This is a genomic window from Sphingopyxis sp. YF1, assembly GCF_022701295.1.
Taxonomy (GTDB): Bacteria; Pseudomonadota; Alphaproteobacteria; order Sphingomonadales; family Sphingomonadaceae; genus Sphingopyxis.
In genome coordinates this window covers 1,410,565-1,466,475 of sequence record NZ_CP033204.1, presented here as the reverse complement: position 1 = coordinate 1,466,475, position 55,911 = coordinate 1,410,565, and the positions used below count along the sequence as shown (strand labels likewise).

Genomic DNA, 55,911 nt, shown 5'->3' with positions numbered 1-55,911 from the left:
GTGCGCGCTCGGTCTCGCGACCCCGATGTCGATCATGGTCGGTGTCGGCCGCGGCGCCGAAGCGGGCGTCCTCATCAAAAATGCCGAAGCGCTCGAACGCATGGAAAAGGTCGACACGCTCGTCGTCGACAAGACCGGCACGCTCACCGAGGGAAAGCCGTCGGTCGTCGCGATCGAGGTCGCCGACGGTTTCGCCGGGGACGAAGTGCTGCGCGTCGCCGCCAGCCTCGAACGCACGAGCGAACATCCGCTCGCGCACGCGATCGTCGCGGCCGCCCGCGACCGCGGCCTGGTTCCCGACGAGCCGTCGGCGGTCGACCAGCCGGTCGGAAAGGGCATCATCGGAGTCGTCGGGGGCAAGGTCGTCCTTGCCGGCAACGCCGGTTTTCTCGCGGAGCATGATGTCGATCTCTCCGCCCTCGCCGATACCGCCGACCGCCTGCGCAGTGACGGCGCGAGCGCGATCTTCATCGCGGTAAACGGCGTCGCCGCGGGGGTCATCGCGATCGCCGACCCGATCAAGGACACCACGCCGGCGGCGCTCCGCGCGCTCGGGCAAGCCGGCATCCGCGTGATCATGCTGACCGGCGACAACCGCAAGACCGCCGAGGCGATCGCACGGCAACTGGGCATCGCCGACGTCGAGGCCGAGGTCCTGCCCGACCAGAAAAGCGCGGTGGTCGAGCGGCTGCGCGCGGAGGGGCGCGTCGTCGCCATGGCGGGCGACGGCGTCAACGACGCCCCCGCACTCGCTGCCGCCGATGTCGGGATCGCGATGGGATCGGGCACCGACGTCGCGATCGAAAGCGCGGGCGTGACGCTGCTGCGCGGCGACCTCATGGGGATCGTGCGCGCGCGCCACCTCAGCCATGCCACCATGCGCAACATCCGGCAGAATCTCTTCTTCGCCTTTGCCTATAATGTGGCGGGCATCCCGGTCGCGGCGGGCATTCTCTACCCCGCCTTCGGCCTGTTGCTGTCGCCGATCATCGCCGCCGCGGCGATGGCGCTCTCTTCGGTCAGCGTCATCGGCAATTCGCTGCGCCTGCGATTTGCGAAAATCTGACCCGAACCAACGTCAGGAGGTTGTGACCATGAGGATATTGCTGCCCGCCGCGCTGATACTGGCGCCGATCGTTGCCGCTCCCGCGACGGCTGCGGAAGGGCACCCCGATTATCGCGGCGCCGCGGCGGTGCTCGCCGACTATAAGGCGGCGCTCGAAAAGCGCGACATATCCTCGGTCGACCGGCTGTTCGCCCCCGACGCGCAAATCTTCGAGAATGGCGGCGTCGAGGGCAATTCCGCCCGGTATCGCGACCATCATCTCGGCCCCGAGCTCAAGGCCTTCCAGTCCTTCGTCCTCGGCGACTACAAGGTCGCGGTACGCGGCGAAGGCGATATCGCGCTCGCCACCGAAACCTATTCCTATACGATCACGCTCGCGAACGGCGAACGGATCGTGCGCGACGGCGTGGCGACGAGCGTGCTCAAATGGGCCGACGGCGCGTGGCGGATCGTCAGCCTCCACAGCTCGTCGCGCAAGCCGAAGGCCTGAACGAGCGAGCCGGGCACGCGCGGCTCGCGTCAGCCGGTCGCCACCTCATAGCCGGCTTCGCGGATCGCCCCGGCGAGCGTGTCGCGATCCGCGCCGGTTTCGACGTTAAGCGTTCTGGCCGCAACATCGATATCGACGCGCGCCTGTGCATCGACGCTATGGATGGCGGCGGTGATCGTGCGCGCGCAGCCGCCGCACGTCATCCCGGGAATGTCGAAACGGATCATCTTGGAACCTCCGGATATTGATGGAGCTGCACAGATGGGGCTTGCCATCGTGGCAAGGTCAACGGCTCCGCCGGGTATTTTTTGGCCCTTGACCTTACCATCGTTGGAAACCCCACATTCCGGTCAAACGAACGAAACCGGAGTCAGGTGCGATGTCCAATGTGATGGAACTGGAGCGGAAAGGCCTCGCTCCGACGAGCGAAGCGACGCAGATGAGCGTCGCGGTCGCCGGCATGACCTGCGCCTCGTGCGTCGGTCATATCGAAAAGGCGGTCGGCAAATTGCCGGGCGTCGCCGACGTCAGCGTCAATCTTGCGACCGAGCGCGCCGACGTGACCTTTGCGGGCACGCCCGACCCGAGCGCCGTCGTGCAGGCGATCGAACAGGCCGGCTACCATGTGCCGGAAATCCATATCGAACTCGGGGTCGAAGGGATGACCTGCGCCTCGTGCGTCGGCCATGTCGAAAAGGCGCTGTCGGGCGTTCGCGGCGTGACGGCGGCCAGTGTCAACCTCGCGACCGGACGCGCGAGCATCCGCTATCGGGGCGGTATCGCTTCGCTCGATGATCTCGAAACCGCGATCCGCCGCGCGGGCTACACACCGCGCCGGCTCGAAACCGATGCGGCGGCGCCCGATCGTGAAGCCGCCGCGCGCGAGGCCGAACTGTCGGAACTCCGCCGCTCGCTGCTGCTCGCGGCGGTGCTGGCACTACCGGTGTTCCTGCTCGAAATGGGCTCGCACCTCATCCCCGCCGTCCACGATTTGGTGATGACCACGATCGGCATGCAGACGAGCTGGCTGATCCAGTTCGCGCTCACCACGCTGGTGCTGTTCGGTCCGGGGCTGCGCTTTTTCCGGAAGGGCATCCCCGCGATCCTGCGCGGCACGCCCGACATGAATTCGCTCGTCGCGCTCGGCACGAGCGCCGCATGGGGCTATTCGCTCGTCGCCACCTTCGCGCCCGGCGTCCTGCCCCCCGGCACCGCCAACGTCTATTACGAGGCGGCCGCGGTGATCGTCGCGTTGATCCTGCTCGGCCGCTATCTCGAGGCCAAGGCCAAGGGGCGGACGTCGGAGGCGATCAAGCGCCTCGTCGGACTGCAGGCCAAAACCGCGCGCGTCGTCCGCGACGGGGCGGTTGTCGACGTCGGGCTCGCCGACGTCGTCAGCGGCGACATCGTCGAGGTGCGTCCGGGCGAGCGCGTGCCGGTCGATGGCGAAGTCGTCGACGGAAATTCCTATGTCGATGAATCGATGATCACCGGCGAACCGGTCCCGGTCGCCAAGGCCGCAGGCGCCGAAGTCGTCGGCGGCACGATCAACACCACCGGCGCCTTCGCCTTCCGCGCGACCAAGGTCGGCGCCGACACCGTCCTCGCCCAGATCATCCGCATGGTCGAACAGGCGCAGGGGTCGAAGCTGCCGATCCAGGCGATGGTCGACAAGGTGACCGCATGGTTCGTCCCCGCGGTGATGGGGATTGCGGCGCTGACCTTCCTGATCTGGCTGGTCTTCGGCCCCGACCCCGCGCTGACCTTTGCGCTGATCAACGCGGTCGCGGTGCTGATCATCGCCTGCCCGTGCGCGATGGGGCTCGCCACGCCGACCTCGATCATGGTCGGAACCGGCCGCGCCGCCGTGCTCGGCGTGCTGTTCCGCAAGGGCGAAGCGCTGCAGACGCTGCGCGACGTCGGCATCGTCGCGCTCGACAAGACCGGCACGCTGACCAAGGGACGCCCCGAACTGACCGACCTCGAACCCGCAGCAGACTTCGAATATGACGAGGTGCTGGCGCTGGTCGCGAGCGTGGAGACGCGGTCCGAACACCCGATCGCCGAGGCGATCGTCGCTGCCGCGAAGGCGCGCGGGCTCGTCGTGGCATCGCCGACAGCGTTCGAAGCCACGCCGGGTTATGGGGCGTCGGCAAAGGTGGGCGATCATGATGTCGATGTCGGCGCCGACCGCTTCATGACGCAGCTGGGCCATGACGTGTCGGCCTTCGCGGGCAAGGCGGGCGAACTCGGCGCGCTGGGCCGATCGCCGCTCTATGCCGCCATCGACGGCCGGCTTGCAGCGGTGATCGCCGTCGCCGACCCGATCAAGGACACGACGCCCGAGGCGATCCGCGCGCTGCACGACCTGGGGCTGAAGGTCGCGATGATCACCGGCGACAACCGGGCGACCGCCGAGGCCGTGGCGCGCACGCTGGGTATCGACGAGGTCGTCGGCGAAGTTCTGCCCGACGGCAAGGTCGCGGCGCTGGACCGGCTGCGCGCGGGCGGGCGCAAGATCGCCTTCGTCGGCGACGGGATCAACGACGCGCCCGCGCTCGCCGCCGCCGATGTCGGTCTCGCGATCGGCACCGGCACCGATGTCGCGATCGAATCCGCCGATGTCGTGCTGATGTCGGGCGACCTGCGCGGCGTGGTCAACGCCATCGCACTGTCGAAAGCGACCATCCGCAACATCCGGGAAAATCTGTTCTGGGCGTTCGGCTATAATGCGGCGCTGATCCCGGTCGCCGCGGGTGCGCTCTACCCGTTCAACGGCACCTTGCTCTCGCCGATCTTCGCGGCGGGCGCGATGGCGCTCTCGAGCGTCTTCGTGCTAAGCAATGCGCTCCGGCTCAAGGCGTTTCGCCCGGCGATCGCCGTCGGGCGCCACGCAGGGGGAGATGCGTCATGAACATCGGCCGCGCCGCGGAAATGTCGGGCGTCTCGACCAAGATGATCCGCTATTACGAGCAGACCGGCCTCATCCCCCGCGCGGCGCGGCAGGATTCGGGCTATCGCGACTATGACGAAGCCGACGTCCACCGGCTGCGCTTCATCCGGCGTGCGCGCGACCTCGGCTTCACCGTAGAACAGATCGGCGGCCTGCTCGACCTCTGGTCGGACCGCAGCCGCGCGAGCGCCGACGTCAAGGCCTTCGCGCTCGAACATGTCGAACGGCTGAAGGACAAGATGGCGGAAATCGAGGCAATGGTGCGGACCCTCGAAACGCTGGCCGACCATTGTCACGGCGACGATCGCCCCGACTGCCCGATCATCGAGGGGCTGGCCGAAGGCGACGGCGCGCCGTCGGCGACCGCGCGCGCGCCGCGACGCTTCGGCAAGCCCGGCGGGCAAACCGCACGGCAACCGAGCGCCGCGAAACGCACCCGCTAGCATGGTGCGCACCGGAAAATCCGCATCGGGACCGAGGCCGCTTGAGGGGGTGGGCAACGGCGTGCGTATCATGATCAAGGGCATGTCGCATGCGGCGTCCCGACGTACGGACACCCAGCGATGAGCCAAGCCGAGCCACTCTCCCCTCCCCCGCACAAACGCCGCGCCCGGCCCCCGTGGGGCGGCAAGGCCCTGCTGATCCGGCTCGCCGCGTCGCTGCTCGTCGCGCTCGCGCTGTTCGCCGCGCCGCTCGCGACCCCGAACGCGGCCGCCATGGCACAGATGAACGAATGTTCGCAGGCCGGCACCGAAAGCGCCTGCCCCGCCATGGATGACGGCGCAACACTCTGTACGCCGACGATTTGCGTCAGCGTCTGCGGGCCGTTCTTCCTCCCGCCCGCCGCCGCAGACCGGCAGATCCACGCACCTGCGGCAGAGATTGTCGGCGGCCCGCTTCGCAGGCTGGCCGGCATCACCCCCGAAACCGAGATCCGACCGCCGCGCCCTTTCTCCGAAATCTGAACCCAACAGCATATTTTCGGAGATTTTCATGAACATCCTTTTGATCGCGGCCGCCCTGACGGTCGCAACCCCTGCCGCTGCGCAGGTCGCCGAACCCGCGCATGCGGGGCACGGCACCCCGGCACCGGCCGGCGAGCCGATGCCCGGACATGAGGCGATGATGGCCGACGGCAAGATGAAGCCCGACGCGAAGATGATAGAACGCTGCAAGAAGACGCACGCGGCCATGACCGCGAAGTCCGGCGACACCCCGGCCAGGAAATAGCAACGGCCTTCCCCGGGGTGATGTTTCCGTCGCCCCGGGGAGCTTTCTCCCAAATGACAGCACGGCGCGGCCCTGCCCTTCGGCGGCGCCCTTGCGATGCCGTGCAAAAGGATATCCCATGCAATCGAACAAACTCCATCTCGCCCTTGCCGCTCTTGCCGCCACCGCGATGACGCCTGCCGCCGCGCAGGCTGCGGGGGGCATGACGGTGCATCGCGATCCCGGCTGCGGTTGCTGCGGGGTCTGGGCAAAGCAGGTCGCGGGGCAGCTCGGCCGGACATACAAACTGGTCGATAACCCGGCGCGCGCCGCGCTGGTCAAGCGTTCGGGCGTACCCGACGCACAGCGCGCCTGCCACACGACGCTTATCGACGGCGCGGTGGTCGAGGGGCATGTCCCCGCCGCCGACATCAAACGCTTCCTCGCCGCGCCCCCCAAGGGGATGACGGGTATCGCGGTCGCCGGCATGCCGATCGGCACCCCCGGGATGGAAGCCCCCGGCCGCAGACCCGACCGCTATTCGGTGATCGCATTCGGTCCGGGGCGACAGGCGGTGTTTGCGAAACACTGACCCCGGCAAACCGGAAAGGGGCCGGCCGCACAGCGCGACCGGCCCCGCATCGCCGCCCCGCATCGCCGCCCCGTTTCTGCTGGAGAAGCTTCGAGGTGGAGCCGGACTGCCGATACGGGCGATCAGCCCGGGAACGCCGGCGCCTTGCTCACCATCGCGGGCAGCGGACGCCCCATCACCTCGCCGAGCCAGCCCGCCCCGCCGACGATCCGCGACAGGTCGAGCCCGGTCGCCACGCCGCCGCGTTCGAGCATGTAGACGACATCCTCGGTCGGCACATTGCCCGCCGCACCCGGCGCGAAGGGGCAGCCGCCAAGGCCGCCGAGCGAAGCGTCGACCGTCGCGGCGCCTTCGGCCACCGCCGCCCAGACATTGGCGAGGCCGGTATTGCGCGTATTGTGGAAATGGACGCGCACGGGCAGCCCCGCCACCGCGTCGCGGACGCGCCCGACCATCTCGGCGACCTGCGACGGCACGCCGACGCCGATCGTGTCGGCCAGTGCGATCTCGCGCGGCGCCGCATCGGCCGCGCGCTTCGCCATCTCGACGACGCGGCCGATCGCGATCTCGCCCTCGAACGGACAGCCAAAGGCGGTGGCGATGGTGATCTGGCCGCCGCGGCCCGCGGCCCTGGCCAGACCGACGATCTCCATCGCGGTAGCGAGCGATTCGTCCGAGCTCTGTCCCTGGTTGCGGACCCCGAAGGTGTCGCTCGTCACGCACACCGCGCCGAGTTCGTCGATCCGTCCCGTCGCAATGGCGCGTTCGGCGCCGCGACGGTTGAGGACAAGACCGATATAGGTGACGTCGTCGCGCTCGGGCAGCAGGGCGACAAGCTGGTCGGCATCGGCGAGTTGCGGCACTTTCCTGGGGTTGACGAAGCTCGTCACCTCAATGCGGCGCGCACCATAATCGATCGCACGCCGGATCAGCTCCGCCTTGTCGGCGGTGGCGACCGCAAGAGCCTCATTCTGCAGCCCGTCGCGCGGACCGACTTCGACGATTTCGACGCTTTTCTGCTTCACGAACTTTCCAATCTTCATGCGTATCGATTAGGTGGTTGCCAAATACATAGCATTCTAAGTATATCGAATCCAGATCGAGTGATGCACAAGCGGCCGCATGATGCTTCATAGGACGGCGCGGGCACCGAAAGGAATGCAATGACGTACAACGGGGGTGCGCTGGAAGGCATCAGGGTGGTGGAGATGGGGCAGCTCATCGCCGGCCCCTTCTGCGGCCAGCTGCTCGGCGACATGGGCGCCGAGATCGTCAAGCTCGAACCGCCCGAGACGGGCGACCAGATGCGCAACTGGGGCCAGGGCGACAAGCCGAGCTGGTGGCGCGTCATCGCGCGCAACAAATATTCGGTCGCGGTCGATCTGCGCAGCGAAGAGGGCCAGGCGCTCGCGCGCGAGCTGATCGCCAAGGCCGATATCCTCATCGAGAATTTCCGCCCCGGCACGCTCGAGAAATGGAATCTCGACCCCGCCGAACTGCGCAAGACCAATCCCGGGCTGATCGTCGTCCGCGTGTCGGGCTACGGCCAGACGGGTCCTTATTCGTCGCGCGCGGGCTTCGGCGGCATCGGCGAGGCGATGGGCGGCTGGCGCGGCATCGTCGGCTACCCCGACCTGCCTCCCGCGCGGATGGGGGTGTCGATCGGCGACACGCTCGCCGCCACCTACGGCTGCATGGGCGCGCTCGCCGCTCTCCACCATCGCAGCAAGACCGGCGAAGGCCAGATCGTCGACTCGGCGCTCTATGAAGCGGTGCTGCAGGTGATGGAATCGACCGTTGCCGACTATTCGGCGAGCGGCACCAAACGGCGCCGCACCGGCTCGACGCTGCCCGGTATCGCGCCGTCGAACGTCTATCCGTGCCGGGACGGCGAATATCTGATCGGCGCCAATCAGGACGGCGTCTTTGCCCGCCTCGTCGCCGCGATGGGACGTCCCGAACTCGCGAGCGACGAACGCTATGCGACGCACCGCGCGCGCGGCGTGCGGCAGGAGGAACTCGACGCGCTGATCGGCGAGTGGACCGCCACGCTGACGATCGACGAGCTCGAAGCGAAAATGGTCGAGGCCGCGGTGCCCGCCGGCCGCGTCTTCGATGCCGAGGATATGCTGGCCGACCCGCATTTCGCGGCACGCGACGCGCTGGTCACGGTTCCCGACGCCGAACTGGGCGAGATCCGGATGCAGGGGATATTCCCCAAGCTGTCGGGCACGCCGGGCAGCGTCCGCCGCCCCGCGCCGCTGGTGGTCGGACAGGACACCGACGACGTGCTCAAACGCTGGCTCGGACGCGAGGGCTGACACGATGATCACCCTCCATGGCGGCCCGACCCCGAACGCACGCAAGATCGCGATCGCGCTGCTCGAAATGGAGCTTCCCTGGCGGCTCGAACCCGTCGACATCCTCGCCGGCGACCAGCTCACCCCCGAATTTCTCGCACTCAATCCCAACAACAAGACCCCGGTGATCGTCGACGACGAAGGTCCGCACGGGCCGGGCTTCATATTGTGGGAAACGGGCGCGATCCTCCTCTACCTTGCCGAAAAGACGGGGCGCTTCCTCCCCGTCGACCCGGTGAAGCGCGCGACCTGCTGGCAATGGCTGATGTTCCAGCTATCGGGCGTCGGCCCGATATTCGGGCAGGAAGTGCATTTCACCCATTATACCAAGGAGCGGCACGACTATGCGATCGCGCGCTACAGCCGCGAGGTCGACCGGCTGATGATGGTGCTCGACAAAAGACTGGGCGAAGCCGAATGGCTCGCAGGCGACGAATATAGCATCGCCGACATGGCCACCCTGCCCTTCCTGCGCCGTCAGTTCACCGAAAAGGCGGGACGCTTCCCGAACGTCGAGCGCTGGGGCGCGGCCATGCTGGCACGCCCTGCGGTCGCCGAAGGCATGAAGGTCGGCACCGCGCGCGCCGAGACGATCGAGGGCGGACTGACCGGCTTCACCGACGAACATCGCGCGATCCTGTGGGGCGACCGGCAACACGCCAAACGCTGAGAGGATTGGCCCTTGGGGATCGACCATCTTCGATCCCCGCTCGTATAGAGCGAAATTGAGGAACCCGGCTTGACGGCAACCGGGCGCTTCCCGTCATTCCTCCCTGTCGCGCAGCGATGGGGAAGTGGCAGCGCGAAGCGCTGATGGAGGGGCAGGCGTCGTGCAAGCCGCACCGCCCCTCCCCATGGCTTCGTCACAGGGGAGGATTATGTCCCTGGTCGATCGTTTGCAGGCACCCCGCCTCAATTCCCCTGCACCGCGGCGCGATTGGCCTCGCCGAACATGTTCGACCATTCCTGCTCATCGAGTTTCTGGTGCCGGCCGACATATTTGGCCGGCGGTTTCAAATCCTCGCGCGACATCGCCCGCGCCACCGCGGGCCGTTCGCGGATGCGTTCGAACCAGCCGCGCATCGCGGGCCATTCGTCGAGCCCCAGCCCCATGACGAACGCCGACGCACGCCCCGGCCAGATCGCCATGTCGGCGATCGAATAATCGTCGCCCGCGACATAAGCGCATTTTTCGAGCCGCCGTTCGAGCACCGTCAGCAATCGCGTCACCTCGCGCGTGTAGCGCTCGATCGCATAATCCTGTCCGGGCGGCGCATAGCGCAGGAAATGGCTCGCCTGCCCGCCCATCGGCCCCATCCCGGCAACCTGCCAGGTCAGCCACGAGAGCGTCGACGCCCGCGCCGCACCCGCGGCGGGAAGGAAACGTCCGCTCTTCTCGGCGAGATATTGCAGGATCGCGCCCGATTCGAAGACGGTCACGGGATCGCCATCCTCCACGGGCGCCCGATCGACGATCGCGGGCAGCTTGTGGTTCGGATTGATGCGCCCGAATTCGGCCGTCAGCTGATCGCCGTTGAAGATGTCATAGGGAATGACGCGATAGTCGGCGCCGATCTCCTCCAGCATGATCGCGATCTTCTGGCCGTTCGGGGTCGCCGAATAATGAAGGTCGATCATCAGAGGATCTCGTGGATCTGGTGCCGCACGCCGAAGTCGGTGCGCTCGCCGACGCCGACCGCGAGCAGGCCGTTCAGCCAGCCGTATTTTTCGCTCGCGGTTTCGAACACCGGGGCGATTCGCAGATAGTAGCGCGCCGGGTCGACCGGCGGTCCGGCGGGATCGGAAAATTCGGCGCGGACGTCGTCGGGGACGACGCTGCGGCCGTTGTAGCTGAGGTAGACGAGCACGCCGTCGTCGGTCTGCCACACCGCGCGCGCATCGAATGTGCCGACCGCGCTCCCCGAGGCGAGCCGCCCCGCGCGCGACCAGTTGCCACCACCCGGCAGCACGATCCCGTTGATTCGCGAACCGAAAAACCGGCCACCGGAGACATAGCCGATCCGCTGGTCACCAAAGGGCGACGCGCCGATCCCGAAAATGCCGCCGCCGACCTCGAACTCCACGGTGCACAAATGCCGGCTCGCGAGCCCCGCAATACCCGCCGCTGAAAAATCCTGCTCCACGCTTCGACTCCTGTTCGTCAGACTATGGACAAGCATAAAACGATTAGTATACTAAGGGTCAATGAGATTGACGGATGAGGAGCCTTTTCCCGCCACCGTCGACCATCACACATCAGGGAGGGTGCATATGAGGTTTCTCCAGAAAATTCTGCTTTCCGGGGCAGCGAGCGTCGCGATGGCTGCCGGCGCCGCGCCGGCCCTTGCCCAGACCGACGGCGATGCCGCTCCCGAAGCCGACGCCGGCACCGACGAGATCATCGTCACCGCGCGTTTCAAGAACGAGTCGCTCCAGGACGTCCCGCAGGCGATCTCGGCCTTCGGCGAAGAGACGCTGACCAAAATCGCGGCGCGCGACATCACCGACCTTGCGCCCTCGACCCCGAACGTCAGCATCCAGCCGGTCGCGACATTTTCCAACTCGGCGGCGATCTTCATTCGCGGCCTTGGCGCACAGGGCATCGAATCGACCGAGGAGAGCCCGGTCGGCGTGTCGATCGACGGCGTCTATGTGACGCGTCCGGTCGCGACGATGCTCGACACCTTCGACCTCGACCGGATCGAGGTGCTGCGCGGCCCGCAGGGCACCTCGTTCGGCAAGAACTCGCTCGCAGGCGGCATCGCCGCCTATACCAAGAACCCCGGCCGCGACTGGGGCGTTCAGGCCGAGGTCACCGTCGGCAACTACGGCCGCATGGACGCGCGCGCGGCGGTCGACATGCCGCTTATCCGCGACACCCTCGCCGTCCGGCTGGTGCTGAACAAAGAGACGTACGACGGTTATTACACCAACCGCCTCAACGGCAAGAAGGTCGGCGGGCAGGACCGGCTGACCCTGCGCGGTACGGTGCTGTTCACCCCGACCGACAATCTCGACATCAACCTGAAGGCATTCCTCGTCCGCGACCGGTCGAGCGCCCCGGGCGGCGACACCGCGCCGAACCGGAACCAGCTGCTGTGGCAGGTCTTCCGCTTCGAAGAGCCGAATGACGGCCCCTACACGATCGGACGCGACTTCCCCGCCGATCACGACACCGACCAGCTCGGCCTGATCAGCAATATCGGGCTCGACATGGGGTCGTGGCAGGTCAAGTCGGTCACCGGCTATATCGAGACCGACGATTTCAACGACAGCGACTTCGACCAGTCGGAAATCTTCTTCTTCCCGACCTTCCGCCTGCAGTCGCACCGCCAGTTCAGCCAGGAACTGCGCCTGCAGTCCGATTTCTCCGATCGCACCGACGCATTGTCGCGCCTGAACCTCGTTTTCGGCGGCTATTTCCTGAAGCAGAGCTTCGAACTGGCGCAGGCCTTCCCGACGCTACCGGTGCTGCTCGCGCCGACGCTGCGCTTCGGCAGCGAGGATTTCGTTGCGCAGGACAACACCGCCAAGGCGCTGTTCGCGCAGGCGATCTACGGCATCACCGACCGGCTCAACATCACGCTCGGCGTGCGGCAGAGCTGGGAATCGAAGGATTATTTCCGCGATCCGACCGGCACCCTGCTGTCGCCCGCCTTCTTCTCCTCGCGTTCGACCGTCAAGTCGCTCGCCGAAATGGAAGCGATCGCCAACACCAACCTCGCGGCGGGCAAGGCCTTCAAGCTCGGCTACGACCGCGACCGCATGACCTTCAAGGCCGGGCTCGACTATCGCCTGACCGACGATCTGATGCTCTACGCGGGCTTCAGCCAGGGTTATAAGGGCGGCGGCTTCGGCGCTCGCTCGGCTACGACAAGCACCGCCGGCCCGACGGAGGATAATACCGCCGACCTGTTCGAGGCGGGTTTCAAGGGCGATTTCTTCGACAATCTGCTCCGTCTCAACCTCACGGGCTTCGTGACCAAGTTCAAGCAGCTCGAATTCGGCGTCTTCTTCCCCAACCCCAACGTCGCGTCGGGACAGGAAACGGCGCAGCTCAACATCGGTTCGGCGACCACCAAGGGACTCGAACTCGAAGCGACGCTGAAACCGACGCAGAATTTCCGGCTGTCGGCCAACGTCGGTTACCTCGACGCCAAATACACCAGCTTCTGCGCCGACATCGACGGTCCCTCGGCTTCGCCGACGCCGCCGACCTCGACGTGCGGCGACGTCACCGCCCTGCCCGGCGGCACCTATCTGGTCGACGTCGATCACACCGGCAAGAAGCTCGTGCGTGCGCCGAAGTGGCAGACGCAGCTGTCGGCCGAATACAGCGTGCCGCTGGGCAGCGCCGGCACCCTCAACTTCCGCGCGGCGATGTCGTATCGCAGCACCTATTATTCGACCGTCGCCAACGATCTGGCGGGCAAGACCGGCGACTTCACCCTCGTCGACGGGTCGATCGGCTGGGAAAGCGAAGACGGCCGCTTCCGCGCGATGGTCTGGGGCAAGAATCTGACCGACAAGACCTATATCGCGGCGCTGACCCCGACCGCACAATTCTTCACCCAGCGCTTCTACAGCGCCCCGCGGACCTTCGGGCTGACCCTCGGCGCGAGCTTCTGATACCCTGGTGCCGGGCGGACCGTCCGGCACCCGTGCTTTCGATCGGCCTCCCCGTCCCACGGACCGGGAGGCCTTTTCGTTGCCCGCAACGCGGCCGCAGGCGCGAATTTGCGCCGACCGTAAAGCGCGTTGACAGATAAACTTAAATATCTAAGTATTTTTCGAACGACAGGAATCGGATGTTTTGGGGAGTGTCATGACAGAGGCGATCGCAGGGAATGGAGGCGCCGCCGCGCCGGATCGCGGGCTGGGCCTGCGCCGGAACGTCGCGCTGGGAATGCTGTTCCTCGTCGGCACGATCAACTTCGTGGACCGCCAGTTGCTGTCGGTGCTCGTCGAACCGATCCGTGCCGAAATGCAGTTCAGCGATACGCAATTCGGACTGCTCACCGGTCTCGCCTTTGCGCTCTTCTATGCCGCGATGGGCGTGCCCGTCGCGATGATCGCCGACCGCTGGAACCGCGTGAAGCTGATCGGCATCGCGTGCATCGTGTGGAGCGGTTTCACCGCCGCCTGCGGCATGGTGTCGAACTTCTGGCAACTCGCATTGATGCGCTTCGGCGTCGGCGCGGGTGAATCGGGCGGCACCGCACCGTCGCTGTCGGTGCTCGCCGACTATTTTCCTGCCGCGCAGCGCCCGATGGTCATCGGGCTGTTCACTCTCAACGGCCCCTTCGGCGTCTTCGTCGGTGCCGCCTTCGGTGGCTGGGCTGCCTCGGCGATCGGCTGGCGGGGTGCCTTTCTGGTCATCGGCGCGGTCGGCATCATCGTCGCCCCGCTGTTGATCTGGCTGGTCCGCGAACCCGCGCGCGGCCAGATGGAACAGCGCCAGGAAGTCGACGCCGCGGTCCCGATCGGGCACACGCTGGCGCTGTTCATGCAGCGCCGCTCGCTTCGCATGGTGATGATCGGAAGCGCGCTGGCCGCCTTCGTCAGCTACGGCATGCTCAACTGGATTCCGGCCTTCCTGATGCGCACCCAGGGCATGCCGTTGTCGGCGCTGACGTCCTGGTTCGCGCCCGCCGCAGGAATCACCTTCGGGATCGGCACCTTCGCCGGCGGCTGGCTGGTCAGCCGCGCCGCACGCACGTCGCCACGCGCCTATGGCAGCATCCCGGCGCTCGCCGCCGCGATCCTCGTCCCGACCTTCATCGCCGCGCTGCTCGTCGACAGCTGGCAGCTTTCGCTCGCGCTGATGCTCGTCCCGATGGCTGCGTGCATCGTCTATGTCGCGCCCGCGCTGGCGCTGGTCCAGAATCTGACCCCGCCGCGCTCGCGCGCCACCGCGGCGGCCGTGCTGATGCTGATGTTCAACATCATCGGCCTCGGGCTCGGCCCCTTGTTCGTCGGCTTTGTCAGCGACATGCTGAAACCCGCTCATGGCGACGAAAGCCTGCGCTGGGCGCTGATGGCGATCATCCCTTTCGTAATCGCCGCCGGGGCTGCGCAATTCGCAATGACGCGGCATCTCGACAGGGATTTCGCCGAATAGCAACGACGGGAGAGGATCATGGCCGAACAGGATGACATCCGCGCAATGGCACAGCGCTTCTTCGACGCGATCGAGGCCGGCGACATCGAGACGATAAAGGACAGCTTCACCCCCGATGCCGAGATCTGGCACAACACCGACGAGCTCGTCGTCACGCGCGACCAGACCGCACAGGTCCTGACCGCGATGGTCGCGCGGATCGGCGATCGCGAATATGCCGACCGGCAACTGACGGTCTTTCCCGGCGGTTTCGTCCAGCAGCATGTGCTGAAGGGCAAGCGCGTCCACGACGGCGGCGCGGTCCGCCTGCCCTGCGCGATCATCTGCAAGGTCGTCGATGGCAGGATCACCCGGCTCGACGAATATTTCGACAGCGCCCACGTCGCCGAATTCCGCAAATTTGCAAACGCCTGAGGAGTAGATCATGCCCGTATTGCGCCAGGTTCCCCGCTCGGAAGTCACCGACGAGACCGTGCTCGCCTATTACAACCGACTGTTCGGCGACCGCGACCCCGTCGCCGAGCCCGGCACCGCGACCGGCACGCCGGGGGACTGGTGGACCGTGTTCGCGCTGTCGCCCGACATTTTCGAACATGCGGTCAAGGGTTTCGCGGTGTACCGCAACCCCGCGCGGACGATCGATCCGGTCCTGCGCGAACTCGGCCAGACGCGCGCCGGCTGGGTCAAGGGTAGCCAGTTCGTCTTCTCGCAGCATTGCAAGTCGCTGCGCGGCCTCGGCGTCAGCGACGAGAAAATCGCTGCCATCGCGCACTGGCAGGTCGCCGATTGCTACAATGAACAGGAACGCACCGTGCTCGCCTATGCCGACTGCCTGAGCCAGGCCGGCGGCCGCGTCCCGCTCGAGGTGTTCGACAAACTCAAGACCTTCTGGAACGACGAGCAGATCTTCGAATTCACCTACATCACCTGCCTCTACGACATGCACGCGGTGATCACCCGTGCGCTGCGCATGGAATATGACGCGCGCGAGGATCCGATCGTCGAGGTCGCGGCGCCCGAGGGCTTCAGCGCCGCCGACTTCCTCAGCGCGCCGCGTCCCGCGGGCCAGTAAACGGCAGCGGCGGGCCCCGCACGGATCAGCTCGGCTAACCCGGGCGATAATCGTCAATTTAATTGACGGTTATCGCCCGGGATGATAAAAGACTCGGCGAGAGGACAAGATGAAATATTATAATAGTGTCGGCCCCAACCCGCGCGTCGTGACGCTGTTCATGGCCGAAAAGGGTATCGAGATCCCCGAGGTCATGGTCGACCTGCGCGGCGGCGAAAACCGGCGCCCTCCCTATAATGTCACGGTCAATCCGGCAGGGCAGACCCCCGCGCTCGAACTCGATGACGGCTCGTTCCTCGGCGAGATCATCGCGATCTGCGAATATCTCGAAGAGATTTTCCCCGAAACCCCGCTGATCGGCACGACCCCCGAAGAGCGTGCACGGACGCGCATGTGGACGCGCCGGATCGACCTCAAGATTTGCGAGCCGCTCACCAACGGCTTCCGCTACGCCGAGGGCCTGCCGCTGTTCGAAAGCCGCATGCGCTGCCTTCCCGAAGCGGCGGAGGGGCTGAAAGCGGTCGCGCAGGACGGCGTCGCCTGGCTCGACGCGCAGATCGCGGGCCGCGACTTCATCGCGGGCGACCGGCTGACGCTCGCCGACCTGATGCTCTTCGCTTTCCTCGATTTCGGCGCGGGCGTCGGCCAGCCGATCGACCCCGCGCACACGCACGTCGCCGCCTGGTACGAGCGGATGAAGGCGCGCCCCAGCATCACCAACTGATTTGCGACAAAGGAGACGGATCATGGCTGCAAGCAATACCGAGTTTGATTTTCGCGGCGTCAATCACCTGGCGCTGGTGTGCAAGGACATGGCCAAGACGGTGGAATTCTACCGCGACATTCTGGGCATGCCGCTGATCAAGACGCTCGAACTGCCCGGCGGCCGCGGCCAGCATTTCTTCTTCGACGTCGGCAACGGCGACGCGCTGGCCTTCTTCTGGTTCAAGGACGCGCCCGCCGCGGCACCGGGCATCTCGGCGCCCGAAGCGCTGCCCGGCGAGGGCAATTTCATGTCGGCGCACGGTTCGATGAACCATATCGCGATCAATGTCGCGGCCGAAAAGTTCGACGATTATTGCAATCGCCTCGTCGAAAAGGGGGTCAAGGTTTCGGGCGTGCTGAACCACGACGATTCCGAAACCAACCTGGCCGAGGAACTGCACCCCGGCGTGTTCGTCCGCTCGATCTATTTCTTCGATCCCGATGGCGTCTGCCTCGAACTGGCGGCGTGGACCAAGGATTTCGATGCCAGCGACGTCGCGCACGACCCGATGCAGGCCGACGGCACCAAGCGCGACGGACTGATCACCGGCCGGACCCCGGTCCCGGCCGAATAAATCTTCCTCCTCGGGAACTCCTCTTGGCCCGGCCCCGCGCCGGGCCATTTTTTATTCCCGATCGCGCGCGGAAGCCGGAAGAAGCACCGTCAGGGCGCGTCGCCGAGGATCCAGTCGACCCCCGCCGCGACATGGATGCGCGTCGTGTCATAGATCGGCAGGATATTGGCGTCGGGGTCGACCAGCATCACCAGTTCGGTGCACGCAAGCACAAGCGCCTGAACATCCTGCTTGGCGATGTCGGTGATGAAGGTGCGCATGGTACGGCGTGAATTTTCGGTCGCCTTGCCCTGCATCAGTTCGTCATAGATGATGCGATCGATCTCTTCGGCGCGACTGGCGTCATAGGGCGCGAGCGTCAGCCCGTGGCGCACGAGCCGCTGGCGGAACCAGGGTTCGGTCATCACGTTGCGCGTCCCGATCACCGCCGCCGACTTGATGCCGTCGGCGCGCATCTTCTCCCCCGTCTCGTCGACGATGTGGAGGATCGGAATCGAGATCGCCGCACCGATCTCTTCGGCGACCTTGTGCATCGAGTTGGCGGCGATCATCAGCGCGGTCGCGCCCGCGGCTTCGAGCCGCTGCGCCGACGCGATCAGGATGGCCTTCGCATTGTCCCACTGCTCGGGCGTAGTCAGCCGTGACAGTTCGCAATAGTTGAGGCTTTCGAGCAGGATCGGCGCCGAACAGGAGGTGCCGATGCGCTTCTGCACACCCTTGTTGAGATGGCGGTAATAAAGCTCGGTCGACGCCCAGCTCATTCCCCCGATCAGACCGATCTTGCGCAAAACATGCCTCCCAAATGCAACGGGACCGGGCCTTTGGTGGCCCGGTCCCGGTCATGGCTAGAAAAACTCGCGTCCCCCGACAAGCGGCGGATGCAAAAGTTGCGACGAAGCGTCAGTGCCCGCCGCCGTTGAGCGCCTTGACGATGTCGTCGGCCATCTTCTTGGCGTCGCCGAGCAGCATCATCGTCTGGTCCATGTAGAAGACGTCGTTGTCGACGCCGGCATAACCGACCCCGCCCATCGACCGCTTCACGAACAGCACGGTCTTCGCCTTTTCGACGTCGAGCACGGGCATGCCATAGATCGGCGACGTCTTGTCGGTCTTTGCCGACGGGTTGGTCACGTCGTTCGCGCCGATGACGAAGGCGACATCGCACTGCGCGAACTCGCCGTTGATGTCCTCGAGCTCGAACACCTCGTCATAGGGCACATTCGCTTCGGCGAGCAGCACGTTCATGTGCCCGGGCATGCGCCCCGCAACCGGGTGGATCGCATATTTGACGTTCACGCCCTCTTTCTTGAGCAGGTCGGCCATTTCGCGCAGCGCGTGCTGTGCCTGCGCCACCGCCATGCCGTAGCCGGGGACGATGATGACATTTTCGGCCTGGCTCATCAGGAAGGCGGCATCGTCGGCGCTGCCCGGCTTCCACGGGCGCTGTTCCTTGCCGCCGCCGTCGCCCGCCGCCGCGTCGGCGCCGAAGCCGCCTGCGATCACGCTGATGAAGCTGCGGTTCATCGCGCGACACATGATGTACGACAGGATCGCACCCGACGAACCGACGAGCGCGCCGGTGATGATCATCGCGGTGTTGCCGAGCGTGAAGCCCATCGCCGCCGCCGCCCAGCCCGAATAGCTGTTGAGCATCGACACGACGACCGGCATGTCGGCGCCGCCGATCGGGATGATCAGCAGGAAGCCGATCGCGAAGCTGAGCCCCGTGATCGTCCAGAACACCCACGGCGACTGGTCCTGCGTGAAATAAGCGGTCAGCGCGACGATCGCGGCGAGCGTGCCGAGGTTGATGATGTGACGCCCCGGCAGCATGATCGGCGAACCCGACATGTTGCCGTTCAATTTGAGAAAGGCGATGACCGACCCCGAGAAGGTGATCGCACCGATCGCGATACCGAGCCCCATTTCGACGCGGCTGACCGTGTGAATCTGTCCCGCCGCGTCGGCAATGCCGAAGGCGCCCGGATTGAGATAGGCGGCTGCGGCGACGGCAACGGCGGCCAGACCGACGAGGCTGTGGAAGGCCGCGACGAGCTGCGGCATCGCGGTCATGGCGATCTTGCGCGCCATCACGATGCCGATGACCGCGCCGATAGCGATCGCAGCGAGAATTTCGGCGAGCGCGGTCACATCGATCGTCATCGAAATGCTGTTCGCGCCCAGGTTCGCACCGCCGCCCGGCATGTGCGTCAGCAAGGTGGTGACAACCGCGATCGTCATGCCGAGCATGCCGAAACGGTTGCCGCTCTGCGCCGTCGCCGGGCTCGACAGGCCGCGCAGCGCGAGAATGAAAAGAATGCCCGACACCAGATAGGCGATGGCCGCGTACGGATTTACCGCGCCATGGCCGCCGGTCGCGGCCGAAAGGATCGCTTGGACGTCCATCTCAGCGTCCCTTCTTCTTGTACATCGCGAGCATGCGCGACGTCACGGCGAAGCCGCCAAAGATATTGACGCTCGCCATCACGACGGCGGCAAGGCCGAGCCATTTCGACGAGGCCGAACCCGCCGCGGCGCTCGCGATCAGCGCGCCGACGATGATCACCGACGAAATCGCGTTGGTGACGCTCATCAGCGGCGTGTGCAGCGCCGGGGTCACCGACCAGACGACGAAATAACCGACGAAACACGCCAGGACGAAGATCGAGAAAATTGAGATGAAATCCACGGCGGCTCCCCTGCTGATTCCGCGAGCGCACCTCTTGCCGCGCCGCTGCCACCCTGTCGACTCCCAAGACCACAAAAAGACGGCCCCGCATTCGCCGGCTGGCGGAATGCGGGGCCGAAACGACATAATATGTCGCAGGCGATCAGGTCGCCGGCATTGCCTCGGCTGCGGGCGCTGCTTCGGCCGCCGGTTCGGCGGCATCGGCGGCGGGCGCGGCGGGCGGCGTGATCGTCGGAATCAACACGCCGTTGAGGACGTGCACGGTACCGTTCGACTGCGCAACGTCGGGCTGGGTGACATAGCCCGAGCTGCCCATCGTGCCCTCGACGCGGATATTGCCCTGCACCTCGGTAAAGCTGATCTCCTGACCTTCGACGGTCTTGAGCACCGCCTTGCCACCACCGGTCTTGATCTTCTTGTACAGATCCTCCGCGGTGACCGTGCCGGGCACGACATGATAGGTCAGCACTTGTTCGAGCGCCCATTTGTTGTCGGGGCTCATGATATAGTCGGTCATCGGTTGCGGCACCGCGGCAAAGGCCGCGTCGGTCGGCGCAAACACGGTGAAGGGTCCGGCGCCGCTCAGCGTCCCGGTCAGCCCGGCAGCGGCGAGTGCCTTGGCGAGCGTCGTATGCTCAGGCGAATTGGTCGTGTTCTGGACGATGTTCCAGCTGCCTTCCATCGACTCGGCGGCGGCATCGGCTTCGGCCGCGGTCGACGCGGCCTCTTCGTCGGTTCGCGCCTGCGCGGGAACGGCCAGCGCGGCAGCGGTCATAGCAAGCACGGGAACAGCGAAAAATTTCGCACGCAACATCAATCAATCTCCAGCCTGTTGAACGTCAGGGTTCACACCCTCGACACATCCTAAGCCGGGATAGTTTCGTGAAAAGGCTGAAATCGGCCATTTTTTATCGGGGGCCTCGCCATTCACCCCGCGCGAGGCTCGCTTCGTCTCAGCAGCCGATGACCAGCCGCGCCATCAGATGCTGGATTTTCTGCGGATCGCTCTTGCGCGAAACCTTGACCTCGATCGGCACCGCCAAGCCCGAAATCCACACCTTCATATCGGTGTCGATGTCGAAGGTGCCAGCAGTTTCGAAGGAGAAACGCGCCACCGAGCGCCACGGCACGCTCTGGATATCCTTCTTCGACCCTGTCAGCCCCTGGACATCGACGAAGATGAAGCGGAAATTGGTGAGCAGCACCGTGTCGCGGATCGTCCGGAACGCCGCGAGCACCTGTTCGCCTTCGATCAGCCAAGCCTGAAACTCGGCCTGCGCCCCGCCCGCATCGATATCGCCCGCGCTGAAAAGTCCTATCTTTCGTCTCCGCCAGCTTCCCGCTGTCGGCCCCTATGGCTTGGGTTCGAAGGCCGGATATTCGAACGCATCGAACGGCTTCTCGATCCGGATCGCCAACTGATCGGGACCATGCTCGCGCACCGAAAAAATGCCGCCGCGATAGGTAAAGGTCTGCCAGCTCGTCGTGGGCTTGATCTTCGCGCCGTCCGTGAGGCAGATCGGCCCGAAATTCTTCACGGGCGCGCCAAGACAGATCGCGAATTTCGAGCCGACATAAGCACCGAAGAAGGACTGATAATCGTCCATCTCATCGTAGGCGCGGACCGGGACGGGTTCATATCGCACCGGCGGCATCGGCCGGAAATCCTTCTTTTCCTCGGTCTGGACATGGAAATCCGCATAGGGATGGTCGTTGTTCAGATAATAGGATTCGAAGGCGCCATCCTTGTCGAAGTCGGCGAGGCACAGCTTCTTGTAGATGGTCCAGAGCGTATCCTGCGGCGAATCGCGCTCACAGCCGTAAATCTCATTGCCTTGCGCCAGGATGATCATATCGCCGCTGCGGATCGCATCGCTGAATTCGGCGTCGGGCACCTCGACGTCGCCGAGCACGCGCACCGACAGGCTCGGCGTGCGGCGGCCAAAAAACCACGCATCCCGCTTGGCAACCAACCGCTCCTCGCTCGCCGAGGCTTCGGGAACGAAAATAGTGCTGAACTGATAGCGGAACTTGTCTTCGTTGGTCTTCGCAAACGCCGGCGTGGCGCCCGCCGAGACGAGCGCCGCGACCAGCCCCCCGATCAGCGCGCGCCTCACCCCAGCAACCGCTCGTTGACGACCTTGCCGCCCTGCGTGAGCCGCACCGCGCTCCCGATTTCCTCGTCGAGCACGGGCTTGCCGGCTTCCTTGTCCCAGAAGGCCGAAAGGAAGTTGAACAGGTTGCGGCTGAACAGCGCGCTGGTGTCGGCGGGCATCAGCGCCGCGATATTCTGCGCGCCGATCACGGTGACGCCGTGGATCTTCTTCGCTTCGCCCGAGACCGAACCCTCGACATTGCCGCCGCTTTCGGCGGCCATGTCGACGATCACGCTGCCCGCGCGCATCGTCGCCAGCTGCGCATCGCTGATCAGCCGCGGCGCGGGGCGTCCCGGGATCAGCGCGGTGGTGATGACGATGTCCTGCTTGGCGATGTGCGACGAGACGAGCTCGGCCTGCGCCGCCTTATATTCGTCGGACATTTCGGTGGCATAGCCGCCCGCGCCCTCGCCCTCGATCCCCGCGACGGTCTCGACGAAGATCGGCTTGGCGCCGAGGCTCAGTATCTGTTCCTTGGTCGCGGCGCGCACGTCGGTCGCGCTGACCTGTGCGCCCAGACGCCGCGCGGTGGCGATCGCCTGCAGCCCCGCGACGCCGACGCCCATCACGAACGCCTTGGCGGCGCTGACGGTACCCGCGGCGGTCATCATCATCGGAAAGGCGCGGCCATAGGCGTTCGCCGCCATCAGCACCGCCTTGTAGCCGGCGAGATTCGCCTGGCTCGACAGGATATCCATCGACTGCGCGCGCGTGATGCGCGGCATGAATTCCATCGCCAGCGCCTCGAGCCCGAGCTTCGCATATTCGTCGACGCGCGCGCGCTCACCGAACGGATTGAGCCCCGCGGCAAGCCAGGCACCGTCGGCAAAGCCCGACAGGCTCGCCGGATCGGGGCCCTGAATGCCGAGGATGATGTTCGCACCCTTCAGCGTGTCGGCGCGGCTGCCCACGCTCGCCCCTGCCGCGGCATAGTCGGCATCGGCGATCGACGCCTGCTCCCCTGCCCCTGCCTCGACGGCAACCTCTGCGCCCAGACCGATGAATTTCTTCGCGGTTTCCGGAGTCGCGGCGACACGGGTCTCGCCGGGGGCGAGTTCCCTCAGGACAGCGATGCGCATGCCGGTCGGGTCAGGAGATCAGGAGAACGACGAACGCGGCAACGATCACGGTGGCGATCGTTCCGAATTTGATCAGGCCGACAAAACCCGAATAGGTTTCGTTCGCTGCCTTCATTTCCTGCTGTTCCGCCATGGCTCTTCCCCTTTGCGTGTCGCCGATGCTCCGTTCGCGCGCGCGCCGCGCGGCGTCCAGAATCGGCCCTTGCGCCGCTCTTAGCCACGCCTCCGGCGATGCTCAAGTGCGGCTTTTCCCCTATCGCCGAGCGCGCTAGAGGCGAACGGCCTTAATCCTGCCTTTACCCCTCGGGGCTAAACCGGCGTACGAAGGCGGACCGGCGCGCACAAGCGCCGCAAACTGGGGACATATTCGGCATCATGGCAAGCACGCGTGATACCCGCATGGTGATGATCGTTGACAGCGAGCCGGCGCAGCAGCGCTTCCTGTCGGCGCTCGTCGCGCGCGGCGGCTGGCGCAGCATCGCCGCGGGCGACACCGACACCGCGCTCGCCAAGCTCGGCACGCAGGAAGGCATGGCGCTCGACGCCGTGCTCGTCGACCAGGGCACCCCGGGCATGGACATCGGCGAATTCGTCGCCGAACTGCGCCGCTGGCGCCCCGGCCTGCCGCTGATCGTCATCACGATGCGCAACGGGGTCGAGGTTGCGGTGTCGGCGATGCGCGCCGGCGCGAGCGACTTTGTCCAGAAACCGATCGCGCCCGACCGGCTGCTCGAAGCGCTCGATCGCGTCGTCGCTCCAAACGGCCCGCAGGGCGAACTTCGCCCGCTCACCGAAAAGCTCCGCGCGCCGCTGGCGTTCGAGGAAATCATCGGATCGAGCCCCAATTTCCGCAGCGCGCTGGCGATCGCCGCCAAGGCGGCGCGCGCGCGTGTCCCGGTGATGATCAACGGCAAGCCCGGCACCGGCAAGGAGGTCTTTGCCCGCGCGATCCACAGCGCCTCGCCGCGCGCGCGCGGCCAGCTCGTCATGGTCGATTGCTCGGCGGTGTCGCCCGGCCTGATCGGGTCGGGGCTGTTCGGCCACGAACGCGGCGCCTTTCCGGGCGCCTTCGACCGCCAGGTCGGCCGGCTCGTGCAGGCCGACGGCGGCAGCATCATCATCGACCATGTCGAGTGCATCCCGCTCGAAACGCAGGCGAAACTCGTCGAGTTCCTCAATTCGGGCGAGGTGCAGATGATCGGCGGCAGCATCCGCCAGACCGTCGACGTGCGCATCATCGCGACCAGCGCCAGCCCGCTCGACAAGCTGATCGAGGCGGGACATTTCCGCGAGGACCTGTTCTACGCGCTGTCGACCGCGCAATTCACCCTGCCCCCGCTGTCGGAGCGCCGAGGCGACGTCGGCCCGCTCGCGCGGCACCTTCTCGCGCGCATCGGCGGGCTGCCCGGCATGGGGCCGATCGGTGTCACCGACGACGCGCTGCGCCTGCTCGCCGCTTACGCCTGGCCGGGCAACGTCCGCCAGCTTCAGGACGTGCTGTTCCGCGCCGCGGTCGGCAGCACCACCGACGTGCTCACCAGCGCCGATTTCCGCGCGATCGAGGCCGCGCTGGGCGGCAGCGCCGCCGGTCAGGGCGACGTCGCGATCAATGGTGAAGCGATCGGCGTCACCCTCTACCTCCCCGATGGCAACCTCCGCCCGCTCGAAGAGATCGAGGCCGACGTGATCCGGCTCGCGATCGGCCATTACCGCGGCCGCATGAGCGAAGTCGCCCGCCGCCTCGGCATCGGGCGCTCGACGCTCTACCGCAAGCTCAGCGACCTCGGGATCGACACCGCCGCCTAAGGGCGCGGGTCGGCGGCGACAGCCAATATATAATTCTGGACTTATATAATTTGATATTGATATGATCTCTCCGTCAGCAAGGAGAGTCGCGCATGTCGCTCGATACCCGCCAGCAAGCCGCCATGGTTGTCCGCAAGGTCGAGGATGTCAGCCATGAAGGGCAGCCTGCCCGTGCGGTCGTCGCCATGCGCGACTATCCCACCGGGATCGACGATTTGTGGAACGCGCTCACCGATGCGGAGCGCATTCCGCGCTGGTTCGCGCCGGTCAGCGGCGAACTAAAACTCGGCGGCCGCTACCAGATCAAGGGCAATGCCGGCGGCACCATCACGACATGCACGCCGCCGTCGCGCCTGGCCATGACGTGGGAATTCGGCGGCAGCATCAGCTGGGTCGAGGTCGAACTCGAAGCGGCAAGCAGCGACCGCACGCGCCTCACCCTCCGGCACATCGCGCCGCTCGATGACAAGTCGGAGGAGTTCTGGGACAAATTCGGCCCGGGTGCAGTCGGAGTCGGCTGGGATCTCTCCCTGATGGGGCTCGGCTGGCATATCGAGACAGGCAAGAGCAATGAGCGCTTCGCCGAAGAGACCTGGGCGCTGAGCGACGAAGGCATCGCCTTCGCAACGGCGAGCAGCGAGGCCTGGACCGGCGCATCGCTCGCTTATGGCACCCCCGAGGCGGCCGCGCGCCGCTCGGGCGCCAGCACGACCGCCTTCTACACCGGCGCCGCCGCGCCCGAGTGATGCATGCCTTCGACATCCTCGGCGATCCGGTGCGCCGGCGCATCCTCGAACTGCTCGCCGACGGGCGCAAGGCCTCGGGCGAGATCGTCGAGGTGATCGCCGCCGAATATGGCATTTCGCAGCCCGCTGTGTCGCAGCATCTGCGCGTGCTGCGCGAAAACGGCTTCGCGACCGCCGAGGCCGAGGGACGCCGGCGACTCTACGCCGTCGCGCCCGAACGCTTCGACGAGATCGACGCGTGGATCGAGCGTTTCCGCCGCACGTGGGAGCCGCGCTTCGAAGCGCTGGCGACCGAGGTCGCACGCGGGAAAAAGGCGCGCAGGGACGCGGATTAGGCCGTCAGCGCCGCATCGCGCAGCCCGCGCCACACGCGCAGCGCCTGCCGGTTTTCCGCCACATCGTGCACGCGCAGCATCTGCGCGCCCTGCGACGCGGCCTGATAGTGCAGCGCCACCGTACCGCCGAGCCGCTGGTCGGCGGGGGCTTCATTGTCGAGCGCCCCGATCAGCCGCTTGCGGCTGCCCGCGAACAGGATCGGGCAGCCGAGCGTGTGGAACAGCGCCAGCCCGTTCACCAGCGCCAGATTGTCGGCGACCCCCTTGCCGAAGCCCAGCCCCGGATCGACGATGATCTTCGCAGGATCGATCCCCGCCGCCGTGCACGCCGCGACGCGTTCGGCGAGCATGTCGTAGACGTCGAACAGCACATGATCGTAATCGCCGCCTTCGTGCGCGTCGCTTTTGGCCGAGGGCGCGTGCATCAGCACCACCGGACAGCCCGCCGCGACGACCACCTCCATCGACCGGTCGTCGAAACGCAGCGCCGAAATATCGTTGACGATGGCAGCCCCCGCCGCGAGCGCCGCCTCCATCACCGCCGCCTTGCGCGTGTCGATCGACACCGCGACCCCGCCGCGCGCGAGCCCCGCGACGACATTTTCGATCCGGGCGATCTCGTCGCCGTCCCAGACCAGCGGCGCGCCGGGCCGCGTCGATTCCCCGCCGACGTCGACGATCGCCGCCCCCGCCGAGGACAGCGCGAACCCTGCCTCGATCGCCGCCGCATGGTCGACATGCTTGCCGCCGTCCGAAAAACTGTCGGGGGTGACGTTGAGGATGCCCATCAGCTGCGGCTCATTGAGCCGCACCGTGCGTTCGCCGAGTTGCAGCGCGCCGCGCGGGCGCAGCACCCCGGCGCGTTGCGCCCCCGCCATCGCGACCAGATGATCGGGCATCGCCGCCACCCAATCGGCGAATTCCGGCACCGCGACGATCGCCGAGCGCACGACGCCTTCGTCGCGCAGGCTGATGTGCCAGGCCGCGAACCACACCATCGTGTCGGCGATGCGCAAACAGGCCTCGTCGAGTTCGTGCGGGCGGTCGACGAAGCAGGCCGGGCGGCAATAAAGCCATGCAGCGGACGAGGCGCCGCCGAGATCGGCCTTGGTCAGCGGGTGAAACATCGCGTGCCCCCTTTAGCCGTTATTGCGAAGCCGGGCGAAGCAATCGAGGGCGGTTTACGCCACTCTGGATTGCTTCGCTTCGCTCGCAATGACGATCGATCTTACGCCTCGTTCGCCAGCAACCAGTCCTGGCGCACCGCGTCGATCACGCGCAATTGCTTGCCGTCGTCGACGTGCCAGAAGGTCCAGCCGTTGCAGCTCGGTGCGCCCTGCACCCCCGCGCCGACCTTGTGGATCGATCCCGCCGGCTGGCCGTCGCACTCGAGGCTGCCGTCGACGCGCACCACCGCCTTCCAGCGGCGTTTGCTGTCGGTCAGCACCGATCCCGGCGCGATCATCCCGCATTCGACGAGCGTGCCGAACGCAACGCGCGTGGCCGCCTTGGGCGCCATCATCGTCTTCACGGTGCTTTCGTCGAGCGGCAGCGCCATCTCGATACGCTCCAGCGCGGCCTCGATATAGTCATCCTCGCGCTCGATCCCGATGAAATGGCGACCGAGGCGCTTGGCGACCGCGCCCGTCGTCCCGGTGCCGAAAAAGGGATCGAGCACCACGTCGCCGGGGTTCGAGCAGGCGAGCAGGATGCGGTAGAGCAAGGCCTCGGGCTTCTGCGTCGGGTGGACCTTGGTGCCGCCCTTCTTGAGCCGTTCCTGCCCGCCGCAGATCGGGATCAGCCAGTCCGACCGCATCTGCAGCTCGTCGTTGAGCGTCTTCATCGCACGATAGTTGAAGGTATAGCGCGACTTCTCGCCCATCGACGCCCAGATCAGCGTCTCGTGCGCGTTGGTGAAGCGCGTGCCCTTGAAATTGGGCATCGGGTTCGCCTTGCGCCAGACGATATCGTTGAGGATCCAGTAGCCATTGTCCTGGAGCGCGGTGCCGACGCGGAAGATATTGTGATAGCTGCCGATCACCCAGATGCTGCCATTGGGCTTCAGGATGCGCCGGGCTTCCTTGAGCCAGGCGTGGGTGAAGCGATCATAGGTCGCGAGGCTGTCGAACTTGTCCCATTCGTCGTTGACCGCATCGACCTGGCTGCCGTCGGGGCGATGGAGGTCGCCGCCAAGCTGGAGGTTGTACGGCGGATCGGCGAAGATCATGTCGACCGACGCCGCGGGCAGGCTGCGCATCATTTCGACGCAATCGCCCTGCAGGATGCTGTCCAGCGGCAGCTCGACCGGCGCCGCTTTCGCCGCGCGCTGCTTCACCGCCGGGACCTTGACCCGCTCCATCACACCCATGTTGTCGCCCCTGTTCTCGTTCGAAAGAAGGCCCTGATGAGTCCGGCGGAGTCCGCCGTCAAGCTCGGGACTCTAGGGATTCCGCGTCACTGAAGGGTTAACGCGACGAGAACGAAAGGAGTCTGGCACACCATATGGAGTCTGCCGCGAATCGCGGACTCAACCACTGGTGGTGTGGCGAAGAGGACTCACCTGTAAAAAAAATTTCGCCGCCCGGCCCGAACGGGCCGCGATCGCGACTACCAGCGGTTCCAGACCTTCTCGGCAAAGCCGGGCAGGTCGCGAACCGCCATCGCGGTGCCGTCGTCGAGGACCACCCTGCCCGAAAACCAGCCGAACAGCTGATCCTGCTCGGTCTTGACCAGCCCCGCATCGACCTTGGCCCAGCGGTTGACCGCGGGCGCGAAGTCCAGCTCGAACCGCCCGTCATTGCTAGAAAAGCGCCAGTTTCCGGCGTCGGGCGCGCCATCGGGCATGTGGAACACCACCTGATCGAGTTTGTGCGCGCGTCCGTCGACGAAGAGCATGTTCTCGCTCGCCGCCGACGTGTCGCCGAACCCGTAGCCGATGTTGAAACCGAAGCGTCGACCGTCGACCAGCCCCGACGCCGATCCCCAGTACCAGACATTGTCGTACGTCCAGACCCCGCGCCCCCAGTCGAGCACGGCAAAGGTTTTTTCCGGCATGAAATCATAGGATTCATTGCCGATCTTCACACGCCCCCGCGCCGGCATGCAATTGATCTTCTGATTATAGTAGAAGGCGTGCGGATCATCGGCGAACGGCGTTGCGATCACCATCCGGTCCATTGCGGGCTGATCGAGCCAGATCTCGCCCGACAGGCCGCGCCCGTCGTCGAAACCCGGCGCGTGGACGGTCAGGCGCCGCCCGCCGGTTTCATGCCGGAACGCCAGTTCCATCCCGTCGTGCGCCTGCACGATGTCGCCGCTGTCGGCGCTCGTCGGCAGCGCCATCGTCCCCATCGGTTCGGGGATCAGCACGCCATGGTTGACGAAGCCCTTCCCGCGCAAATCCATCCACGACACGCCCAGAAAGCCGGCATAGGCGTTGTCCGCGACAGTGAGCGCCAGCCCGAAATCGGCATCGAGGATGCAATAATAATCCCATTCCTTGATCCGCACCGGCTCGGCGGCGATCGCCGCGCGGTCGTACCGGCGCACCTCGCGCGTCGCATAGCCCGGATCGATCAGCCGTCCCGCGCCGTCGTGCAGCGCCCCTTCGCCCATCACATGCTGGGTCATCGCTCCCCCTTTTCTGTCCGGCTATAGCCCCGGATCGACCCCGGTCAGTTCGATCGAACGTTCCCATAATTCGCGCGCCAGCTTCGAATCGCGCGCGGTCCGCGTCGCACGCGCCGGCCCCGACGGCCCCGATATCTCGCCCAGCCCCTGCGGCCCCAGATAGTCGCCGCCCTGGACATGCGGCCCTGCGGCCGCCTGCAAGGTCGGCCAGGCGCCCTGCGCGGCGCTGTTGAAGAAGGGCGCGGCGAGCGGCGTCATCGTGCGCAGCGGCAATGGCAGGTGCCGCGTCAGTTCGGTCAGCGCCACCCCGGGATGGCACCCGATCGCCTGCGTCGCACGCCCCGCGGCGCCCAGCCGCCGGTCGAGCTCGAACATGAACAGCAGGTTCGCGAGCTTGCTCATCTGGTAACGCTGCCAGTGATGGTAGCTGCGCGTCGCGGCGAGATCGCTGAAATCGATCGCGCCGCCCTTGTGCGCCAGGCTCGCGGTAACGACGATGCGGTCGTCGACATGACCGTGGAGCAGCCCGGTCAGCGCAAAGGTGCCGAGGTGGTTGACCCCGAATTGCAGCTCGAAACCCTGCTTGGTCAGCGTCCGCGGCGGAATCATCACGCCGGCATTGTTGATCAGCACGTCGATCCGCGGTCCGGCGCGGAGCGCATCCGCGGCGGCCTTTACCTGGTCGAGGTCGGCGAGATCGAGCGGCTGGAACGCCAGTTCGGCGCTTGGCACATCGGCGCGGATGCGGTCCATCGCGGCCCCGGCGCGATCGGCGTCGCGGCAGGCGAGGACGACCTGTGCCCCGCGCGCCGCCAGGATCCGGCTCGCCTCGAACCCGATCCCGGCATTGGCCCCGGTGACGAGAAAGCGCCGCCCGGCCTGTCCGGCGACGTCGCCGGCCCTGAACCCCTTGCGCATCGCCTCTCCCGCCCGTCAGATCAGCGTCAGTTGCGCGACCGGCGCGAAACTGGCGCGGTGGAGCGGCGTCGGTCCGTGCTTGCGCAGCGCCGCGAGATGCTGTGCCGTACCATAGCCCATGTTGCTTTCCCAGCCGAAGCCGGGAAACTCCAGCGCCGCCCCGGTCATGAAACGGTCGCGATGCTCCTTGGCGAGGATGCTCGCCGCCGAGATGCAGGGGTGCAGCGCGTCGCCGCCGACCACCGCCCGCGCGCGGTAGCGCCATTTGGGCAGGCGGTTGCCGTCGACCAGCACCTCCCCGGGCTCGAGGCCCAGCGCCTCGACCGCGCGCGTCATCGCGAGGAAGGTCGCCTGCAATATGTTGATGCGGTCGATTTCCTCGACGCTCGCCTCGCCGATGCCCCAGCGGCAGCGTGCCTTGATCTCGATTTCGAGCGCGGCGCGGCGCTTGGCGGAGAGTTTCTTGCTGTCGTCGAGCCCGGCGATGCCGTCCTCGCAGAGCAGCACCGCCGCCGCGACCACCGGCCCGGCGAGCGGCCCGCGCCCCGCCTCGTCGACCCCGACGATCATCTGCCTGTCTCCGCCCATGCGGCCCCTTGTCCCCGCTCGCATCGAGCGAAGTCGAGATGCCCATCGGCATGGTGCAGCGGCGCGGCGTGTCTCGACTTCGCTCGACACGAACAGGCCATGGGGACAATCCGAAAAATCACAATCGCCACGGCGGATAGCGGCGATACTCGCCCGCCTGATACAGGCACAGCCGGTTGCCAGCCGGATCGGTCAGCCGCGCCTCGCGCCAGCCCCATTCCTCGTCCCGCGGCATCTGGTCGAACGACACGCCGCGCCGCGCCAGATAGGCGACCCACGCGTCGAGCGCGCCGCTCTCCAGATAGGTCGTCGCGCCGCCCGAATTGCCGTCGCTGACGCCTTCGTGGACATGGAACGACAGCGTCACGCCGTTCGCCGCCTCGAAGCGCGCATAGCCATTCGATGGGCTGTCGACGATCTGCGTCAGTCCCATCAGCTTGTAGAAGGCGGCCGACACGCCATAGTCGTTCGCCGTCAGGGTGATCTGGTTCAGCGCCGGCCCGGTGAAGAGCCCGTCGTTGCGAACCGCCTGCTGCCCCATCGGGCCATGGCCGGCACCGAGCCCGGGCGCATCGAGCAGCGCCAGCCGCACGAAGTCGCGCGCGCGCGCCACCGCGGGTTCGAGCGGCATGCCCTGCGCCAAACCGCAAGCGATCGCGCTCGCCAGCGTACAGCCGGTGCCATGGCTGTGCCGCGTGTCGATACGCGGTGCTTCCCATCGCGCGACCTCGCCCTCGCCGGTTTCGAGCAGCCGGTCGATTACCGTATCGCCCTCGGCGTGCCCGCCCTTCACGAGCAGCGAACAGCCGTGCGCGAGCACCGCTTCCTCGCCGCCCAGCGCTTCGAGTTCGGGCAAATTGGGCGTCGCGACCATCGCGCGCGCCATCAGCGCACGGAACGCATCGATCGTCGCAGGGTCGGCGAGCACCGACCCGCTCGTCGTCACCATCACCGGGTCGAACACCACCGCCGCGGCGGCAAGGTCGGGCTGCGCCAGCCGCGCCGCGACCGCCGCCGCGGTCTCGGCGCTGCCGATCATGCCGATCTTGACCGCATCGACGCCGATGTCCTGGGCGACGCTGTCGATCTGCTGCAGCACCATCGCGGTCGGCACGGCGTGCACGCCCTGCACGCCCGTCGTGTTCTGCGCGGTGATCGCCGTGATCGCGGTCATCGCATGACCGCCGAGCATCGTGACCGCCTTGATGTCAGCCTGAATTCCTGCACCGCCGCCGCTGTCGGAGCCGGCGATGATCAGGACGCGCGCGGTCATGAGCCACCATCCGCTTCATCGTCACCCCGGACTTGATCCGGGGTCCATGACGCCAGCGCGGCTATGGATGCCGGATCAAGTCCGGCATGACCAAGGAAGGGAATGATCACCCTTTGAACTTCCGCTCCGTCGAAGCCGGGAATTTGTGCAGCGCCGCGCCCTCGCGCAGCGGGCGGTCGAGCAGGTCGCCGCCGCAATTGGGGCAACGCTCGTCGAGCTTGTCGGCGCAGTCGGCGCAGAAGGTGCATTCGAACGAACAGATGAAGGCGCCGTGGATGTCCGCGGGCAGGTTACGGCCGCACCGTTCGCAATCGGGTCGCATTTCGAGCATGGTATTTTCCTTGAGTAAAGCCGTTCGCCCTGAGCTTGTCGAAGGGCCGTTCTTCCTTCCCTTCTAGAGAAGAGAGCGGCCCTTCGACAAGCTCGGCACAAACGGAAGAGAGAAAGTTTCAGGCGGTCGCCGCGCGCACCGCGTCGCAGATCATGTCGACGACGCGTTCGACCTGCGCCGCGTCGTCGCCTTCGGCCATGACGCGGATCAGCGGCTCGGTCCCCGAGGCACGGATGACGAGCCGCCCGCGGCCCGCGAGTTCGGCTTCCCCCTCGGCGATCGCCGCCTTGACCGCGGCATCGTCGAGCGGCGCGCCGCCGGCGAAGCGCACATTCTTCAAAAGCTGCGGCACGGCATCGAACTGGTGGAGCAGCTCGCTCGCGGGCTTGCCCGTCCCAACCAGCTCGGCGAGCAGCTGCAACGCGGCGAGCGTACCGTCGCCCGTCGTCGCATGATCGGACAGGATCATATGCCCCGACTGTTCGCCGCCGACGTTGAACCCGCCGCTCCTCATGCGTTCGAGCACATAGCGATCGCCGACCTTGGTGCGCTCCAGCGTCAGCCCCTGCCCTTCGAGGAAGCGCTCAAGCCCAAGGTTCGACATCACCGTCGCGACCACCCCGCCGCCCTTCAGCTTGCCCTGCCGCGCCCAGCTCGCGCCGATCAGTGCCATGATCTGGTCGCCGTCGACGATCGTTCCCGCCTCGTCGACCACGATCAGGCGATCGGCGTCGCCGTCCAGTGCGATGCCGATGTCGGCGCCGCTCGCGACCACCGTTTCCTGGAGCAGCCCCGGCGCGGTCGATCCGCATTTGTCGTTGATGTTGAGCCCGTTGGGGGTCACGCCCACCGCGACCACATCGGCGCCCAACTCCCAGAACACCGTCGGCGCGCTGTTGTACGCGGCACCATTGGCGCAATCGAGCACAATCTTCAGCCCGTCGAGCCGCACCGATTCGGGCAGGCTCTGCTTGACCGCGTGGATATAGCGCCCGCGCGCGTCGTCGATGCGCTTGGCGCGACCGATCTGCGCGGACTCGGCGAGCTTGGGCTCGGTCGCGAGCAGCCGCTCGATCTGCGCCTCGTCGGCGTCGGACAGCTTGTAGCCGTCGGGGCCGAACAGCTTGATCCCGTTGTCGTGGAAAGGGTTGTGGCTCGCCGAAATCATCACCCCCAGGTCGGCGCGCATCGACCGCGTCAGCATCGCGATCGCGGGGGTCGGCATCGGCCCCACCTGCACCACGTCCATGCCGACGCTGGTGAAACCCGCGACGAGCGCATTTTCGAGCATATAGCCCGAAAGCCGCGTGTCCTTGCCGATCACCACGCGATGCTTGTGCGTTCCGCGCAGGAAGTGCGCGCCCGCTGCCATCCCGACCCGCATCGCGACCTCGGCGGTCATCGGGACCCGGTTCGTCAGCCCGCGGATGCCGTCGGTTCCGAAAAACTTGCGCATGCCACCTCTGCTACCTAAGCCGGATCAAGAGCCTACCCCGGCGTTCCTGGGATGGCCCTAGGTTACGCTCTTTTGCTTGGCAAGCTGGCCGGGGGAATTGAACTTGAAATCGGCATGGATCATCCTTTCGGCGCTCGTCGCCGGCATGCTGCTCGGTATTGCGGTCGAAACGGTGTCGCCCGATGCAAGCACCGCGTCGCTGCCCTTTGTCGAGCCGATCGGGCTGCTCTGGCTCAACGCGCTCAAGATGACGATCGTGCCGCTGATCGTCGCGCTGCTGATCACCGGCATCACCGCGACCGCCGACGCGGCGCGCGCCGGCGCGCTCGCCGGGCGCGCCGTGATGATCTTCCTCGGCGCGATCACGCTGTCGGGGACAATGTCGCTCCTGATGACGCCGTTGCTGCTCCACCTGTTCCCTCTTTCGGCCAGTGCTGCCGACGCGCTGCGCCACGGTCTCGGCGGGACCGCCGAAACCGGCGCCTCGCCCAGCTTCGGCGACTTCCTGCTCTCGCTGATCCCGACCAATCCGATCGCCGCCGCCGCCGACACCGCGATCCTGCCGCTGATCGTCTTCACCACGATCTTCGCCTTCGCGATCACGCGCGTCGCCCCCGAACAGCGCGCCCTGCTTTCGGGATTGTTCAAGGCGCTCGGCGACGCGATGCTGATCGTGATCGGCTGGGTGCTCGCGCTCGCCCCGATCGGCGTTTTCGCGCTGGGCTATGCGCTCGCCGTCAAGGCCGGGGTCGCCGCTTTCGGCGGGCTGGTCCATTATGTGCTGATCCTGATGAGCATCGGCGTCTGCGCCGTCATCCTCGGGATCATACTCGCCTGGCTCGTCGTCGGCATCGCACCCCCGCGCTTCCTGCGCGCGATGGTGCCGACACTCGCGGTCGCCATCTCGACGCAAAGCTCGCTCGCCAGCCTGCCCGCGATGCTCAAATCGTCGGAGGCGCTCGGTGTCGATCCGAAAAAGGCCGACATTGTGCTCCCGCTCGCGGTGGCGCTGTTCCGCTTCACCAGCCCGGCGATGAACCTCGCGGTCGTCGTCTATGTCGCCTGGCTGTTCGGGATCACGCTGACCCCGTGGGAAATGGCGGTCGGCCTGCTCGTCGCCATCGCCGCCGCGCTCTCGTCGGTCAGCCTGCCCGGCTCGATCAGCTTCGTGACGTCGATCGCCCCGATCGCGGTGTCGATGGGGGTCCCCGTCGCGCCGCTCGCGCTGCTCGTCGCGGTCGAAACCTTCCCCGACATCTTTCGCACTCTCGGCAATGTCATCGGCGACGTCGCCGCGACCAAATATGCCGCCGACGGCATCAAGGACGATCCCGCAGGAGAAACGCCATGAAATATCGCAAGCTCGGCCACGGCCTCACCGTGTCGGCGATCGGCATCGGCTGCATGCCGATGATCAAGGGGGGCAACATCCTCTATGGCGAGGCCGCCGATCTCGACGAGTCCACCGCGACGATCCACCGCGCCATCGATCTCGGCGTCACCTTCTTCGACACCGCACAGATCTATGGCCCGTTCAGCAACGAAGAACTGCTCGGGCAAGCGATCCGCGGCAAGCGCGACGGCCTCGTCATCGCGACCAAATTCGGCTTCCGTTTCGAGGGCAACCAGATCGTCGGCGTCGACGGCTCGCCCGCCAATGCGCGCGCGGCGTGCGAAGGTTCGCTCCAGCGGCTCGGCATCGACACGATCGACCTCTTCTACCAGCACCGCGTCGATCCCTCGATCCCGATCGAGGAAGTCGTGGGCGGGATGATGGAGCTGGTGCACGAGGGCAAGGTCCGCCACATCGCGCTCTCCGAAGCCGGACCCGATACGCTGCGCCGCGCCGCAAAGGCCGCGCCGATCGCCGCGTTGCAGAGCGAATATTCGATCTGGGAGCGCGACGTGGAAGAGGAAATCCTCGGCGTCTGCCGCGAACATGGCATCAGTTTCGTCCCCTACTCGCCGCTCGGGCGCGGTTTTCTCGCGGGCGCGGTGCGCAGCCGCGACGAATTGCCCGCGAACGACTGGCGGCGGAACGACCCGCGATATTCAGACGAGAACCTCCCCGCCAACCTCAAGGTCGTCGATGCGATCGGCGCGGTCGCCGACCGGCACGGTGCGTCGAAAGCGCAGGTCGCGCTGGCATGGCTGCTCGCGCAGGGCGACGACATCGTTCCGATCCCCGGCACCAAGCGCCGCGCGACGATGGAAGACAGCGTCGCCGCGGCCGAACTGACGCTCACCGCCGACGACCTCGCCGCGATCGACTCCGCTGCCCCGCGCGGCGGCACCAGCGGCCCGCGATACGGCGAACAGGGCATGCGGATGGTGCGGCTTTGACGCTACGCACGACCGTGCTTCGCAGCGAGCAGATCGGTCACTGACGACCGTTGGTCGCCGCTAGAGATGTGCACCCCGGCGAAAGCCGGGGCCCAGAATGCCGACACGAACCCGGCGTATTTCTGCAAAGGACCCCGGCTTTCGCCGGGGCGCACGGAGGGCTGGATTTAGTCATTTTTCGTCATCCCGGCGAAGGCCGGGATCCCGCCCTGCAAGCCATGACGCACCGGCGAGATCCCGGCCTTCGCCGGGATGACGACGGAAAATGGACACGGTCCGCTTCCCACCCCAGGATCACCGATCATCTGCTCCCCTCCGGTCCCTTCGCCTCCATCCGCGCGCACAGTTCATCGACCTTGGCCGCCAGCTCGTTGATCTGCATCTGGTCGATCTTCTCGTGCAGCCGCATGATCTCCAGCTCGGCGCGCAAATTGATCTCGTAATCGACGCTCGCGGTCAGCCGGTCCTTCGCCGCCTGCCGGTTCTGGCTCATCATGATGATCGGCGCCTGGATCGCGGCGAGGGTCGAGAGCATCAGGTTCAGGAAAATGAACGGATAGGGATCGAATGCCAGCCCGACGCGCTCGAGCACCGCCGAATTGAGCAGCATCCACGCCAGCAGCACGACGGTGAAGGCGATGATGAAGGCCCATGACCCGCCGACCGCCGCGACACGATCGGCGAGCCGGTCGCCGCGGCCCGTCTGTGCATCGACGATTTCGGCGGCGTCGCGGCTCGTCGGCGCGCGGTCCGAAATTGCGCGCACGACGCGTCGCTCCTCGATGTCGAGCTCGTCGAAGGCGCGCCCGAGCAGTCTCAGCGACAGGTCGGAGAGGTGCGCTTCGCCGTTCACCGGCTCAGCCGACCCAGCGCCAGATGCCCGCGACCATATAGCCGAGCGCGCCGTGCGCCCAGGTCACGGCCAGCCACAGCAGCAGGCCGCCGACCAGCGCATGCGCGCGCGGAATGGTGTCGCCCCAGGCCCCGCGTCCGCTCAGCTGCCGCGCAAAGGGGACAAAGCTCGTCCGCGCCGACCAGTGGCGCCAGGCATCGCCCATCAGCTTCGCCTTCTTGACGTCCTGCCCCGCCGATCCGGCGAGCGCGAGGAAGGCGATGATCCCCGACAAGGCGAACTGCCCCGGCGTCGGCACCACGAGCGCGTGCGCCAGCGCCCACAGTGCGAAGCCCCACATCATCGGGTGGCGCGTGATCGCAAACACCCCGCGCGGTGCGGCCTGTGCGGCAAAGGCGGCGCCCGGCGCGGGCAGCGCCGGATTGCCGATCAGCGACCCCATGAACAATATGCTCGCGAACAGCACGATCAGGCTCGCGACGATCCACAATCCGTCGCCGACCGCCCACAGCGGCGGCTCCGCGGGCATGCCGCGCCACGCCTGGACCATCATCGCAAAGGTCGCGATCGCGACCACCGAATAGACGATCTGGAAGGGCCGCTCGCCCATCCGGTCGGCGAGCGGCGCGCGCAGCAGGTGCGACAGCGCGAAATGCGTGCCGACGAACAAGGCCCCGGTCACGATCAAAAGCGACATCGGCTGCATGGAGCTCTCTCCTTCTCCTCCCCGGTCCGCCGCTTGGTTCAGGTGCGGGCTCTACCTGTCATAGGCCTTGGGCAGCGCCCCTTCCTGCGGCGTTGCATAGCGGTCGCGCAGCCGGTCCTGCCGCGTCGTCAGCGACTGGCGCTTGCCGTCGATCCAGATCGCGGTCGGGCGGCTGCCCAGTTCGAGCGGGTCATTGTCCCAGATCACGACGTCGCCGACGCGCCCGGCGCGCAACGATCCGATGCTCGCATCCATGCCGACCGCGCGGGCCGGCGCGCTGCTGATCGACGCAAACGCCTGATCCCAGCTCAGCCCGCTGGCGCCCGGCAATTTGGTCAGTGCGACCAGATTGCCGGCATATTGCGTGACATAGCCCATCTTGTGCGCATCGTCGTCGTCGAACACCCCGACCGACACCGGTACCCCGGCCGCGGCGAGCCGTCCGGCATTCGACTGCGTCGCGCCGAGCTGTTCGAAGCTCGACGGCAGATCGGTCAGCGGCGACACCAGCACGGGCACGCGCGCCGCGGCGATGTCCTGCGCGACCATCCAGCCCTCGGTCGCGCCGACGAGCACCAGCTTCAGTGCCGGAAACTCCTGCCGCAGCTTGATGACGTTGAGGATGTCGGCGGCGCGGTCGACGCGCACGAACAGCGGCGTCGTGCCGTCGATCACGCGCACCAGCGCCTCGGCATCGGCGCGCTGGATCAGCGCGTCGCTGCCCCATTCGGCAAGCGTCGCGGGGTTGCGGGCATAGCTGCGCGCGGCGAGCAATTGTTCGCGGAACAGCAGGAAGGTCGCCGCACGGCTGCCCCCCGCCTTCGCCGATCCGTCCTCGCCGAAGGCGACGAACTGCAACGCGCGCGGGCGCGTCACCATGTCATGGTCGTCGGCCAGGTCGACCACTGCGCCCTGCCCGGCGAACAGGCTGCCGCTCGCCCCCGGCGCGACGATCGCGCGCGTGACGCCCGCGGCGCGGTTGACCGCGACGGGCGAGCCCATCGGGTTGAGCGCGGGCGCGATGTCGAGCCCCGCCGAAAAGCGCGAGCGCGTCGCCGAACGGTCGTTGGTGCCGTTCACGGCATCGACCTCGGTCAGCCCGACGCGGCTGAACGCCGCGACGATCCCCGGCGTGACCCAGCGGCCTTCAGCGTCGACGCGTTCGACCCCCGCGGGCACCGCGACCCCGGCGCCCGCCGCGACGACCTTGCCGCCGCGCACGACGACGGTGCCGCCTTCGATCGGCGCGCTGCCGTCGCCGATGACGAGCTTCGCGTTGGTGATCGCGACGTCCTGCGCCGCGGCAGGAACCGTGATCAGCGCGGCGGCGGAAAGGAGGAGCGCGCGCATCATTTCACATCCCCTTCACCCGGCTGGCCCAATTCGAAATCGCTCACCGGCCGCCGCTTGGGGTCCATCGCGTCGTACAGCATCGCGCCGTCGATCCACACTTTCTCGGGCCGCGAATAGGCGCTGAACGGATTGCCGTTCCACAGCACCACGTCGGCCATCTTGCCGGGCTTCAGGCTGCCCGTCTTGTCGCCGATGCCCAGCGCCTTCGCCGGGTTGAGCGACAGCCAGGTCCACGCCTGTTCGTCGCTGACCTCGATGCCGATGCGGCGCCCCGCAGCGCGCGCCTTCGCGGCCTCCTGGTTCAGCCGCTGGATCTGGTTGGCGTCGTCCGAATGGACGATCGTGCACGCGCCGGCCTTGTAGACGAGCGGGATATTCTCGTTCACGCTGTCATAGGCTTCCATCTTGAAGCCCCACCAGTCGGCCCACATCGCCGAGCAGATATTCTCCTTCGCGAGGATATCGGCGATCTTGTAAGCTTCGACCGCATGGTGAAAGGTCGAGACCTTGTAGCCGAATTCCTTCGACATATCGACCACCAGCGCCATCTCGTCGGCGCGGTAGCAATGGTTGTGGACAAGGATTTCGCCCGCCAGAACCCCCGCGAGCGTCTCCATCGCGAGGTCGCGGTCGACCGCCTTGCCGTCGTCCATCTTCTTCTTGTACGCCGCCGCCTTCGCCCAGGTCTGGCGGTTGACCGCAAAATTGCCCATGCGGGTCGAGGGCGCGCGGCCCTTGCCGCCATAGACGCGCTTCGGATTCTCGCCGCACGCCATTTTCAGCCCATAGGGCGCGCCGGGGAATTTCATCCCCTGCACCGTGCGCGACGGGACATTCTTGAGCGTGATCGAGCGTCCGCCCATCAGGTTGGCGCTGCCCGGCAGGATCTGGAGCGACGTCACGCCGCCGTTCGCGAGCGCGCGGCTGAACCCGGGGTCCTGCGGCCAGACGCTGTGCTCGGACCAGACCTCCGGGGTGGTCGGCGCGGTCGCTTCATTGCCGTCCGAATGCGCATCGACGCTCGGGCTGGGATAGTCGCCCAGATGGCTGTGAATATCGATGATCCCGGGGGTGACGAACTTGCCCGCGCCGTCGATCACGTCATAGCCCGCGGGGATCGCGAGGTCGGCGCCGCCAACCCCCTCGACCTTGCCATCCGCAAACAGCACCGTGCCATTGTCGATCCGTCCGCCCTCGCCGTCGAAGACGGTGACCCCGCGCACCGCGGTCGGCCGCCCCGCATAGGGCTTGTACGTCGACGGATAGGGGTTCTTGTCGAACTTGACCGGCTTTTCGGCCTTCTCGGCGGCGGGCGTATCGCTCGCCGACCGGACGTCACCACCGTTCGCCGAACAACCGGCAACCGCCAGCGATGCCGCGGCCAGCAGGCCGCCCTTCATGCTCCGGATCATCGCTTACGCTCCCTTGGCTTCGGGGTGGACGCCGGCAGCCTGCGGCTCGCCGATTTCCTTTTCACCCGCCAGCTCGTCGGCATCGCGCAGCGTGTCGAGGTGCATCAGCTTCTTGATCAGCGGCGACACAAGGATCACCAGCACGCCAAAGCCGACCGCCCACAGCCCGATCGTGCCATAGACGTCGAGCACCAGCGCCTTGCCCGCACCCTCGCCGCTCGCCCTTTCGGACCCCGTCGCCGCCGCGATCAGGCCCGCGGCGAAGTTGCCGGTGGCCGAGGCGAAGAACCAGGTGCCCATGATCAGCGACGCCATATGCGCCGGCGCCAGCCGGTTCATCGCGCTGAGCCCGACCGGCGACAGGCAGAGTTCGCCGGTGGTGTGGAACAGGTAGATCAGGAAGATGAAGAGCACCGGCGTCGCATTTTCCATGCCGACCGCGGCTGCACCCCATTTGAGGATGTAGAAACCGAGCCCGAGCTGGAGCATCGCGAGGCCGAACTTGACCGGGGTCGAGGGTTCCATCCCCCGGCGGCCGAGCCAGGTCCACAGTCCCGCGAACAGCGGTGCGAGCAGCACGATGTAGATGGCGTTGACCGACTGGAACACCGACGCCGGCACCCCGCCGCGATCGACATAACGGTCGGTGAACAGGTTGAGCGACGAGCCCGCCTGTTCGAACAGCGCCCAGAAGAGGATCGAACCAAGGATCAGGAACATCGCGGCAAAGATGCGGTCGCGGTCTTCGGCCGGCAGCTTGATCACCGCCGTCCCGATGACATAGGCGACGAGGATGGCTCCCGCGCCGCCGAGCAGCGTGCCGACGAGCGCCTGATTCTGCACCAGCCACCAGCACACGCCGACCGCGATCAGGCCGACGACATAGAGCAGCCATTCGAATTTGAGCCCGAACTTCTTCTCCTGGAGCAGCGCCGGATTCTCGGGTTCGCCGCGGCCGAGCAGCAAGGGCTTGAACAGGACGAAGACGATCAGGCCGGCGAGCATGCCGAAGCCCGCGGCGCCGAAGCCATAGGCCCAGCCGTATACTTCGCCGAGGTAGCCGCAGAGCAGCGAACCCAGCGCCGCGCCGAGGTTAATCCCCATGTAGAAGATGGTGTAGGCGCCGTCGCGGCGCACGTCGGTGCGCGGATAGAGCTGGCCGACGATCACCGAGATATTGGCCTTCAGGAAACCCGACCCGACGATGATGAAGGCAAGCGCAAGCCAGAAGATGTTGAGATCGGCGGCATTTTGCCCGCCGTCGCCTTCAAAGCCCATCAGGAAATGGCCGAAGGTCAGCAATATGGCGCCATAGAGCACTGCCTTGCGCTGCCCCAGCCAGCGATCCGCCAGATAGCCGCCGAGCACCGGGGTGATATAGACGAGCGCGGTATAGGCGCCATAGATGACGCCCGCTTCGCCGTCGGAGAACAGCCAGTGCTTGGTGAGGTAGAAGATCAGGAGCGCGCGCATCCCGTAATAGGAAAAGCGCTCCCACATCTCGGCGAAAAACAGAACGAAAAGGCCCTTGGGATGGCCGAGGAACGTCCCCGCGGCGTCCCCGTGCTGGGCATAGGCTTTGGTCATGGCGACCCTTCCCTGGATATGATGTTGGTCCCGAAAACGGGACAGATGGGCGCAACCTAGCGCGAAAATTGCGTATTGGAAGAATCTAATTGCGCGTGAAACCGGTTCGGCCGGGGCGGAGAAATTTGCGAATCATTCGCAACACTTGCGCAAAAGCGCGCGCCGCGCCACATGGGCGGCATGTTCAACGACACCTCCTCGCTGCTCGCCCACCTCGCCACCCGCCGCTCGGGCAAGGCCCGCGACATGGTCGCGCCCGGCCCCGACGCCGCGACGCTGCGCGCCATCATCGCGCTCGCGCTGCGCACCCCCGATCATGGCAAGCTTGCCCCCTGGCGCATCGTCACCGTCGCCGCCGACCAGCGCGACGCCTTCGCGAGCCTGCTCAAGCGGGCATGGGTTGCCGAAAACCCCGGCGCGGCGGGCAAGGACCTGTCGGCGCTGGACCAGTTCGCGCATCAGGCGCCGACCCTGCTCGTCCTCCTCTCGACCCCCGTCCCCGGCGCCAAGATCCCGGTCTGGGAACAGCAGATGTCGGCGGGTGCGGTGGGCATGAACCTGCTCCACGCCGCGCACGCGCACGGCTTCGTCGGCAGCTGGCTCACCGGCTGGGCGGCGTACAGCCCCGAGGTTGCCGCCGCCTTCGGCGCGGGGGACGGCGACACGATCGTCGGCTATTTCTTCCTCGGCACCGCGGGCGCCGCACAGTCCGAACGCCCCCGCCCCGAATATGACGACGTCGTGCACGCTTGGGAAATTTAATTTCAAGAGACGCGCCACATTTCTAATATCGTGATTTGACTGTGCTGCTGTCTTATGGCATTAAAGCGGCATGCTCGATCAGACCAAACCCGTGTACCAGCGTCTGCGCGATGTGATCGCCAACGCTATCCTCGACGGCACCTATCGCGACGGCGACATGCTCCCCTCGGTGCGCTCGCTCGCCGCCGAGGAAGGCGCCAACCCGCTCACCGTCGCCAAGGCCTATCAGACCTTTCAGGACGAGGAACTGGTCACGGTGAAGCGCGGCGTCGGCATGTTCGTCGCCGAGGGTGCGACCGACCGGCTGCGCGAACTGATGCGGCAGGATTTCCTCACCAACATCTGGCCCCCCGTCGCCCAGCAGATGCGCCGTATCGGGCTCGACGCCCGGACTCTGCTCGACCTGACCGAAGCCTGACGGCTCGTCGCATCGCCCGTTTTGGGGTTGGGAGCGGACGCGCCTCCCCCCCCCTCAGGCGGGAGGGGAAAGCTGATTTCCGCGATCGGTTGGCTTTTCCCGCTCCTCCCTGTCGCGCAGCGATGGGGAGGTGGCAGCGCGCAGCGCTGACGGAGGGGCGAAGGACGCGACCTCGCAGCTCCTCCACCCCGCCTGCGGCGGCCCCCCCCTCCCCATGGCCTGCGGCCACAGGGAGGATTGAATGTCGCCTACCGGTCGCTAGCCGCCCGGTCCGCCGGCGCCGCCTATCGCCCGATCTGCGCCCGCTTCTCGCGCAAGTCCGCAGCGCCCTGCGCGTCGCCGCCCTGCGCCAGCAGATCGGCATATAGATCCATGATCGCGCCGTTGAGCGGCTGCAACCGATAGGCGCGCGCGATCGTCGCGGTTGCGCGCGCGCGCTCTCCTTTCGCGGCATAGGCCCTGGCCAGTTCGCGCAGCACCACCGCGTCGCGGTTGCCGATCCGGCGCCGCACGCGCTCGAAATGCGCGATCGCATCGTCCCAATGTTCGATATCCATCGCCAGATGCCCCGCCAGCCGGTCGGCCGCGATGCTCGACGGCTGGCTGTCGCGCAGCGCGAGGATCGCCGCGCCTGATCCGGCGGGATCGCCGGCGCGGAACAGCGCATTGGCCAGCCGCAGCGTCGTCCGCTCGCCCGCATCGAGATCGCGCGCAGCACGGAAGCTCTGCACCGCCTGCGCATATTCGCCCGCCGCCAGGGCCGCGTCGCCGTGCAGGATATGCGCATCGGCGACCCCGCGATTGGCGTCGCGCAGCCGCGCTGCCCGCGCGAGCGCGCGCGCGGCGTTGCCGGTCGCCATCTCGCTTTCCATCGCCGGGATCACCACCGACGGATCGAGCGGCCGGGCATCGGCCTGCGCTGCGACCAGACCGTAGTTTCCGCCGCTGGCAAAGGGCACCGCCTCGCCCGGTGCCAGCGCTGCGGCGCGCGTCAGAAAGGCCGTGGACGCCTCGCCCTGCCCCAGTTCGGCGGCCGCGCGCGCCGCCATCGTCAGCGACCAGCTGTCGGCGTCGCCCCGCGCCACAATCGGCGACAGCGCCTCGAGCGCGCCGTCGGGGTCGCCCCCCGCCCATTCGGACAGCGCCAGGATACGCCGCGCGGTCAGATTGTGCGGCTGCTCCCCCAGCAACCGGTCGGCCCAGGTCGCGGCCACCGCCTCACCGCCCAGTTCCAGTTCGACGATCGCGCTCAGCAGCATGAACCCCGGCTCTTCGTCCAGCCGCCCGCGCGTGCGCTGGAGCAGGCTGCGCGCAAGCTGGTAATTGCCCGCCCGCGCCGCGAGCACCGCCTGCAGATAATAGAGCCGCGGCTCGCCCGGCGCGAGCGTCGCGGCGTGGCGCAGCGAGGCGAGCATGTCGCGATAGCGACCAAGGTCGCCCAGCGTCGCGGCGCGGTCGATCAGCGCGCCGGCATTGTCGGGGTCGGCGGCAAGCGCCTTGTCGTACCATTCGAGCGAGGCGTTGAGGCCGCGCTGGGTGCGTACCAGATTGGCCTTGAACGCCAGCGCCGCGCTGTTCGTCTTGTCGAGCTCGATCGCATAGTCGACCGCGTCGCGCGCGCCGAGCGCGTCGGCATTGGCGTCGCGAAAGCGCGCGACGTCGACCCACAGGTCCGAATTGCGCGGCAGGTCCTGCACCGCGCGGTCGAACGCATCGCGCGCATCACCAAGGTCGCCATTGTCCAGATGGACATTGCCCGCGACCCACGCCGCCTCGCCGATCATCGCGGGCGCGATCGGCCCGGCGTCGAGGATGCGAAAGGCGCGGTCGCCGTCGCCCTGCAGCGCGGCCGCCTTCGCCGCGAGCGGACGCAGCGCCGGCTCGGTTCCGCCGGCATTAAGTGCGCCCTGCACCGCCGCCTCGGCACTGACGCCGTCGCCCAGCTTCATCAGCAGCCGCGCCAGTTCGACCTGCTCGGCCAGCTGGTGCGGATCGTCCGCAAGCATCTCCTGCAACGCAGCCTTGCGCTGTTCGAGCGCGGCGCGCGGGCTCACCGGGCGCGCTTCACCGCACCCCGCCAGCAACGCCGCGAACAGCAGCATGCCAATCCAGGCGCGGACGCGCGTCACCTTCAGCCCTGCATCCGATATTGCTTGAGCAGGTCGTAAAGCGTCGGGCGGCTGATCCCGAGCAGCTTTGCCGCAAGCGAGATATTGCCTTCGCTCTGCGTCATCGCGCGGCGGATCGCGACGCGGTCGGCCGCCTCGCGCGCGCTGCGCAGGTTGAGCCACGCCTCGGCTCCCTCGGCCTCGCCCCCCGCGATGTCGAGGTCCTCCCTTGCGACCAGCTTGCCGTCGGCCATGATAACCGCGCGCTTGATGCGGTTTTCCAGTTCGCGGACATTGCCCGGCCAGCGCGCCTCGTCGATCGCCTGCAGCGCATCGGGCGCGAAGCCGCGCACCCCGGGGTTCATCTCGGGGGCATATTGGTGGAGGAAGTGGCGCGCCAGCAGCACCGCGTCGCCCGGCCGTTCGGCGAGCGACGGGATCTTCACCACCATCTCGGCGAGCCGGTAGTAAAGGTCGTCGCGGAAACTCCCCGCCGCGATCATCGCGTCGAGATCGCGGTGCGTCGCGCAGACGATTCGCGTATCGACCGCGATCGGCTTGCGCCCGCCGACCCGCTCGATCGTGCGCTCCTGCAGGAAACGCAGCAGCTTGACCTGGAGCGGCAGCGGGATGTCGCCGACTTCGTCGAGGAAAAGCGTCCCGCCGTGCGCCAGCTCGATCTTGCCCTCGGTGGTCTTCACCGCACCGGTGAACGCCCCCTTCTCGTGTCCGAACAGCTCGCTTTCGAGCAGATTCTCGGGGATCGCGGCGCAGTTGATCGCGACGAAAGCCCCGTCGCGCCGCGCGCTCGCTTCGTGCAGTCCGCGCGCGAGAAGCTCCTTGCCGGTGCCGCTCGCGCCGAGCAGCATCACCGATACGCCAAGGTTGGCGACGCGCTCGATCGTGCGCGCGACCTTCAGCATTTCGGGGGCGCCGGTGATCATCCCGCCGAGCACGCGATTGTCGTTCGCTCCCAGACTCGCGAGCCGGGCATTCTCGACCTCGAGTTCGCGGACGTGGAATGCCCGGCGGACGATCAGCCCCAGCTCGTCGATGTCGATCGGTTTCTGGTAAAAATCCCACGCCCCCTGCGCGATCGCGTTCAGCGCGCTCGCCCGCTCGCCATGCCCCGACACCACGATCACCTTGGTGTCGGGTTTCATCTCAAGGATCGCCGACAGCGTGCGAAACCCCTCGCGCGTCCCGTCGGGATCGGGCGGCAGCCCCAGATCGAGCGTCACCACGTCGGGTTCGCCGGCGCGCAGCAGCTCAATCGCCGCATCATGGTCACCCGCGATCAGCACCTCATAATCGTCATAAGCCCATTTGAGCTGCGTCTGCAGCCCGGGGTCGTCCTCGACCACCAGCAGCTTGCGCGGCGCTCCGGTCCCGTCGCTCGTCATCATGCCACCTTCATCCACTCGTCCCCACCCGATGCCCCGCCGCGCGCCGCGGCGGGCAGCCACAGCGTAAAGCGGCTCCCCTTTCCGGGCTCACTGGCAACGTCGATCGCCCCGCCCAGCGCCTGCGCCAGCTGCAACGCCTCATACGCGCCCAGCCCGAACCCTCCGTCCTTGGTCGAGACGAAGGGTTTGAACAGCTCGCCTTCGATGAATTCGCGGCTCATCCCGCTGCCCTGGTCGAGCACGTCGATCCGCACCCGCCCGCCCTCGCGCGCCGCGAGCAGTTGCACCGGCGCATCGCCCGGCGAGGCGTCGATCGCGTTGGTCGCCAGATGTTCGACGATCTGCCGCACCGATTCGGCGTCAGCCCACGCGGTCAGCCCCGTTGCGCAGCCGACAAACAGATCGCGGCGCGGCTTCATCTGCGCCGCGACCGCCTCGAGCAGCGGCTCGACCGGCGTCGCCGCGGCCTCGGCCGCCCGCCCGCGCTCGCGCGGCGACAGGCGCGCCAGCAGGTCGGACAGCCGCCCCGCCGAAATCTTCAGCGTCCCGACCATGTCGGCACGGAACTCGGGCTTGTCGGCGTGGCGCTCGGCGTTGCGCGCGAGCAGCGCAAGCTGGCTCGCGAGGTTCTTGATGTCGTGCATGATGAAGGCGAAACGGCGGTTGAACTCGTCGAAGCGCCGCGCCTCCGACAGCGCCGCCTGGCTCTGCGATTCGGCAAGATAGCTCGCCGCCTGCCGCCCCGCGATGCGCAGCACGTCGAGATCTTCCCAGTCGAGCGCGCGCGACACCGCCGGGCGGTGCAGCACGACCACCGCGATCATCCGCTGGAAATGCAGCACCGGCACCACCACCCACGCGCGCGTGTCGGCGACCAGCCAGTCGGGGATCGCCAGTTCCTGCCCGCTCGCCGAGCGGGTGGCGCCGCGGCGCACCGCATCCAGATCGACGATATGCCCCGTGTCCTGCAGCATGAACGCCGACCGCAGCGACAGCTCGGCATCGGCGTCACCCCCGGCATCCCAGTGCCAGCGGTCGGCGACGCGAAAGCTGCCGCGCGCGTCGGGCAGCATCAGCAGCGCGCCGGGGCTGCCGGTCAGCTCGGCGAGCGCGCGCGCGACGCGGCGATAGAGATCGCCTTCCCCGTCGCCTCCCTGGTCGCCGCGCGCCAGCGTCGCGGTGAAGCGCATCCATTCGGCGCGATAGTCGTAGCGATGCTCGAAGAAATGCTTCGAGATCATCACCGTCAACCAGGCGCGAACCCGCGCCGACCCGACCAGCAGCCCGCCCGCGCCGACCGCGACGACCAGCGACAGATTCTGCGCCAGCACGGCATAGTCGCCGCCGACCAGCCGCGCCACCGCGCCCGCCAGCGCGATCAGGATCAGATAGCCGGCGCCGCCGATCAGCACGATCGTACGCGTCGCCGCGGTGCGCGACAGCTGTATACGTTCGCGCCCGACGTCCATCGCCGCGAGCACGAAAGTCGGCAGCGCGAGCAGCGCGACCGCGGGCAGGAGCAGCATCAGCGTCATTGCCGGCTTGCCGGCCAGTGCGCCGATCAGCTGGAAATTGAGCTCATAGGCCCAGAGCATCGCAAAACCGCCCGCCACCGCCAGCACCGGCATGCGGATTCCGGCGCTGCCGTGGCGCACCCCGCTGTCGACGAGCAGCAAGCCGCCCGACGCGACGATCATCGCCACCAGCGCCAGCCCCGGCGCGGCCCAGGCTGCGGGCACGCTGCCTTCGCGCAGCCACACCGTCGCCCCGAACGCCAGCGCGACGAGGCAGAAGGTGACGAGCAGCCGCTGGATCAGCCGCAACGGCCGCGACATCGGCGCGCGCGCATTCCAGAAGGTTGCACCGAGCCAGCCGAGCATCACCGCGTTGCGCAGCGCGCGCGCGACCAGCGCCTCGGGCGATGCGGGCTGGTACACCCAGGTCGCCGCGCTCCACAGCGCCATCGCCCCCGCCGCCGCGACCAGCCAGCCGAAGCTCGGCATCAGCGCCGCCATGCGCGCGCGCGGCCGCGTCAGCAGCCACAGCGTCACCCCGGAAAAGCCCGCGAAGGACAGCCCGGCGAGGATCGCGGACAGGCCCACGAGCCCGCTCATGGTCAGCGGGCCCCCTCGGGCCACAGCACCACACGCACCGTCTGGAGCAGGATCAGGAGGTCGAGGAAGGGCGAATAATTCTTCGCGTAATAAAGGTCGTATTCGAGCTTCACCCGCGCATCCTCGACCGACGCGCCATAGGGATAGTTGATCTGCGCCCAGCCGGTCAGCCCCGGCTTCACCATGTGCCGCTCGGCATAATAGGGCAGTTCGCGCTCCAGCTCCTCGACGAAGCTCGGGCGTTCGGGACGCGGACCGACGAAGCTCATCTCGCCCTTGAGCACGCACCACAGCTGCGGCAGCTCGTCGATCCGGAGCTTGCGGATGATATGGCCGACGCGCGTGATGCGGGGGTCGTTCTCGCTCGCCCACACCGCCTTGCCCGCCGCTTCGGCGTCGGTGCGCATCGACCGGATCTTGACGACGTCGTACGGCGCACCGAACAGCCCGACGCGCGGCTGGCGATAGAAAACCGGCCCCTTGCTGTCGAGCTTGACCGCGATTCCGGCGATCAGGATCAGCGGCAGGCCGATGACGAGCACCGCGAGGCTCGCGAGGATGTCGAACACGCGCTTGCTCGCCCGCGCGATCCGCTGCCCCGCCGAAAAGCCGTCGGAAAAGATCAGGAAACTGGGGTTCGTGGTGGCAAGGTCGACGCGCCCGGTCTCGCGCTCGAGGAAGCTTGCGATATCGTTGACATGGACCCCGGTGGTCTTGACGCGGAGCAGGTCGGCGAGCGGCAGCGCACCGCGCCGCTCCTCCATCGCCAGCACCACCTCGCCCGCGCCCAGCGCGACGGCATGATCGGCCAGGCTTGCGACCTTCGCGCGCGGCAGCGCGCCGGTTACGGCCTTTTCGGTCGCCGCCATCGCGACATAGCCCGCGATCTGGAAACCGCGCCCCGGTTCCTCCGACAACGCCTTCAGCCGCGCCGCGCGCGGCCCCGCGCCGAGCACGAGGATGCGGCGGCGAAAGGCGTCGGTGCCCGCGCTCTGCGTGAGCATCAACCGCACTGCGAGGAGCAGCACGATCGCGAACACCATCGCGTAAATGCTGTTCGCGCGCCACAGCGTCACCGTCGGCAGGACGAAACCCAGCACCGACAGGAAGATCACCCCGAGCGAGATCGCCGCGAGCAGCCGCGCCGTCGCGAACCCCATCGCGCGCAGCGCCTCGGTCCCGTACATGCCGACCGCCATCATCGCGAGCATGTTCGATACGGCAAAGGTCAGCAGCGGGAGCCAGCGCTCGCCGATCGGTCCCGCGTCGAAGCCCGCCTGGTGCGCGTAAAGATGCCACGCCCCCTCGGCCGAGGCGAGCAGCGCGCAAAACTCGATCAGCGCGAGCCAGACCACCGCGTGCGGAACATAATGTTTGAACAGACGAAACATGGAAAATGGCAGCCCTTTCGGGCAGATACCCTAAAGCCGAGGGATGAAGTGTCGGTTAATTTTACACCTGCACGCCGCTTTGTTCCGCGCCATGGCGAAAGTCAAAGCCGTTCGGTCCCGTCGACCGGCCCGGCAATCGCAACGCTCGCCCGCAATCGCCCCGAAAACCTCCAATCAGGGGATGACACGCCTCGCTTCAACGGGTTAGACCGATGCCCATGACCCTCCAGATCCAACCCGTCATCCTGTGCGGCGGCGCCGGAACGCGCCTCTGGCCCGAATCGCGCGGCACGCGCGCAAAACAGTTTCTGCCGCTCACCGGCAGCGAGAGCCTGTTCCGCCAGACCGTCGCGCGCACCCCGGCGGGCGAGCATTTCCTGCCCCCGATCATCCTGTGCGGCGACGCGCATGTGGCCACCGTGCGCGAACAGATGGGACCGCACGAGGCCGCGCTGCTCGTCGAACCGATGCCGCGCAACACCGCCGCGGCGATCGCGCTCGCGGTGGCGCGCGCCGATGCCGTCACCTTGCTGCTCGTCATGCCCAGCGACCATGTCATCGCCGACGTTCCGGCCTTCCACGCCGCGATCGCAAAGGGCGCGCGGCTCGCGCAGCAGGACTGGCTCGTCACCTTCGGTATCACCCCGACGCACCCCGACACCGGTTTCGGCTATATCGCGAGCGGCGCGGCGCTCGGCGAAGAAGGCTTCGCGGTCGAGCGCTTCGTCGAAAAGCCGCCGCTCGCGGATGCCGAAAGGATGCTCGCTGCGGGCGGCTACAGCTGGAACGCCGGTATCTTCCTGTTCCGCGCCGGGCGCATGCGCGACGCGATGCTCACCCATTGTCGCGCGATCTTCGAAGCCGCCGACCGCGCGGTCGCCGCGGGCATGTACGATGGCGACGCGCTCTACGCCGACGCGCCCGAATTCGAAAAGGCGCCGTCGGACTCGATCGACTATGCCGTGATGGAAAAGGACGCGCGCGTCGCGATCGTCCCCGTTGCGATGGGCTGGTCCGACCTCGGCAGCTGGCAGGCGGTGCACGCACTCGCCGCGCACGATCCGGCCGGCAATGCCGTGTCCGGCGACGTCTTCCTCCACGACAGCAGCGGCAATCTGATCCGCGCGGGCGACAAGCGCGTGTCGGTGATCGGCATGGAGGGCGTCGCGGTGGTCGTCGACGGCGACGACATCCTCGTCATGCCGCTGGCGCGCTGCCAGGACGTCCGCGCCGCGGCCAAGGCGCGCGAATAGCGCGATGGGCGCGCGCTGCTTCGCCGATGCACTGCTCGGACTGCTCGCCCACCATCCGCACGAACTGCGCACCCGCCATTGCCACGACGCCCCTTTCGTCGCGGTTGTGCTCGAGGGCGGCTATCAGGAAGCCGGCGACGAGGGGCGCTTCGACGTTCGCGCCGGCGACGCGCTGATCCACCACGCCTTCGAATCGCACCTCGACCGCGTCGAGGCACGCGGCGCGCGCGTCCTCATACTCGACCTCCCGCCCGAACTCGCCCGGACGCCGCATGTGCGCGGTCGCGTCGCCGACCCCGACGCGCTCGTCCGCCTCGCCGCGCGCGACCCGCGCGCCGCCGTGCGACTCTTTGCCGAACAGTTCGTCGCGGCGCCCGACGGCGCGCGCGACTGGCCCGACCTGCTCGCGCGCGACCTGCGCGGCGCCGTGACGATCGTCCTCGGCGAATGGGCCGAGCGCACCGGCGTGCGCGCCGAAACGCTCAGCCGCGGTTTTCGCGCCGCCTATGGGTGCACGCCAAAGGCGTATCGCGCCGACGCCCGCGCGCGCGCCGCGCTCGCGGCGGTGCGCGCCGGTGCCGAGCCGCTGGCGGCGATCGCGCACCGCTTCGGCTTCGCCGACCAGGCGCATATGACGCACGCGGTTGCGCGGCTCAGCGGCGCCCCGCCGGGCCGCTGGCGAAAAAAAGGTCAAATCGATACAAGACTCGGATAGGCCAAACGTGTAGCACCCGGACAACACACCATATTGGAGTTCGCCGATGCTCGACCGCCGCACCCTTCTCGCCACCCTCGCTGCCGGCTCCGCGCTCGCGACCGTTCGTGCGCCCGCGCGCGCGATGCTCGCCGATGCTCCGACGGGCGAGGGCGCAAAGCTCACCGCCATCTACGAGCGCATCTACGACCGGCTGGTCGACGAAAGCCCCGAATTCGCCACCGCGCTCGGGCTCGACAAGGGTGGCCGCGCCCCGCTCAAGGCAAAGCTCGACGACCGCTCGCCCGCGGGAATCAAGCGCAGCCACCAGCTCTATCGCGACGGCCTCGCCGAGCTGGACACGATCAATGTTTCAAAGCTTTCGGGCATGGACCTCGTGAACTACGAGACCTTCCACGGCCCCTGGCAGCATTTCGTCAAGGCCTATGACAGCTTCGACTATGGCCTCCACAGCTGGCCCGAACCGCACCCGGTGACGCAGCTTTCGGGCACCTATCGCTCGATCCCCGACTTTCTGATCAACCAGCATGCGATCGCCAACGCCGCCGATGCCGAGGCCTATCTCGCGCGCTGCGCCGACTTCGCCGCCCAGCTCGATAACGAGACCGGACGCATCGCCGCCGACCACCGGAATGGCGTGATCCCGCCCGACTTCGTCATCGACCGCACCCTCGGCCAGTTCGATCGCATCTGGGCGCCCGCGCCCGATGCCAATGGGCTCGTGAAGAATATCGCGGCGAAGACAGAGGATATTCCCGGCGACTGGGCCGCACGCTGCGCCGCGATCGTCAAGGACCGCATCTACCCCGCGATGCGGCGGCAGGCCGACGAACTGCGCGCGGCGCGGCCCAAGGCGGCGCACGACGCCGGCGTCTGGCGCCTGCCCAAGGGCGACGAATATTACGCCTATGCGCTGCGCTACGCGACGACGACGGGCATGTCGGCGGAGGAGGTCCACCAACTCGGCCTCGACCGCGTCGCCGATTTGAGCGCACAGGCCGATGCGATCTTCAGGGCGCAGGGCATGACCAAGGGCAGCGTCGCCGAACGCATGCGCGCACTCGGCAAGGACCCGCGCTTCCTCTATCCGAACACCGACGAGGGCAAGACAAAGCTGATCGCCGAACTCAACGCCCAGATGCAGGCGATCCAGGCACGGCTGCCCGAAGCTTTCGGCCGCCTTCCCAAGGCCAGGGTCGAGATCCGCCGCGTCCCCGCCGATATCGAGGATGGCGCGACCGGCGGCTATTACCAGATCCCCGCGCTCGACGGCTCGCGCCCCGGCGCTTATTATATCAACCTGCGCGGCACCGCCGAAAACCCGTCGTGGACGCTGCCGACCCTCACCTATCACGAGGCCTCGCCCGGACATCACCACCAGATCGCGCTGGCGCAGGAAGCGACCGGAATCCCGCGCCTCCGCCGCCTCCCCGCCTACTCGGTCTATACCGAGGGCTGGGGCCTTTACGCCGAACAGCTCGCCGACGAGATGGGCGTGTACGAAAACGACCCGTGGGGCCGCCTCGGCTATCTCCAGTCCTACATGTTCCGCGCCGCGCGCCTCGTCGCCGACACCGGTCTCCACCACTATAAATGGACGCGAGAGAGGGCGATCCAATATTATAACGAGACGCTCGGCACCCCCGAACCCTCGAACGTCACCGAGATCGAACGCTATTGCGTCTGGCCCGGACAGGCGACGAGCTACATGGTCGGCCAGACCCAGTGGGTCGCGATCCGCGAAAAGGCAAAGGCCGCGCTCGGCGCCAAATTCGACCTGCGCGGCTTCCACGACACCGCGCTCTCGGCGGGCGCGATGCCGATCGAGGTACTCGCGGGTGTGATCGAACGCTGGACCGCGGCGCAGAAGGGCTAGGGTCAGGACCCATTAATTCCGCACTCCTTCGGCAAGCCCACCCGCACCGCGAGCCCGCCGAGCGCGCTGTCGCCCAGCGTCAGCTTGCCCTCCATCGCCTCGACCGCCTTCACCGCGATCGCAAGGCCCAGCCCGGCGCCGCCCGCGCTGCGGCCGCGCGCGCCGTCGAGGCGGCGAAAGGGCAGCAGCGCCTCGGCGCGCCGGTCGGGAGGGATGCCCGGGCCGTCGTCCTCGACCGTCAGCAGGAACCGGTTGTGCGGCGCATGTGCAAGCGTCACCACGATCCGCGCCGCGTGGCGCCGGGCATTGTCGATCAGATTGGCGAGGATGCGATTGACCGCGAGCGGGCGGACGGTTGCGGGAAGCTCGTCGGGGCCGTGCCAGCCGATCGCGGCGCCCAGATCAGCGGCGGCGTCGACCGCGGTCGCTACGATCGCCGCGACGTCGACCAGCCGCGCCGCTTCCTCCTCGCCGCTGCGGACATAGGCGAGCGTCGATTCGATGAAACGCTCCATCTCGGCCAGATCATCGTGGATCGCGTCGCGGTCGTCGCTGTCGGGGAGCAGCGCGGCGCGCAGCCGCAGCCGCTGGATCGGGGTGCGCAAATCGTGCGAGACCGCGACCAGCGCGTGCGTCTGGTCCGCCATCGCACCCAGTAACCGTTGCTGCATCGCGGCAAAGGCGGTTGCGACGCGCCGCACCTCGGGCGGCCCCTCGGCGATGATCGTTCCCGTCCGCCCCTGCCCCGTTGCGTCGGCCGCCGCGGCGAGATTGCGGAGCGGCCGCACCAGCGCCTGCACCATCGCGAGCGCAAGACCCAGCACCGCGGCGATCAGCAGCAGATGGAGCAGCATCACCCTGCCCGGCGCCGGCGGCGCGCCGAGATAGGGGCCGACGCGAAAGGTGACATAGCTGCCGTCGGCGAGCTGGATCGCGCCGAGCAGGTCGCGCTCGCCCGCCTTCGCCGACGGCATCAGCGTCAGCCGCAGCTCGCGCCCGGCGAGCGCGGGCGCGGCCTGCACCAGCCGCGCGCGCAGCGCCGCGAGCCGCTCGAACGAGCCGCTATAGTCGGTGATGACCGAGCGCGGCACCCAGTTCAGCGTCGCGCCGTCGCCGGCCAGCGCGTGCAGTCGCCGCCCGCGATGCTTCGGGTGGCTCGCGAGCGCGGTGCGCTCGGCAAGCGCCAGCCGCGCCCCGATCCGCGCGACCTGCGCTTCGGGCACCAGTTCGCGCTCCTGCCAGCGGAGCAGCGCGACATTGCCGGCGAATTCGAGCGCGACCGCCGCGACGAGCACCAGCGCGATCCGCCCGACCATGCCCAGCCGCCGCAGCGCCATGGTCAGGATAGGCTCACTTCGGCGGCGAACATGTACCCGACGCCGCGTATCGTCCGGATCAGCGGGC

Annotated in this window: 56 protein-coding genes (2 of these 56 cut by a window edge); 25 read left to right on the top strand and 31 right to left on the bottom strand. The window is 67.3% G+C overall.

The window, feature by feature from the left end:
• Positions 1–1,066 carry the 3' portion of a heavy metal translocating P-type ATPase gene (locus EAO27_RS07115; protein WP_278190135.1) on the top strand. 1,262 nt of this gene lie to the left of the window's left edge, so 1,066 of the gene's 2,328 nt are visible here — the last part of the coding sequence; its start codon lies beyond the left edge, outside the window; the stop codon is at positions 1,064–1,066.
• A gap of 28 nt (positions 1,067–1,094) precedes the next feature.
• Positions 1,095–1,556, top strand: coding sequence for a nuclear transport factor 2 family protein (locus EAO27_RS07110; protein ID WP_242778807.1), 462 nt, complete (start codon positions 1,095–1,097; stop codon positions 1,554–1,556).
• Positions 1,557–1,585: 29 nt separating this feature from the next.
• On the opposite strand, the gene EAO27_RS07105 is transcribed toward EAO27_RS07110, so the two are convergent.
• Positions 1,586–1,783: a heavy-metal-associated domain-containing protein gene (locus EAO27_RS07105; protein ID WP_242778805.1), complete on the bottom strand. Its 198-nt coding sequence runs from the start codon at positions 1,781–1,783 to the stop codon at positions 1,586–1,588.
• 152 nt (positions 1,784–1,935) lie between these two features.
• Between EAO27_RS07105 and EAO27_RS07100 the strand changes: the two genes are divergently transcribed.
• The 5 genes from EAO27_RS07100 (at position 1,936) to EAO27_RS07080 (ending at position 6,310) form a co-directional block, all read left to right on the top strand.
• Positions 1,936–4,470 carry a heavy metal translocating P-type ATPase gene (locus EAO27_RS07100; RefSeq protein WP_242778802.1) on the top strand — a complete coding sequence of 845 codons (2,535 nt, stop codon included), beginning with the start codon at positions 1,936–1,938 and terminating at the stop codon, positions 4,468–4,470.
• Positions 4,467–4,952 (top strand): Cu(I)-responsive transcriptional regulator, encoded by a 486-nt coding sequence (gene cueR, locus EAO27_RS07095; protein WP_242778799.1) that lies wholly within the window; start codon positions 4,467–4,469, stop codon positions 4,950–4,952. Before EAO27_RS07100 ends, cueR begins: the two co-directional genes overlap by 4 nt.
• Positions 4,953–5,072: 120 nt before the next feature.
• Positions 5,073–5,474, top strand: coding sequence for a hypothetical protein (locus EAO27_RS07090; RefSeq protein ID WP_242778796.1), 402 nt, complete (start codon positions 5,073–5,075; stop codon positions 5,472–5,474).
• Positions 5,475–5,502: 28 nt separating this feature from the next.
• Positions 5,503–5,739 carry a hypothetical protein gene (locus EAO27_RS07085; RefSeq protein WP_242778793.1) on the top strand — a complete coding sequence of 79 codons (237 nt, stop codon included), beginning with the start codon at positions 5,503–5,505 and terminating at the stop codon, positions 5,737–5,739.
• Positions 5,740–5,857: 118 nt separating this feature from the next.
• Positions 5,858–6,310 (top strand): DUF411 domain-containing protein, encoded by a 453-nt coding sequence (locus tag EAO27_RS07080; protein WP_242778790.1) that lies wholly within the window; start codon positions 5,858–5,860, stop codon positions 6,308–6,310.
• Positions 6,311–6,432: 122 nt separating this feature from the next.
• On the opposite strand, the gene EAO27_RS07075 is transcribed toward EAO27_RS07080, so the two are convergent.
• Complete coding sequence (locus tag EAO27_RS07075; protein WP_242778788.1) at positions 6,433–7,353, bottom strand: hydroxymethylglutaryl-CoA lyase; 921 nt, start codon at positions 7,351–7,353, stop codon at positions 6,433–6,435.
• Between the two features lie 120 nt (positions 7,354–7,473).
• Here EAO27_RS07075 and EAO27_RS07070 point away from each other — a divergent pair, with 120 nt between their 5' ends.
• Complete coding sequence (locus tag EAO27_RS07070) at positions 7,474–8,631, top strand: CoA transferase (protein WP_242778785.1); 1,158 nt, start codon at positions 7,474–7,476, stop codon at positions 8,629–8,631.
• A 4-nt stretch (positions 8,632–8,635) separates the two neighbouring features.
• On the top strand, positions 8,636–9,340 hold the full coding sequence (locus EAO27_RS07065) for a glutathione S-transferase N-terminal domain-containing protein (RefSeq protein ID WP_242778782.1): 705 nt from the start codon (positions 8,636–8,638) through the stop codon (positions 9,338–9,340).
• 242 nt (positions 9,341–9,582) lie between these two features.
• Here EAO27_RS07065 and EAO27_RS07060 read toward each other — a convergent pair whose 3' ends face one another.
• Together EAO27_RS07060 and EAO27_RS07055 are read right to left on the bottom strand one after the other, a co-directional pair.
• On the bottom strand, positions 9,583–10,308 hold the full coding sequence (locus EAO27_RS07060; protein WP_242778779.1) for a glutathione binding-like protein: 726 nt from the start codon (positions 10,306–10,308) through the stop codon (positions 9,583–9,585).
• Positions 10,308–10,814, bottom strand: coding sequence for a DUF3237 domain-containing protein (locus EAO27_RS07055; protein ID WP_242778776.1), 507 nt, complete (start codon positions 10,812–10,814; stop codon positions 10,308–10,310). Before EAO27_RS07055 ends, EAO27_RS07060 begins: the two co-directional genes overlap by 1 nt.
• A 127-nt stretch (positions 10,815–10,941) precedes the next feature.
• Here EAO27_RS07055 and EAO27_RS07050 point away from each other — a divergent pair, with 127 nt between their 5' ends.
• From EAO27_RS07050 to EAO27_RS07025, 6 genes are all read left to right on the top strand, one after another.
• Positions 10,942–13,299, top strand: a complete 2,358-nt coding sequence (locus EAO27_RS07050) for a TonB-dependent receptor (protein WP_242778773.1) — start codon at positions 10,942–10,944, stop codon at positions 13,297–13,299.
• A 196-nt stretch (positions 13,300–13,495) separates the two neighbouring features.
• On the top strand, positions 13,496–14,791 hold the full coding sequence (locus tag EAO27_RS07045; protein ID WP_242778770.1) for an MFS transporter: 1,296 nt from the start codon (positions 13,496–13,498) through the stop codon (positions 14,789–14,791).
• Positions 14,792–14,809: 18 nt separating this feature from the next.
• Positions 14,810–15,205: a nuclear transport factor 2 family protein gene (locus tag EAO27_RS07040; RefSeq protein WP_242778767.1), complete on the top strand. Its 396-nt coding sequence runs from the start codon at positions 14,810–14,812 to the stop codon at positions 15,203–15,205.
• Positions 15,206–15,215: 10 nt separating this feature from the next.
• Positions 15,216–15,863, top strand: coding sequence for a carboxymuconolactone decarboxylase family protein (locus EAO27_RS07035; RefSeq protein ID WP_242778764.1), 648 nt, complete (start codon positions 15,216–15,218; stop codon positions 15,861–15,863).
• A 109-nt stretch (positions 15,864–15,972) separates the two neighbouring features.
• Positions 15,973–16,587 carry a glutathione S-transferase gene (locus EAO27_RS07030; RefSeq protein ID WP_242778761.1) on the top strand — a complete coding sequence of 205 codons (615 nt, stop codon included), beginning with the start codon at positions 15,973–15,975 and terminating at the stop codon, positions 16,585–16,587.
• A gap of 22 nt (positions 16,588–16,609) precedes the next feature.
• The gene (locus EAO27_RS07025) at positions 16,610–17,203 is read left to right on the top strand and encodes a VOC family protein (RefSeq protein ID WP_242778758.1); all 594 of its coding nucleotides are present in this window, start codon (positions 16,610–16,612) and stop codon (positions 17,201–17,203) included.
• An 89-nt stretch (positions 17,204–17,292) separates the two neighbouring features.
• On the opposite strand, the gene EAO27_RS07020 is transcribed toward EAO27_RS07025, so the two are convergent.
• The 8 genes from EAO27_RS07020 to EAO27_RS06985 all read right to left on the bottom strand — a co-directional run bounded on the left by EAO27_RS07020 (position 17,293) and on the right by EAO27_RS06985 (position 23,260).
• Entirely contained in the window at positions 17,293–17,991 is a 699-nt protein-coding gene (locus tag EAO27_RS07020; RefSeq protein WP_242778755.1) for an amino acid racemase, read from the bottom strand.
• A gap of 112 nt (positions 17,992–18,103) precedes the next feature.
• Positions 18,104–19,609, bottom strand: a complete 1,506-nt coding sequence (locus EAO27_RS07015; protein ID WP_242778751.1) for an NAD(P)(+) transhydrogenase (Re/Si-specific) subunit beta — start codon at positions 19,607–19,609, stop codon at positions 18,104–18,106.
• 1 nt (position 19,610) lies between these two features.
• Entirely contained in the window at positions 19,611–19,892 is a 282-nt protein-coding gene (locus tag EAO27_RS07010) for a proton-translocating transhydrogenase family protein (RefSeq protein ID WP_242778748.1), read from the bottom strand.
• A gap of 142 nt (positions 19,893–20,034) precedes the next feature.
• Positions 20,035–20,667: a fasciclin domain-containing protein gene (locus tag EAO27_RS07005; RefSeq protein ID WP_242780481.1), complete on the bottom strand. Its 633-nt coding sequence runs from the start codon at positions 20,665–20,667 to the stop codon at positions 20,035–20,037.
• 178 nt (positions 20,668–20,845) lie between these two features.
• The gene (locus EAO27_RS07000) at positions 20,846–21,211 is read right to left on the bottom strand and encodes a PH domain-containing protein (protein WP_278190155.1); all 366 of its coding nucleotides are present in this window, start codon (positions 21,209–21,211) and stop codon (positions 20,846–20,848) included.
• Between the two features lie 33 nt (positions 21,212–21,244).
• Positions 21,245–22,009 (bottom strand): hypothetical protein, encoded by a 765-nt coding sequence (locus EAO27_RS06995; protein ID WP_242778745.1) that lies wholly within the window; start codon positions 22,007–22,009, stop codon positions 21,245–21,247.
• The gene (locus EAO27_RS06990; RefSeq protein ID WP_242778742.1) at positions 22,006–23,127 is read right to left on the bottom strand and encodes an NAD(P) transhydrogenase subunit alpha; all 1,122 of its coding nucleotides are present in this window, start codon (positions 23,125–23,127) and stop codon (positions 22,006–22,008) included. Before EAO27_RS06990 ends, EAO27_RS06995 begins: the two co-directional genes overlap by 4 nt.
• 10 nt (positions 23,128–23,137) lie before the next feature.
• Positions 23,138–23,260: an aa3-type cytochrome c oxidase subunit IV gene (locus EAO27_RS06985; protein WP_242778739.1), complete on the bottom strand. Its 123-nt coding sequence runs from the start codon at positions 23,258–23,260 to the stop codon at positions 23,138–23,140.
• A 242-nt stretch (positions 23,261–23,502) separates the two neighbouring features.
• On the opposite strand from EAO27_RS06985, the gene EAO27_RS06980 reads away from it, so the two are divergent.
• From EAO27_RS06980 to EAO27_RS06970, 3 genes are all read left to right on the top strand, one after another.
• Positions 23,503–24,933 carry a sigma-54 dependent transcriptional regulator gene (locus EAO27_RS06980; RefSeq protein WP_242778736.1) on the top strand — a complete coding sequence of 477 codons (1,431 nt, stop codon included), beginning with the start codon at positions 23,503–23,505 and terminating at the stop codon, positions 24,931–24,933.
• A gap of 92 nt (positions 24,934–25,025) precedes the next feature.
• Complete coding sequence (locus EAO27_RS06975) at positions 25,026–25,679, top strand: SRPBCC family protein (RefSeq protein WP_242778733.1); 654 nt, start codon at positions 25,026–25,028, stop codon at positions 25,677–25,679.
• The gene (locus tag EAO27_RS06970) at positions 25,679–26,014 is read left to right on the top strand and encodes a metalloregulator ArsR/SmtB family transcription factor (RefSeq protein ID WP_242778730.1); all 336 of its coding nucleotides are present in this window, start codon (positions 25,679–25,681) and stop codon (positions 26,012–26,014) included. The genes EAO27_RS06975 and EAO27_RS06970 overlap by 1 nt, the downstream gene beginning before the upstream one ends.
• Here EAO27_RS06970 and folP read toward each other — a convergent pair.
• From folP to glmM, 8 genes are all read right to left on the bottom strand, one after another.
• Entirely contained in the window at positions 26,011–27,141 is a 1,131-nt protein-coding gene (gene folP, locus EAO27_RS06965; protein ID WP_242778727.1) for a dihydropteroate synthase, read from the bottom strand. The two genes, EAO27_RS06970 and folP, sit on opposite strands and share 4 nt — an antisense overlap.
• Positions 27,142–27,242: 101 nt before the next feature.
• Complete coding sequence (locus tag EAO27_RS06960) at positions 27,243–28,382, bottom strand: site-specific DNA-methyltransferase (RefSeq protein WP_278190134.1); 1,140 nt, start codon at positions 28,380–28,382, stop codon at positions 27,243–27,245.
• Between the two features lie 239 nt (positions 28,383–28,621).
• Entirely contained in the window at positions 28,622–29,644 is a 1,023-nt protein-coding gene (locus tag EAO27_RS06955) for a DUF2804 domain-containing protein (RefSeq protein ID WP_242778724.1), read from the bottom strand.
• Positions 29,645–29,665: 21 nt separating this feature from the next.
• Positions 29,666–30,562, bottom strand: coding sequence for an oxidoreductase (locus EAO27_RS06950; RefSeq protein WP_242778721.1), 897 nt, complete (start codon positions 30,560–30,562; stop codon positions 29,666–29,668).
• Positions 30,563–30,577: 15 nt separating this feature from the next.
• Positions 30,578–31,150, bottom strand: coding sequence for a ribonuclease HII (locus EAO27_RS06945; RefSeq protein ID WP_242778719.1), 573 nt, complete (start codon positions 31,148–31,150; stop codon positions 30,578–30,580).
• 118 nt (positions 31,151–31,268) lie between these two features.
• A complete protein-coding gene (gene thiD, locus EAO27_RS06940; protein ID WP_242778716.1) occupies positions 31,269–32,423 on the bottom strand; it encodes a bifunctional hydroxymethylpyrimidine kinase/phosphomethylpyrimidine kinase in 1,155 nt (384 codons plus the stop codon).
• A gap of 106 nt (positions 32,424–32,529) precedes the next feature.
• Positions 32,530–32,754: a DUF1272 domain-containing protein gene (locus EAO27_RS06935; protein WP_242778713.1), complete on the bottom strand. Its 225-nt coding sequence runs from the start codon at positions 32,752–32,754 to the stop codon at positions 32,530–32,532.
• Positions 32,755–32,872: 118 nt separating this feature from the next.
• Positions 32,873–34,210 (bottom strand): phosphoglucosamine mutase, encoded by a 1,338-nt coding sequence (glmM, locus tag EAO27_RS06930; protein WP_242778711.1) that lies wholly within the window; start codon positions 34,208–34,210, stop codon positions 32,873–32,875.
• A gap of 103 nt (positions 34,211–34,313) precedes the next feature.
• Here glmM and EAO27_RS06925 point away from each other — a divergent pair, with 103 nt between their 5' ends.
• Both EAO27_RS06925 and EAO27_RS06920 read left to right on the top strand, forming a co-directional pair.
• Entirely contained in the window at positions 34,314–35,561 is a 1,248-nt protein-coding gene (locus EAO27_RS06925) for a cation:dicarboxylase symporter family transporter (protein WP_242778708.1), read from the top strand.
• On the top strand, positions 35,558–36,553 hold the full coding sequence (locus EAO27_RS06920; protein ID WP_242778705.1) for an aldo/keto reductase: 996 nt from the start codon (positions 35,558–35,560) through the stop codon (positions 36,551–36,553). Before EAO27_RS06925 ends, EAO27_RS06920 begins: the two co-directional genes overlap by 4 nt.
• Positions 36,554–36,854: 301 nt before the next feature.
• Here the strand turns inward: EAO27_RS06920 and EAO27_RS06915 are convergent, their stop codons facing one another.
• The 5 genes from EAO27_RS06915 to EAO27_RS06895 are packed head-to-tail and all read right to left on the bottom strand — an operon-like array spanning position 36,855 to position 42,464.
• The gene (locus EAO27_RS06915) at positions 36,855–37,406 is read right to left on the bottom strand and encodes a DUF1003 domain-containing protein (protein ID WP_242778702.1); all 552 of its coding nucleotides are present in this window, start codon (positions 37,404–37,406) and stop codon (positions 36,855–36,857) included.
• A gap of 4 nt (positions 37,407–37,410) precedes the next feature.
• Positions 37,411–38,112, bottom strand: coding sequence for an NnrU family protein (locus EAO27_RS06910; RefSeq protein ID WP_242778699.1), 702 nt, complete (start codon positions 38,110–38,112; stop codon positions 37,411–37,413).
• Between the two features lie 51 nt (positions 38,113–38,163).
• Positions 38,164–39,465: an amidohydrolase family protein gene (locus EAO27_RS06905; protein WP_242778696.1), complete on the bottom strand. Its 1,302-nt coding sequence runs from the start codon at positions 39,463–39,465 to the stop codon at positions 38,164–38,166.
• Complete coding sequence (locus EAO27_RS06900; RefSeq protein ID WP_242778693.1) at positions 39,462–40,877, bottom strand: amidohydrolase; 1,416 nt, start codon at positions 40,875–40,877, stop codon at positions 39,462–39,464. The genes EAO27_RS06905 and EAO27_RS06900 overlap by 4 nt, the downstream gene beginning before the upstream one ends.
• A gap of 3 nt (positions 40,878–40,880) precedes the next feature.
• On the bottom strand, positions 40,881–42,464 hold the full coding sequence (locus EAO27_RS06895; RefSeq protein ID WP_242778690.1) for a peptide MFS transporter: 1,584 nt from the start codon (positions 42,462–42,464) through the stop codon (positions 40,881–40,883).
• 180 nt (positions 42,465–42,644) lie between these two features.
• Here EAO27_RS06895 and EAO27_RS06890 point away from each other — a divergent pair, with 180 nt between their 5' ends.
• Together EAO27_RS06890 and EAO27_RS06885 are read left to right on the top strand one after the other, a co-directional pair.
• Positions 42,645–43,226 (top strand): nitroreductase, encoded by a 582-nt coding sequence (locus EAO27_RS06890; protein ID WP_242780476.1) that lies wholly within the window; start codon positions 42,645–42,647, stop codon positions 43,224–43,226.
• Positions 43,227–43,296: 70 nt separating this feature from the next.
• Complete coding sequence (locus EAO27_RS06885) at positions 43,297–43,644, top strand: GntR family transcriptional regulator (RefSeq protein WP_242778687.1); 348 nt, start codon at positions 43,297–43,299, stop codon at positions 43,642–43,644.
• Between the two features lie 284 nt (positions 43,645–43,928).
• Here EAO27_RS06885 and EAO27_RS06880 read toward each other — a convergent pair whose 3' ends face one another.
• The 4 genes from EAO27_RS06880 to EAO27_RS06865 are packed head-to-tail and all read right to left on the bottom strand — an operon-like array spanning position 43,929 to position 50,663.
• Positions 43,929–45,773: a tetratricopeptide repeat protein gene (locus tag EAO27_RS06880; protein WP_242778684.1), complete on the bottom strand. Its 1,845-nt coding sequence runs from the start codon at positions 45,771–45,773 to the stop codon at positions 43,929–43,931.
• Between the two features lie 2 nt (positions 45,774–45,775).
• On the bottom strand, positions 45,776–47,158 hold the full coding sequence (gene prsR, locus EAO27_RS06875; protein ID WP_242778677.1) for a PEP-CTERM-box response regulator transcription factor: 1,383 nt from the start codon (positions 47,156–47,158) through the stop codon (positions 45,776–45,778).
• Positions 47,155–49,272, bottom strand: coding sequence for an XrtA/PEP-CTERM system histidine kinase PrsK (gene prsK, locus EAO27_RS06870; RefSeq protein ID WP_242778674.1), 2,118 nt, complete (start codon positions 49,270–49,272; stop codon positions 47,155–47,157). Before prsK ends, prsR begins: the two co-directional genes overlap by 4 nt.
• A gap of 2 nt (positions 49,273–49,274) precedes the next feature.
• Positions 49,275–50,663 carry a TIGR03013 family XrtA/PEP-CTERM system glycosyltransferase gene (locus EAO27_RS06865; RefSeq protein ID WP_242778671.1) on the bottom strand — a complete coding sequence of 463 codons (1,389 nt, stop codon included), beginning with the start codon at positions 50,661–50,663 and terminating at the stop codon, positions 49,275–49,277.
• Positions 50,664–50,881: 218 nt separating this feature from the next.
• On the opposite strand from EAO27_RS06865, the gene EAO27_RS06860 reads away from it, so the two are divergent.
• The 3 genes from EAO27_RS06860 to EAO27_RS06850 are packed head-to-tail and all read left to right on the top strand — an operon-like array spanning position 50,882 to position 54,507.
• Complete coding sequence (locus EAO27_RS06860) at positions 50,882–51,916, top strand: sugar phosphate nucleotidyltransferase (protein WP_242778668.1); 1,035 nt, start codon at positions 50,882–50,884, stop codon at positions 51,914–51,916.
• A 4-nt stretch (positions 51,917–51,920) separates the two neighbouring features.
• The gene (locus EAO27_RS06855; RefSeq protein ID WP_242778665.1) at positions 51,921–52,631 is read left to right on the top strand and encodes an AraC family transcriptional regulator; all 711 of its coding nucleotides are present in this window, start codon (positions 51,921–51,923) and stop codon (positions 52,629–52,631) included.
• Positions 52,632–52,677: 46 nt separating this feature from the next.
• The gene (locus tag EAO27_RS06850) at positions 52,678–54,507 is read left to right on the top strand and encodes a DUF885 family protein (protein ID WP_242778662.1); all 1,830 of its coding nucleotides are present in this window, start codon (positions 52,678–52,680) and stop codon (positions 54,505–54,507) included.
• Positions 54,508–54,509: 2 nt separating this feature from the next.
• On the opposite strand, the gene EAO27_RS06845 is transcribed toward EAO27_RS06850, so the two are convergent.
• Both EAO27_RS06845 and EAO27_RS06840 read right to left on the bottom strand, forming a co-directional pair.
• The gene (locus tag EAO27_RS06845; RefSeq protein ID WP_242778660.1) at positions 54,510–55,844 is read right to left on the bottom strand and encodes an ATP-binding protein; all 1,335 of its coding nucleotides are present in this window, start codon (positions 55,842–55,844) and stop codon (positions 54,510–54,512) included.
• A gap of 2 nt (positions 55,845–55,846) precedes the next feature.
• Positions 55,847–55,911: the 3' end of a response regulator transcription factor gene (locus tag EAO27_RS06840; RefSeq protein ID WP_242778657.1), read on the bottom strand. Its footprint extends 658 nt past the window's final position; 65 of the gene's 723 nt are visible here — the last part of the coding sequence; the start codon falls outside the window, past its right edge; it ends in the stop codon at positions 55,847–55,849.

Bases quoted from the DNA above. Each gene is read 5' to 3' on its own strand.
- EAO27_RS07110 (WP_242778807.1), top strand. From the start codon at position 1,095: ATGAGGATATTGCTGCCCGCCGCGCTGATACTGGCGCCGATCGTTGCC.
- EAO27_RS07105 (WP_242778805.1), bottom strand. From the start codon at position 1,783: ATGATCCGTTTCGACATTCCCGGGATGACGTGCGGCGGCTGCGCGCGC.
- EAO27_RS07100 (WP_242778802.1), top strand. From the start codon at position 1,936: ATGTCCAATGTGATGGAACTGGAGCGGAAAGGCCTCGCTCCGACGAGC.
- cueR (WP_242778799.1), top strand. From the start codon at position 4,467: ATGAACATCGGCCGCGCCGCGGAAATGTCGGGCGTCTCGACCAAGATG.
- EAO27_RS07090 (WP_242778796.1), top strand. From the start codon at position 5,073: ATGAGCCAAGCCGAGCCACTCTCCCCTCCCCCGCACAAACGCCGCGCC.
- EAO27_RS07085 (WP_242778793.1), top strand. From the start codon at position 5,503: ATGAACATCCTTTTGATCGCGGCCGCCCTGACGGTCGCAACCCCTGCC.
- EAO27_RS07080 (WP_242778790.1), top strand. From the start codon at position 5,858: ATGCAATCGAACAAACTCCATCTCGCCCTTGCCGCTCTTGCCGCCACC.
- EAO27_RS07075 (WP_242778788.1), bottom strand. From the start codon at position 7,353: ATGAAGATTGGAAAGTTCGTGAAGCAGAAAAGCGTCGAAATCGTCGAA.
- EAO27_RS07070 (WP_242778785.1), top strand. From the start codon at position 7,474: ATGACGTACAACGGGGGTGCGCTGGAAGGCATCAGGGTGGTGGAGATG.
- EAO27_RS07065 (WP_242778782.1), top strand. From the start codon at position 8,636: ATGATCACCCTCCATGGCGGCCCGACCCCGAACGCACGCAAGATCGCG.
- EAO27_RS07060 (WP_242778779.1), bottom strand. From the start codon at position 10,308: ATGATCGACCTTCATTATTCGGCGACCCCGAACGGCCAGAAGATCGCG.
- EAO27_RS07050 (WP_242778773.1), top strand. From the start codon at position 10,942: ATGAGGTTTCTCCAGAAAATTCTGCTTTCCGGGGCAGCGAGCGTCGCG.
- EAO27_RS07045 (WP_242778770.1), top strand. From the start codon at position 13,496: ATGACAGAGGCGATCGCAGGGAATGGAGGCGCCGCCGCGCCGGATCGC.
- EAO27_RS07040 (WP_242778767.1), top strand. From the start codon at position 14,810: ATGGCCGAACAGGATGACATCCGCGCAATGGCACAGCGCTTCTTCGAC.
- EAO27_RS07035 (WP_242778764.1), top strand. From the start codon at position 15,216: ATGCCCGTATTGCGCCAGGTTCCCCGCTCGGAAGTCACCGACGAGACC.
- EAO27_RS07030 (WP_242778761.1), top strand. From the start codon at position 15,973: ATGAAATATTATAATAGTGTCGGCCCCAACCCGCGCGTCGTGACGCTG.
- EAO27_RS07025 (WP_242778758.1), top strand. From the start codon at position 16,610: ATGGCTGCAAGCAATACCGAGTTTGATTTTCGCGGCGTCAATCACCTG.
- EAO27_RS07015 (WP_242778751.1), bottom strand. From the start codon at position 19,609: ATGGACGTCCAAGCGATCCTTTCGGCCGCGACCGGCGGCCATGGCGCG.
- EAO27_RS07005 (WP_242780481.1), bottom strand. From the start codon at position 20,667: ATGACCGCTGCCGCGCTGGCCGTTCCCGCGCAGGCGCGAACCGACGAA.
- EAO27_RS06990 (WP_242778742.1), bottom strand. From the start codon at position 23,127: ATGCGCATCGCTGTCCTGAGGGAACTCGCCCCCGGCGAGACCCGTGTC.
- EAO27_RS06985 (WP_242778739.1), bottom strand. From the start codon at position 23,260: ATGGCGGAACAGCAGGAAATGAAGGCAGCGAACGAAACCTATTCGGGT.
- EAO27_RS06980 (WP_242778736.1), top strand. From the start codon at position 23,503: ATGGCAAGCACGCGTGATACCCGCATGGTGATGATCGTTGACAGCGAG.
- EAO27_RS06975 (WP_242778733.1), top strand. From the start codon at position 25,026: ATGTCGCTCGATACCCGCCAGCAAGCCGCCATGGTTGTCCGCAAGGTC.
- EAO27_RS06970 (WP_242778730.1), top strand. From the start codon at position 25,679: ATGCATGCCTTCGACATCCTCGGCGATCCGGTGCGCCGGCGCATCCTC.
- folP (WP_242778727.1), bottom strand. From the start codon at position 27,141: ATGTTTCACCCGCTGACCAAGGCCGATCTCGGCGGCGCCTCGTCCGCT.
- EAO27_RS06960 (WP_278190134.1), bottom strand. From the start codon at position 28,382: ATGGGTGTGATGGAGCGGGTCAAGGTCCCGGCGGTGAAGCAGCGCGCG.
- EAO27_RS06955 (WP_242778724.1), bottom strand. From the start codon at position 29,644: ATGACCCAGCATGTGATGGGCGAAGGGGCGCTGCACGACGGCGCGGGA.
- EAO27_RS06950 (WP_242778721.1), bottom strand. From the start codon at position 30,562: ATGCGCAAGGGGTTCAGGGCCGGCGACGTCGCCGGACAGGCCGGGCGG.
- EAO27_RS06945 (WP_242778719.1), bottom strand. From the start codon at position 31,150: ATGGGCGGAGACAGGCAGATGATCGTCGGGGTCGACGAGGCGGGGCGC.
- thiD (WP_242778716.1), bottom strand. From the start codon at position 32,423: ATGACCGCGCGCGTCCTGATCATCGCCGGCTCCGACAGCGGCGGCGGT.
- EAO27_RS06935 (WP_242778713.1), bottom strand. From the start codon at position 32,754: ATGCTCGAAATGCGACCCGATTGCGAACGGTGCGGCCGTAACCTGCCC.
- glmM (WP_242778711.1), bottom strand. From the start codon at position 34,210: ATGCGCAAGTTTTTCGGAACCGACGGCATCCGCGGGCTGACGAACCGG.
- EAO27_RS06920 (WP_242778705.1), top strand. From the start codon at position 35,558: ATGAAATATCGCAAGCTCGGCCACGGCCTCACCGTGTCGGCGATCGGC.
- EAO27_RS06910 (WP_242778699.1), bottom strand. From the start codon at position 38,112: ATGCAGCCGATGTCGCTTTTGATCGTGACCGGGGCCTTGTTCGTCGGC.
- EAO27_RS06905 (WP_242778696.1), bottom strand. From the start codon at position 39,465: ATGATGCGCGCGCTCCTCCTTTCCGCCGCCGCGCTGATCACGGTTCCT.
- EAO27_RS06900 (WP_242778693.1), bottom strand. From the start codon at position 40,877: ATGATCCGGAGCATGAAGGGCGGCCTGCTGGCCGCGGCATCGCTGGCG.
- EAO27_RS06895 (WP_242778690.1), bottom strand. From the start codon at position 42,464: ATGACCAAAGCCTATGCCCAGCACGGGGACGCCGCGGGGACGTTCCTC.
- EAO27_RS06890 (WP_242780476.1), top strand. From the start codon at position 42,645: ATGTTCAACGACACCTCCTCGCTGCTCGCCCACCTCGCCACCCGCCGC.
- EAO27_RS06885 (WP_242778687.1), top strand. From the start codon at position 43,297: ATGCTCGATCAGACCAAACCCGTGTACCAGCGTCTGCGCGATGTGATC.
- prsR (WP_242778677.1), bottom strand. From the start codon at position 47,158: ATGATGACGAGCGACGGGACCGGAGCGCCGCGCAAGCTGCTGGTGGTC.
- prsK (WP_242778674.1), bottom strand. From the start codon at position 49,272: ATGAGCGGGCTCGTGGGCCTGTCCGCGATCCTCGCCGGGCTGTCCTTC.
- EAO27_RS06865 (WP_242778671.1), bottom strand. From the start codon at position 50,663: ATGTTTCGTCTGTTCAAACATTATGTTCCGCACGCGGTGGTCTGGCTC.
- EAO27_RS06860 (WP_242778668.1), top strand. From the start codon at position 50,882: ATGACCCTCCAGATCCAACCCGTCATCCTGTGCGGCGGCGCCGGAACG.
- EAO27_RS06855 (WP_242778665.1), top strand. From the start codon at position 51,921: ATGGGCGCGCGCTGCTTCGCCGATGCACTGCTCGGACTGCTCGCCCAC.
- EAO27_RS06850 (WP_242778662.1), top strand. From the start codon at position 52,678: ATGCTCGACCGCCGCACCCTTCTCGCCACCCTCGCTGCCGGCTCCGCG.
- EAO27_RS06845 (WP_242778660.1), bottom strand. From the start codon at position 55,844: ATGGCGCTGCGGCGGCTGGGCATGGTCGGGCGGATCGCGCTGGTGCTC.